The organism is Caballeronia sp. LZ043, assembly GCF_031451075.1.
GTDB lineage: Bacteria > Pseudomonadota > Gammaproteobacteria > Burkholderiales > Burkholderiaceae > Caballeronia.
On sequence record NZ_JARUXT010000001.1, the window covers coordinates 408,166 to 453,543 of the forward strand.

A 45,378-nucleotide genomic window follows, 5' to 3' on the forward strand; every position below is an offset into this window, starting at 1 on the left:
TACGCGAGCGGCGCGATCTCGATCATCTGGCGCTCGAACATCTTCGCGGTCTTGTCGAAGCCGAGCAGGTCGTAGAGCGCGTCATACAGCGGGCGCAGATACGGATCCACCTTTTGCGCGAGATCGCCCGGCAGGAAGCCGAGCCGCTCGCCCGCCTCGACCGCCGGCCGCGTCAGCACGATGCGCTTGACCTGATCGCGTTCGAGCGCGTCGACCGCGCAGGCCACCGCGAGATAGGTTTTGCCGGTGCCCGCCGGACCGATGCCGAAGGTCACGTCGTGCGACAGGATCTGCTTCAGATAGTCGCGCTGCGCGGGCGTGCGGCCGCGCAGGTCGGCGCGGCGCGTGTAGAGCTTCGGGCCGTGGTCTTCGTCGTCGCCGAGATCGAGCGTCGCGCTGGGTTCGTCGAACGGATGATCCAGGTCGCCGCGAAAACGCGGATCCGCTTCGCCTTCCTCGCCGCCGGCCGTGCGCGCGTCCTTCGCGCGCCGCGTGGCGTGACGCGCCTCGACCAGCGCGAGCTGGATGTCATCGACGGAAATCGGATCGCGCGCGCGGTTGTAGAAATTTTCGAGCGCCGCGAGCGCGACCTTGGCGCCGCGTCCGCGAATCGAAATCTTGTGGCCGCGGCGGGACAGCGTGACGTCGAGCGCCTGCTCGATCTGCCGCAGGTTCTCGTCGAGCGGGCCGCAGAGGTTGGCGAGCCGCGCGTTGTCCTCGCGCGGGGCAGTGAATTCCAGATGCTGCGTGGGAGCGTTCTTCAAAGTGAACCAGGTGTCCTTTATTAAGCCATCCCGTGAGCCAGCGCGGGCGCGTCCGCCACCATCACCAGTTCGCCGCGCAACGAGTGCGGGTACGCGTGCACGATCTTCACGTCGATCATCTGGCCGATCAGCCGTGCATGCGTCTCCATCGGCGCCGGGAAGTTGACGACGCGATTGTTCTCGGTGCGGCCCGCGAGTTCGTTCGGATCCTTGCGCGCCGGGCGTTCGACGAGAATCCGCTCGATCTTGCCGATCATCGACGCGCTGATGCGCTGCACGTTTTCCTCGATGGTCGCCTGCAGATGTTGCAGGCGTTTGAGCTTGACCTCGCGCGGCGTGTCGTCGTGCAGGTTCGCGGCGGGCGTGCCGGGACGCGGGCTATAGATGAACGAGAAGCTCGTGTCGTAGCGCATCTCGTCGACGAGCGCCATCATCCTGTCGAAGTCGTCCTCGGTCTCGCCGGGGAAGCCGACGATGAAGTCGGTGGACAGCGACAGGTCCGGACGGATCGCGCGCAGCTTGCGGATGACCGACTTGTATTCGAGCACGGTGTAGCCGCGTTTCATCGCCATCAGGATGCGGTCCGAGCCGTGCTGCACGGGCAGATGCAGGTGCGAGACGAGCTTCGGCACCTTCGCGTAGGTGTCGATGAGGCGCTGCGTGAATTCCTTCGGATGCGACGTGGTGTAGCGAATGCGTTCGATGCCGGGCACGTCGGCCACGTACTCGATCAGCGTCGCGAAGTCGGCGATCTCCTCCGAGCCGAGCGTCAGCGCGCCGCGGTAGGCGTTCACGTTCTGGCCGAGCAGCGTGACTTCACGCACGCCCTGGTCGGCCAGGCCGGCGACTTCGGTGAGGACGTCGTCGAGCGGGCGGGAGACTTCCTCGCCGCGCGTGTACGGCACGACGCAGTAGCTGCAGTATTTCGAGCAGCCTTCCATGATCGACACGAACGCGCTCGGTCCGTCGACGCGCGCGGGCGGCAGATGGTCGAACTTCTCGATTTCCGGGAACGTGATGTCGACCTGGGCGCGGCCGGTGGCGCGGCGCTGGTCGATCATGGCGGGCAGGCGGTGCAGCGTCTGCGGGCCGAACACGAGATCGACGTACGGTGCGCGCGCGACGATCGACGCGCCTTCCTGGCTCGCGACACAGCCGCCGACGCCGATCAGCAGGTTGGGATTGGCTTCCTTAAGCTCGCGGACGCGGCCGAGATCGGAGAAGACTTTCTCCTGGGCCTTTTCGCGCACCGAGCAGGTGTTGAACAGAATGACGTCCGCATCTTCGGGCGTGTCCGTCTTGACGAGTCCTTCCGCTGCGCCGAGCACGTCGACCATCTTGTCGGAGTCGTACTCGTTCATCTGGCAGCCAAAGGTCTTTACATAAACTTTCTTGGTCATGAATCGTCGCCGGTCACAGTGGTTGATCTGGGGGCGCTGGTTAGGAGTTGAAAGGGGACTTCGCGGATGGTGTTTGTTCGCGTGGCTTTTCTGTTCCGATCTGCCCGCTTTTTACCGCATTTGAGGGCGATATTATAGCGCCGCGGGCCCATCCCGGCCTTCCACGGGCCGACGTGGCGGAAAGGCGAGATCGCCGAGCAGCGCGGCGGTGGTTTCGTCGAAGCGCGCCACCAGAAAATCCAGCACCGCCCGCACGCGCGGCGCCATGTAGCGGTTCGCGTGAAACAGCGCGTGCACCGGCGCCTCGTGCGTGCACCAGTCGGGCAGCACCATGCGCAGCCGGCCGGCGCGGACGTCGGCGGCGATATCCCAGATAGACTTGTGCGCGATGCCATGTCCCGTCAGCGCCCAAGCGTGGACCAGTGCGCCGTCGTTGGCTTCCCAGGAATCGGCGACCGGCATTGAGAACGTGTAGCGTTCCTCGCCGCGCGTGAACTCGAGTTCGCTGAGCGGCCCGTTCGACGTGACGACCACCACGAACTCGTGACCGACCAGTCCGGCCGGCGTGAGCGGCGTGCCGCGCCGCGCCAGATACTCCGGCGCGGCGCACAGCACGCGGCGGTTCGGCGCCAGCACGCGGGCCGCAAGACCGCTGTCGGGCGGGGCGCCGAAGCGGATCGCGAGGTCGATGTCCTCGTGCAGCAGGTTCGACACCGAATCCGACAGCGTCAACGCGAAGCTGACCTCGGGGTGCAGCGCGCGGAATGCGTCGAGCCAGCCGCGCAGCATGTTGCGCCCGAAATCCGATGTCGCCGAGATGCGCACCTTGCCGCGCACGACGTTCTGACCGGCCTGCAAGGCGGCTTCGCCGTCGTCGATAGCCTGCAACGCGATCCGGCAATGTTGCAGATAGACGCGCCCTTCGTCGGTGAGGCGCAGCTGGCGCGTGGTGCGCTCGAACAGCCGCGCCTGCAAGGCCTTCTCCAGCTTGATCAACCGCGCGCTCGCCGCCGCCGGCGAAAGCCCGAGCTTGCGACCTGCCGCGGACAGGCTTCCGGCCATCGCCGTTTCCATGAACAGGCGCATGTCGCCCAGCCGATCCATCGCCATTTTCAAATTCCGTTTGAGAATGATTCAAAGACTAGCCCAATTCTCAAACGCATGCGCGAACCGGAGAATGCGCCTTTCGGTGGTCACGGAGGTTCGGATCATGCAACTGGATCACGTCACGATCGTCGCGCCGCATTGCGACGCGTTGATGCGCTTCTTTGTCGATATCGCCGGAATGGAGGTCGGAGCGCGGCCGCCGTTCGGCGTCGGCGGTTACTGGCTGTATCTCGGCGGGCGGCCGGTGGTGCATCTGGTCGCGGCGGGCATCGATGCGCCGGCGCAGCGGCCGGGCACGGCGCGCATCGACCACGTTGCTTTGCGGATCGATGACGCCGACGAGTGGCGCTCGCTTCTCCAGCGCCTGGACTGTCACGGCTATGCCTATCAGCTTGCCGACGTTCCGCTGTCCGGCGAGCGCCAGCTGTTTGTGCAACTTGCGCCGGCCGTCGTCGTGGAATTCGTGACCACCCAATCCTGAACCGGAGCCATCATGCCCCTGCCTCTTCTTGCGCTGGCCATCAGCGCTTTCGCCATCGGCACGACGGAATTCGTCATCATGGGCCTGCTGCCCAACGTCGCGCACGATCTCTCTGTATCGATTCCATCGGCCGGCCTGCTCGTCACCGGCTACGCGCTGGGCGTCGCGGTCGGTGCGCCGCTGCTGGCCGTGCTGACGGCGCGCATGCCGCGCAAGCTCGCCTTGCAATTGCTGATGGCCGTGTTCATCGTCGGCAACGTGTTGTGCGCGGTCGCGCCAGGTTACGGCCTGCTGATGGTCGCGCGCGTCGTCACCTCGTTCGCGCACGGCTCGTTCTTCGGAATCGGAGCGGTGGTGGCGGCATCGCTGGTGCCGGCCGAGAAGCGCGCGAGCGCGATTGCGCTGATGTTCACCGGCCTCACGCTCGCCAACGTGCTGGGCGTGCCGTTCGGCACCTTCGTCGGCCAGGAACTGGGCTGGCGCGCGACGTTCTGGATTGTCGCGGGGCTGGGCGTGCTGGCCGCGCTGGGCGTGACGCTGCTGGTGCCGAACCGTCACGACGCCGCGCCGAGCGGCCTGGGCCGTGAAGTGCGCGTGCTGCGCGACCCGCAAGTGTGGCTCGCGCTGACGATGACGGTGCTCGGCTTCGGCGGCGTGTTCATCGTGTTCACCTATATCGCGCCGATTCTCGAACAGGTGGGCGGCTTCTCGCCGCGCGCGGTCACGCTGATCCTGGTGCTGTTCGGCGTGGGTTTGACGATCGGCAATACGATCGGCGGCCGGCTTGCCGACCGCGCGCTGATGCGCTCGCTGATGGGCATTCTGTTCGCGCTGGCCATCGTGATGGCGGTGTTCGCGAAGACGAGTCATAGCCAGGCGGGCGCGATCCTGACGATCTTCGTGTGGGGCATCGCGGCGTTCGCGACGGTGCCGCCATTGCAGACGCGCGTCGTGGAGAAGGCGAAGGACGCACCGAACCTGGCCTCGACGCTGAACATCGGCGCGTTCAATGTGGGCAATGCCGGCGGCGCGTGGCTGGGCGGCGCGGTGCTGACGCATGGCCACGGTCTCGATGCGCTGCCGTGGGCCGCCGCCGTGGTCGCGCTCGCCGCGCTCGGGGTCACGTGGTTCGCGGCGCGTCTGGATGCGCCGCGGCGTGCTGCCGAACGTTCCGATCGTTCTGACATAAACGCTGCCGACGCCTGCTGAACGCTTATCATGTTGGCTCAACGTAATTCGAGCCAACATGATCGATCATCTCATCTGCGATTGCGACGGCGTGCTCGTCGACAGCGAAATCATCGCGGATCGCGTGATGCTGGACGTGCTCACCGAGACGTTTCCCGGCATCGACTTCAAACCGGTCGTCAAGACGGCCTTCGGCCAGCAGACTTCCCGATTCCTGGCGCAGCTCGAAAGTCGGTTCGGCATCCTGATGCCGGCCGGTTTCGTCGATACGATCGAGGCGCGCGTGGCCGTGGAACTCGCACGATCGGTCGGTCCTATCGCCGGCGTGCGCGCGGCGCTCGAAGGCTGCGGGCTGCCGGTCGCGGTGGTGTCGAACAGCCGTCTTGAGCGCGTGCGCGCTTCCGTGCGGCGCGCGGGGCTGGAGGAGATCGTCGGGGCTCGGGTGTTCAGCGCCCAGCAGGTCGAGCGGCCGAAGCCCTATCCGGATGTCTATCTGCTGGCGGCACGGACGCTCGATGTCGATTCGGCGCGCTGTCTCGTCGTGGAGGACAGCGTGGCCGGTCTGACGGCGGCACGCGCGGCGGGCATGAAGACCATTGCGTTCGTGGGCGCGAGTCATATTCCTTCCGGGTATGCGCAAGTGCTGCGCGAGACAGGCATCACGCGGATCATGGAGCATATGGACGAATTGCCCGCGCTGGTTGCCGCCGGGGTGCGTGGGGATTTTGGGGACGTGCTTTCGTAATTGGTTAGTTTTCGCGTTGGCCGGGCGGGGCGGCGCGGCGGCGAGCGCGGTGCCGCTAGCGGCACCACAAGCCATCGCACGTCGCGACGCTTCACCACGCATGGCGCGTGAAACTCCAGCATCTCCTCCGCGGGTTGAACTCACCCGTCCGCCCAGGCCTTGGCCGCCCCGACCGCCCGTTGCCAGCCCGCGAGACGCGAGGTGACTTCCTCCGCCGGCATGGAGGGCGTGAAGCGCCGTTCGAGCTGCCATTGCGCCTTGAGTTCGTTGACATCCTTCCAGTACCCGACAGCCAGTCCAGCGAGATACCCCGCGCCAAGGGCCGTGGTTTCGACGATGCGCGGCCGCGCGACCTCCACGCCGAGCAGATCAGCCTGGAACTGCATCAGCAGATCATTGGCGCACGCGCCGCCATCGACACGCAGCTCCGCGATGCGCAGGCCCGAGTCCGCTTCCATGGCTTTCAGAACGTCGACGGATTGATAGGCGATGGAGTCGAGCGCCGCGCGTGCAACGTGGCTCGCGGACGTGCCTCGCGTCACGCCGAAGAGCGTGCCGCGTGCGCGCGGGGTCCAGTGCGGCGCACCGAGCCCGGCGAACGCCGGCACGAGATACACGCCGTCGCTGTGCGGCACCTGACGGGCGAGCGGCTCGATCTCGCGTGCATGCCGGATCAGGCCCAGGCCGTCGCGCAGCCATTGCACGACCGCGCCGGCAATGAAGATGCTGCCTTCGAGCGCGTAGTTGACCTGGTCGCCGATCTGCCATGCAATGGTGGTGACGAGGTTGTTGCGCGATTCGATTGGCTGTTCGCCGGTGTTCATGACGAGAAAGCAGCCTGTGCCGTAAGTGTTCTTGACCATGCCCGACTCTGTACACATCTGGCCGAACAGTGCGGCATGCTGGTCGCCGGCCATCGACGCAAGTGGCAGATCCTGCGCGAACACGGTGCCGCGCGTGGTGCCGTACACCTCCGATGAACCGCGAACCTCGGGCAACATGCTGCGCGGGATCTCGAGCACGTCGAGCAGTTCGTCGTCCCAGCGCCGTTCGTGAATGTTGAAGAGCATCGTGCGCGAGGCATTCGTGATGTCGGTGACATGCAAGCCGCCGCGCGTGAAGTTCCACATCAGCCAGCTGTCCACGGTGCCGAAGGCGAGGCGCCCCTGGCGCGCCTTGTCTTGCGCGCCCTCTACGTTGTCCAGGATCCAGCGGATCTTGGTGGCCGAGAAGTACGAATCGATGGGCAGGCCGGTCTTGGCGCGCACCATGGCCTCGAGACCACGGCTCTTGAGTTCGTCGCAGAACGCCGCCGTGCGCCGGTCCTGCCAGACGATTGCGTTATAAAGCGGCGTACCGGTCTCGCGATCCCAGACGATGGTGGTCTCGCGCTGGTTCGTGATGCCCACGGCGGCAATCGATGACGCGCTCACTCCCGCGCGCGTGACGGCTTCAGCGGCCACGCCGGCCTGCGTGGACCAGATTTCGCGCGGGTCATGCTCCACCCAGCCCGACTGCGGATAAATCTGCTGAAATTCCTTCTGCGCGACCGCGACGATGTTGCCGCGGCGGTCGAACAGCATGGCGCGCGAACTGGTGGTCCCCTGGTCGAGCGCGAGAATGGTCTGATCCTGCATGGTGATCTCCGGGTTCGGGCGTACATCGTGCCTTGAATGTCGTCCGGGCCAATCTAACGGAGCCGGCCCGCGCGGACAACTCGGCCGAACGGCATAGGACGCGCGGACATTGCGGAGAGAAAGTCGGAAACGGCGCGATGCCTAGGCCATTTGGCCGAGTGGCGCGCCGGTGCGCTTGGACCGATACTGGCGTCACTCAATCGGAAAGGGGTGAGGGCAATGCGAGTGCGGTTTGCTTCAGGTGTGCTGGGTGTGGTGCTGCTGGCGGGGTGCGTGAGCACGCCCAGTCTCGACGGATCGCTGGGTGCGCCGTCCTTCAGCGCGCTGCAGGACATGTGCGGCGCTGCGCCGGGTGACTATGGCGCGGACGCTCCTTCAGTGTATTCGGCGTTCTTCGACGCCTATGTGGCCGAGCGTCGTGGCGGGCTGTCCAGAGAGCGCTTCTGCGCGTTCCAGGCGGAGATTGGAGAACGGTATCGCGCGTGGAAGGCCGATCCCGGGCCGGAATCGCAAAGTGCGTGGGCAACGTTCTTCCTGGATCAGCGCGCTCGCGCCTTGAGCTGGCGCGCCGCGGTCGATCCAACCTTGCGCGCCGGATGACGCGCCGGAGGTATCGGAGATTCCTTAAAGGGAAACTTGTAACGGACGCGGCTGAAGGCCACGTCCGGAGTCCTGCCGCGCGTGCTACGCGTCCTACGAATAGCGCTTGAATGCCTTGACGGTGGAGTCGCCGGTTGCCGTAAGACGCCATTGTTGACGTCCTGAGGCGAGGCTTTCGAGTTGAACGAGTTGGCGTTCAAGCAGGGCGTCGAGTTCCTGACGCTCCATGTCCACCTGATTGGGTGCTTCCTGAACCAGTAGCAGCGTGGCAAATTCGTGCGGACTCAGCATTGTGTTCTCCATGACGACCGAACGGCATAAGCAGCCGGCCTTGTAAGCCGGATCTTTTTGCTTCGAAACGTTGTACGGGGAAACTGAACAAGCGCCGGGACGCGCTGTGGTTGTGCCGCGGGCTCCGGGAATTGGGATTGTAGGCAAGTGTCAGACGAGTGCCAAACTCACAGTGAAAAATTTTGGCTTTGACTTTTCTTCTCGTCGGAAGCGGTCCTTTGCCGAAGGGAATTTGAAGAATCTACTTGAAGTGCTTGTCGCACTGCACCATTGGGTAAGGGTAGAGGCTAATCTGAACAGGCAATAAAGCTTCGTTTGTTTCATGAATCGAAATCATGAATCAAAACGGCAAACGAATTTGCTAGGGATTAAGTGCGCAATGCAAACTTCCCCCATATGACTCTCCACGCGTCTTTCGGTCATCACCATAAGCGCAAGTATTTCGGACTCGACTCAATGACTCGCTTCAACTGGCAAAACCCTTATCCCACACCGCGTCTGCCGGTGTTCGCCCGCAATATCGTGTCCACCTCGCATCCGCTTGCCGCGCAGGCCGGCCTGCGCATGTTGTGGAAGGGCGGTAACGCAGTCGATGCCGCCATCGCTGCGGCGGCGGCCATCACGGTGGTGGAGCCCGTGTCGTGCGGCCTAGGCGGAGACGCGTTCGCACTGGTCTGGGACGGCGGAAAGCTGCACGGCCTCAATGCGTCGGGCGTTTCACCGGCGGCCTGGAATCTCGACTATTTCCGCCGCAAGTACGGCGAGGACAATGGCCTGGCGCGGCAACCGAAGCGCGGCTGGGACGCGGTCACGGTGCCGGGCGTCATCGCCGGATGGGAGGCGCTGCATGCGAAGTTCGGCACGTTGCCGTTTGCAGACTTGATGGAGCCTGCCATCGAGATCGCTGAACGCGGCCACGCCGTGGCGAGCGTCGTGGCCTACAAGTGGGCGGCGGCCGTGCCTGAACTCAGGAATCAACCCGGCTTCGCGGATGTCTTCATGCCACATGGCCGCGCCCCGGAAGTGAGCGAACTCGTGCGCTTCCCCGGTCACGCGAAGACGCTGCGCATGCTTGCCGAACAAGGCCCGCGTGCGTACTACGAAGGCGAGATCGCCGAGCGCATCGCCGCGTTCGCCCGCGAAGGTGAAGCGGCGCTGACCATGGAGGATCTCCGCAACTATCGGGCGGACTGGGTCGAGCCGATCAGCAAGGACTATCGCGGCTACACGGTCCACGAGATCCCGCCGAACGGACAGGGGATCGCGGCGCTGATTGCACTCGGGATCCTCGACAAGTTCGATGTCGGCGCATTGGGCGTCGACGGCATCGAGTCGCAGCACTTGCAGATCGAGGCGATGAAGCTGGCGTTCGCGGACGTCTATCGCTACGTCGCGGACCCGCGGGCGATGGAAGTGACGCCGGAACAGATGCTCGACGACGCCTATCTCACCGAGCGCGCCAAACTCATCGATCCGTCACGCGCAACGCATTTCGACGCCGGCATGCCCAAGTCAGGCGGGACCATCTACATGTCCGTGGCCGATGAACGCGGCATGATGGTCAGCTTCATACAGTCCAATTACATGGGCTTCGGGTCGGGCGTCGTGGTGCCCGGCATGGGCATCTCGCTGCAGAACCGTGGCTGCGGTTTCTCGATGGACCCGAAGTCGGCGAATGTCGTCGCCGGCGGCAAGCGCCCGTTCCATACGATCATCCCTGCGTTCCTCACGCAGCAGGTCGAAGGCCGGCAGGAAGCCGTCATGAGCTTCGGCGTCATGGGCGGCGACATGCAGCCGCAAGGGCATCTGCAATCCGTCGTACGCATGCTCGACTACGGCCAGCAGCCGCAGGCCGCGTGCGATGCGCCGCGCTGGAAGGTCAATCACGACTTCACGATCGACATCGAGTCCACGCTGGACGTCGGCACGGCGCGCGCCCTCGAAGGGCTTGGGCACCGCATCAAGTCGGTGGACGATCCGTACATGGATTTCGGTTCTGGGCAATACATCTGGAAGCTCGATCGGAATGATCCGGAACGCGGTTATGTTGCGGCTAGCGACAGCCGTCGTGACGGGCTCGCCGCCGGTTTCTGAGCAGTAAGGAAGCCGCGTCGTTGCGGTTTCCGTATATGGCGGAACGCCGCTTTCCTGCGGCGACGGTCCTGCGCGCCAAGCTCCGCATGGCTGTGCGCGGGCTCACGGCCGCCAACCTCCAGACACGCGCCCTTCAGCGACATTTCCATCACCCGTCCCGGCACGTTTCATGCTGCATAGCAGCGACGCGCGTCGGCATTTGAGTCGTGGAAATTCTGCACATATGGAACCGATGCCGCCACGCGCGAGTCTGTCCCCCATGCCTGCAAACTCGCGGCAGGGCGGCTAAGATGCAAAAACAAGCTGCTAACACATGAAGTTGAAGATGCCATGACGAATCCGGTCATGGTGTCGCCTGAAAACCTCGGCCGTCTCTTGTTGGCCGAAGGCGCGTTCAGTCCAGCCAGGAGCGCGATACATGCACACTGAAACGAGCCACGTCATGCCGTGGCGCATCGAAGACATCGATCTGTCCCGGATCGACCTTCAAAAGGCGCAATCCAACGAGCATCTTCTCTTGCTGCTGTGCGCCTGCTCGTTTATCGAGAGCGGCACGGATCTCTACACGAGCAACCTCAGCAAGTACTTTCACGACGATCCTGAAATTTCCGCCTGGCTCAACACCGAATGGGAGCCCGAGGAGATGCAGCATGGCAGGGCGCTCAGGACCTACATCAATTACGTCTGGCCGGAATTCGACTGGGACACGGCGTTCAAGAGCTTCTTCGATGAATATTCGCTGACCTGCTCTTACGAAGCTTTCGAGAAGAAGCGCGCGCTGGAAATGGTGGCGCGCTGTGTCGTCGAAACCGGCACGGCCACGCTTTATCGTGCCATCAACGATTGCTCGGACGAACCGGTGCTGAAGGAAATCACCGACAACATCCGCACTGACGAAGTCCGCCACTACAAGCACTTTTTCCGCTTCTTCAAGAAGTGGAACAAGATCGAGGGTAATGGCCGTATCGCGGTGCTCGGTGCGTTGATCCGGCGCGTCGCCGAACTGAAAAGCGAGGATTCCGAAATCGCGCTGCGACACGTCTTCGCCGTCCGCTATCCGGAGCACGCACAGGATTCGAACTACAACCGGGAACTCTCCGCGCGCGTGAATGCGCTGGTGAGGCGCAACCTGTCGGCGGATCAGGCCATCAAGATGCTGCTCAAGCCATTGGACTTGCCCGCGCGCATCCAGCCCGGCGTTCACTATCCGCTTTCCAAGATGACGCAGTTATTCTTCCGCTAGATCGCAACGCAACCCATGATGCCGGCTCCAAGCCGGCATTTTCTTATGTCATCCACCTCATCGAAACCCGCCCTGTCGGCGCATGCCGTGTTCGACGCCTGGTCGCCGACTCTGCGCGCGTGCTTCGACGGCACGCATGTCACGGCGGCCGACCGTCTCACGGCGTCGTTGTGCGTCGCGGATGCCGATGCCCGCTGCGTGCGGACCGCGCTCCTCAGCACCGGCGAACTGTTCGCCCCCGACGAGCGCACGCTTGCCTTCGCGCTATGGCCGTCGTCGCGCACGGCGCGGGCCATCGCCGGCGGCGGACGCGCGACGCTTACCTTCGTGTTCGACGAAGCGTTCCATCAGGTTCATCTGGAAGTGCGGCACGTGCCGCTCGACGACGTGCCGCTCGCGTGCTTCGTCGGGACGATCGAGAGCGGCGAAACGCAGCGCGTACCCTATGCGCGACTCACGCATGGCATTGCATTCGAACTCGAGGAAGAGGCAACGGTGCTCGCGCGCTGGCGCGAGCAGATCGAGTGGCTGAAGCGGGCGGCGAGCGCCGCCGCGTGAAGAAGGGCTGACCCGGGAGCCCGGGCCAGCAGAAGCCTTAGCGGCTGCGATCGCCCGAACGCTGCGGATCGCGGCGGCCGCCGAGCAACGCGCCCGGATTGCCGCCGGGCTTGCGCCGGTTGTCGGCGTGGCCGGCTGCTGCCGTTGCCGATTCGGCACGACGCGGCGCCGAACCATTGCCCGTGTTCGGCTTGGAAGCGGGCTTGCCGTTGCCGTGACTGCGTCCGTCGCGCGCGGGTTGGCCGCCGTTGGCGCCATTGGCCGGCCGCGCCGCACGCGGCGCTTCACCGCTTGGGCGGCCGCCGTCGCGACGAGGCTGCTCGGCCGGACTGCGCCGTGCTTCGCTCTTTGGACGAGCGTCACCACGCGGCGCCTGCCCCTGCCGGCCCTGACCCTGACCTTGTCCCTGACCGCGCCCGCCGCCCTGGCTGCGACGCTGGATCGGCTCGGGTTTCGCATTCGGATCCGGCTCGAAGCCGGGGATCACTTCCTGCGGAATAGGCCGCTTGATGAGGCGTTCGATATCGCGCAGGAGCTGATGCTCGTCGACACACACCAGCGACACCGCCTCGCCATCCGCGCCCGCGCGTCCGGTGCGGCCGATGCGGTGCACATAGTCTTCCGGCACGTTCGGCAGATCGAAATTGACGACGTGCGGCAGTTGATCGATATCGATGCCGCGCGCCGCGATATCGGTCGCGACCAGCACCTGCAGCGTCTGGTCCTTGAATTCCGCGAGCGCGCGCGTGCGGGCCGACTGGCTCTTGTTGCCGTGAATGGCGAGCGCGCTGATGCCGTCCTTGCCGAGTTGCTCGGCAAGCCGGTTGGCGCCGTGCTTCGTGCGCGTGAACACCAGCACCTGGAACCAGTTGTGCGTGCGGATGAGGTGCGTGAGCATCTCGCGCTTGCGATCGCGATCGACCGGATGGATCTTCTGCTCGACCGTTTCAGCCGTCGTATTGCGGCGCGCTACTTCGATGAGCGCGGGCGACGCGAGCAGACTGTCGGCGAGGGCCTTGATCTCGTCGGAGAAGGTGGCCGAGAACAGCAGGTTCTGCCGCTTCGCCGGCAGACGCGCCAGCACGCGCTTGATGTCGTGGATGAAACCCATGTCGAGCATGCGATCGGCTTCGTCGAGCACGAGGATCTCGAGCTGCGACACGTCGATCGTCTTCTGCTGCATGTGATCGAGCAGCCGTCCCGGCGTCGCGACGACGATGTCCACGCCGCGGCGCAGCGCGTCGATCTGCGGATTGATGCCGACGCCGCCGAACATCACGGTCGAGCGCAGTTTCAGATATTTGCCGTAGGCACGCACGCTTTCTTCGACCTGCGCCGCGAGTTCGCGCGTCGGCGTGAGAATCAGTGCGCGCACCGGGCGCTTGGCGCCGCCCGCGGCCGGCGCGAGCTGGGACAGACGTTGCAGGATCGGCAGCGTGAAGCCGGCGGTCTTGCCCGTGCCGGTCTGGGCGCCCGCGAGCAGGTCGCCGCCCTTCAGGACGGCGGGAATCGCCTGGAGCTGAATGGGGGTGGGGATGGAGTAGCCGAGTTCGTTGACGGCGCGAAGCAGGGGTTCGGACAGGCCGAGTGAATCAAAAGACATAGATGGACATTCACTTCGTTATGTCGAACGGCGCGCATGCGAATCGGGGCTGCGGCGAACCGGAGTCCGGCCAGCAGAGCGCATGCGTGACGCTCGGAGAAATCGGGCGGCGGGCCGATTGGCGGTCAATGACCGCCCGGCAATACCGCAAGGGTCGACGTGCTATCAAGACACGTCATCTGGCGCTAAGTTGCATCGACGATAGTGCGATGCCGCGGCATCCGTCCCGCCGGAGCTCACGCGACATAGCGCGCGACGCTCACGAACTGGCACAGGCTGCCTGCCAGCACGAACAGATGCCAGATGCCATGTCCGTGCCGGATGCGCTCGTCGTTGATGAAAAACCAGATGCCGGCGGTGTAGACCAGACCGCCCGCCACCAGCCACGCGAGTCCCGCGGGCGGCAGCGCCGTCACGAGCGGATGAACGGCTACGAGCGCGAGCCAGCCCATCAGCACATAGAGCACCATCGAGACACTGCGGGTTCGGCGCCCGAGCGTCAGTTCCTGCGTGATGCCGAACACCGCGAGGCCCCAGCTCACGCCAAACAGCGACCAGCCCCACGGCCCACGCAAGGTGACCAGCGTATAGGGCGTATAGCTGCCGGCGATCAGCAGGTAGATCGCCGAGTGATCGCACTTCTGGAGTATGGCCTTGACGCGCGGTGTGCGCGCCCAGTGATACAGCGTGGAGATCACGTACAGCGCGCAGAGCATCGCACCGTATATCGCAAAGCTCACGACCTTGTAGGCATCGCCTTCGAGCGCGCCGAGCGTGACGAGCGTCGCCAGGCCCGCCACCGACAGCAAGGCGCCTATCAGATGACTGATGCTGTTGAAACGCTCACCGACATGCATAGGAAATCCACGCGACAGGGCCGCACACGCGGCAATCACAAAACGGCCCAGCCAAAAGACAAGGGGCGCGGCCCCAACTAACGAAGGCTGCGCCCCATGGCGTATTGTACGCTGTCTAGGCGGATGACCGCCGGACATGTCAGTCGAACATCAGTCCAGCGGCGCCGAACGCAGGTTGCTGACCTGTTGCGGCGACACCGGCGTACCGTGGTTGCCCCAGGACATACGGATGTACGTCACGACCGAAGCCACTTCCGTATCCGACAGCGCCTGTGCGAACGGCGGCATGCCGTGCGGCATCGGGTTGCCTTCCGTACTCGGCGGATAACCGCCGTTGAGCGTCATGCGGATCGGGTTGACGGCCGACGGCATCTGGATGGACTGGTTGTTGGCGAGCGGCGGGTAAGCCGGCGGCTTGCCGAGACCGTTCTCCGCGTGGCACTTCGCGCAGTTCTCGGTGTACACCTTCTTGCCCAGCGTCAGCAGTTCGCCGCCGAACTTCTCAGAGGTTTCGAGCTGCATGACTTCCGGCGCTTCCTTCTTCTGCGGGATCGACTTGAGATACGTCGAGATCGCGTTGATGTCCGCGTCGGTCATGTACTGCAGGCTGTTGTGGACCACTTCGGCCATCGGACCGAACACCGCGCCGCGCTGCGACACGCCGGTCTTCAGCAGGTCGTTGATGTCCTTCAGGTCCCAGTCGCCGAGGCCGGCTTCCTTGTTCGACGTCAGCGACGGCGCATACCAGTTCTGCAGCGGGATCAGGCCGCCGGCAAAGGCCGCCGAGCTGACCGGGCCGCCCATCGCGTTGATCGACGTATGGCACATGCCGCAATGGCCGAGGCCTTCGACCAGGTACGCGCCGCGGTTCCATTCGACCGACTTGGTGGGATCCGGCTTGTACTCGCCTTCCGAGAAGAACAGCGTGCGCCAGCCGATCAGCAGGTTGCGGTTGTTGAACGGGAAGCGCAGTTCGTGCGGACGGCTCGGCTCATTGACCGGCGCGACCGAGCGCAGGTACGCGTAGATTGCATCCGAATCGGCGCGCGTGACCTTCGTGTAGCTCGTGAACGGGAAGCCCGGGTAAAGCAGGCTGCCGTCCTTCGATCGGCCCGTGTGCATCGCGCGGTAGAAGTCGTCCGACGTCCACTTGCCGATGCCGTATTGATCGTCCGGCGTGATGTTCGGCGTGAACATGGTGCCGAACGGCGTGGCCATCGGCAGGCCGCCGCCGAACTGCTTGCCGCCGCGCACCGTATGGCACGCGATACAGTCGCCGGCGCGGGCCAGATACTCGCCTTGCTTGATGAGGGCGGCCTTGTCGGCCGGCGTCGCCGCGACGGCGCCGCCCGAATGCAGGTTGTCGCCGCCCGACCAGAGGACGGCGCCGGCTGCGACGGCTGCCACCACGACAGCCGAGGAAAGTGCGAACAGGGACTTGCGTTTCATTGTGTTGTCGCTCCAGACGCCTTATTGCGGTTCGCTGCCGCAGGTGAGCGGCATCTTCAACGAGCCAGCGGGCGCGGGCACCGGGTTGGCGGGTGCTTGTTGCGTGGAGAGCCAGGCGGCGACGGCAGTGACGTCGTCGTCCGTCAGGCGCGAGGCGATCTGCTGCATGCAGTCAGGAGCCTTCGCGTGACGCGTGCCCGACTTCCATGCGCCGACCTGCGCGCTGATGTAGTCCGAATGCAGGCCGACGAGCCCCGGAATGGCCGGCTGCATGCCGGTGAGACCCTTGCCGTGGCAGGCCGCGCAAGCGGGAATGTTCTTCGAGGGATCGCCGTTCAGCACGATCTGCTGGCCGCGCGCGAGCGTGCTGCTCGACACGTTCGACTTGGCAGGCGGCGGATACGGGGGACGCTGGTTCGAGAAGTACGTGGCGATCTGATGAAGGTAGTCGTCCGAGAGGTACGTGACGAGGTAGTTCATCGGCGGATACTTGCGCCGGCCTTCGCGGAAATTCTGGAGCTGGTTGTACAGATAGTCGGCAGGCTTGCCGGCCAGACGCGGGAAGTAGTCGTTGTCCGTGCCTTCGCCGTGAACGCCGTGGCACGCGGTGCAGCCTTGCACGCGCGCGGCCATGCTGTCGGTCGCCGGCTGATTGGCCGTCTGGGCTTGCGCTTGTGCGCCGAAAACGCCGGCGCTGCTGATCAGAGCCAAGGCAAGCAGCGGACGGAAGATGCGTCTTGAAAACACGCGACACTCCATGAAATTCGGGGACCTGCCGAGCTTCGTGCGGCTCGGTGCGAAGGTGGCGAACCACGGCCACGCAGGGGACTGACAGTGGCGACAGGTGGCGGACCACGGCCACAGCGGCTCGACGAGCCTCTGATGCGACGCGGCATTCTATCATCGATGCATGATGATGACTATTTGACACAATCGCGCCGTGAGTCCGGTTGCAGCGCATTCGCGACAATTTGCCGCGCAGCAGCGAACGGTTCAAAAGCCAGGCCTTGTCATTCGACAAAGACTCGACTCGGAAGCACGCTTCAGCTCTTACGATCCATGCAGTTTCGGAAGTGCATGGGCAAATTGCAAGGCGTTTTGCAGGCAATCGATGCTGTGCCGCACCGTGACCTGTCCGATCGACTTCTCCGGCCTGGTTTAGACTCGCTCCGGTTTCTCTCCAGGATCATCCTCCTGGCCATGCGCCTTCCCTTTGCTCTTGCCGTACACCTTGCACGATGAGTGACGATTTTCTCTGGTTCGCGCAGACCGCTTTCGCGGCGGCCGCGGATATCGCTTTCGCCTGCGCGCTTGGCGCCTTGATGTTCAGAGTGTGGCTGTCCCGGGAACAGGCCTTTGCGCCGCTTTCGCCAGCGCTGGCCGGCTGGCGACGGGCCGCGCGCATCGGGGCCGGCGCCGCGAGCGTGCTCGTGCTGTGCAGCTTTGCGTCGCTCTGGCTGGAAGCAGCGGCGATGAGCGGCGCGCCCGTCATCAAGGCCGGCGCCTCGCTGTGGCTCGTGGCCACGGGCACGCATGCGGGTATCGGCGGATCGGTCAGTCTGGCGGGCAGCGTGCTGTTGTGGCTTGCCGCCGTGTCGGACCGGCCGGCATCGGCAGCGCGGACGGGACTGGCTGCGTGCGCGGTGCTGATCGTGGCAGCGGGCAAGTCGGCGGTCGGACATGCGGCCGACGCCGGAGCGTTCTCCGCGGCCGAAGCCGTGCAGGCGTTGCATCTGCTTGCAACGGCTGGATGGGGCGGCGTGGTCATCGCGGGCGCGTGGGTGTTGCCGGCGCTGGATACATCGACGGCGCGCGCAACGCTGATCCGCCTGACGGCGCGCATGTCGCGCGCGGCGATGGTCGCGGTGGCGCTGGTCATCGCGACGGGCGCGTTCAACGCGTGGCGCGGCACCGGCGGCTCGCCGGGCGTGCTCATGTCGAGCGCATGGGGTCATGCACTGCTCGTCAAGCTTGGCTTGATCGCGGCGGCGCTGCTGCTCGGCGCGCTGAACCGCTGGTCGGGATTGCCGCGTTTGCAACGCAGCGCGGCGACAGCGGATGCGCACACGGTCATCAACGTTCTGCGCCTCGAAGCATTGCTGATGGCCGGCGTGTTCGTCGCCGCGGCCGTGTTGTCTCGCAGCGTGCCGGGCGCGTCGCTCGCGGGTTGAGCGGCTGGCTGCGCCTGTTCGACTCTCCGCCTATTCGTACCCGAGCCGGTGACTGACGATCGGCGCACAGAACAGTGCCACCGCGCAGCCAATGACCTTCCCCTGCAATTCGACGAAGGCCAGGTGCGAGTCGCTATAAAAGATGACTTCGAGCAGTTGCGGCAGGCAGAACACCGCCGCCGCGCCGATGAAACAGCGCGTCACCCGCGTGATGCGCCATCCGCGCTGGGCGCCCATGCCCGCCGCCACCACGCGCGCCACCCCGAGCGCGACGAGTGAACCGACTGCCAGCTGGGCCCGAACGTACTCGTCGGGAAGAACTTGCCACATGATCGTTCTCGCTGTTTTTTAGTGACTGTTGTCGAGCATAGCCGCAAGAAGCTCGCCAGTATGTACGAGAAAACGCAATTCGTGGGCAGGATATGCAGGGCCGGAGCGTGCGGCCCGCAGCGCGTCAGAAGGTGTGTTCCGGACCGGGGAAGCTGCCGTCCTTGACCGCGCGGACATAGGCCTCGACGCCGGCGAAGATGTTCGGCTGACCCTGCATGAAATCCTTCACGAAGCGCGGACGCTTGCCATGAAAGATGCCGAGCATGTCGTGCAGCACGAGCACCTGTCCGGAACAGTCGATACCCGCGCCGATGCCGATCGTCGGAATGGCGAGGCCCTGCGTCACGTCACGGGCGAGCAGAGTGGGCACGGCTTCGATCACGAGCAGTTGCGCGCCCGCTTCCTGGAGCGCGAGGGCGTCGCGCTTCATGCGTTCGGCCGCGGCGTCCGATTTGCCCTGCACCTTGAAGCCGCCGAACGCATGCACCGATTGCGGCGTCAGGCCGACATGCCCGCACACCGGAATCGACCGTTCGACGAGAAAGCGCACCGTTTCCGCTAGCCACTCGCCGCCTTCGATCTTCACCATCTGCGCGCCCGCGCGCATCAGCTTGACGGCGTGACCGTAGGCTTCTTCCTTCGAGCCGAGCGTGCCGAACGGCATGTCGGCGACGATCAGCGCGCTCTTGTTGCCGCGCGTCACCGAGGCCGTGTGATAGGCGATGTCGTCCACCGTCACCGGCAGCGTCGTGCCGTGACCTTGCAGCACGTTGCCGAGCGAGTCGCCGATCAGCAGCACATCGACGCCCGCGCGGTCGAGCAGCGCGGCGAAGCTCGCGTCGTAGCAGGTCAGCATCGCGATGCGTTCGCCTGCCTCGCGCATGGCCTGGAGCTTGGGGACGGTGATCGTCGAGCGATTCGTTTCCTGCAGGTACGTCATGATGGTTTCACTGGAGAGGAGAAAGGGCGCCGTTGCATCACTACGCCGTCATGCGCTCACGCCGACACGCCCTTGACAAAGAATTCCTTGCGCCCGCGCATGCTGTCGATGCGCTCCAGAAGCAAGGCGAGATCTTCATCCGACGCGAGCGGATTCAGATGTTCCGCGTTCACGGTGAGCAGCGGCGTCGCGTCGTAGTGATAGAAGAACTCGTTGTAGGCGTCGCACAGCGCGCGCAGATAGGCGTCGGAGATCTGCAGTTCCATCGGCAGCGCGCGCTTTTGAATGCGCGAGAACAGCACTTCGGGACTGGCCTGCAAATAGATGACGAGATCGGGCGCGGGACCGCTGGCGTGCAGACGGCCCGCGATGTCCTTGTACAACTGGAACTCATCGTCGCTCAGCGTGAGGCGCGCGAACAGTTCGCTCTTCTGCGTGACGAAGTCGGCCATCAGCGGCGTGCCGCTCGCGACGATGCCGGCGGCCTCCGCTGCCTGCGCCGTGCGCTGCAACGCAAAGCTCAGTTGCGTGGCGAGCGCGTGACGCGTCGTGTCGCGATAGAAGCGTTCGAGAAACGGGTTGTCCTGCGGACGCTCGAACAGCGTGCGCATCGACCAGCGTTCGGCGAGCAGCGTGGCGAGCGTGGTCTTGCCGACGCCGATCGGCCCTTCGATCGCAATGTAGCGATGCGGCGGCTTGAGTTGCGGCGCGGTGACGGTCAGAGGCGGGACGCTCATCGGCAATCGGTCTTGTTGGAGGCGGCGGGATTCGCGCCGCGTGCGGGTGAGCCGGCCATGCACTGGCAGGCGGCGACTTTCTCGATGCGCTGCTCGACGACGGCCGCCATGAAGGCATCCGCGCGGCCGCGCTGGGGCAGGATGAGATCGGGTTCGAGTTCGATGAGCGGCACCAGCACGAAAGCGCGCTCGGTCATGCGCGGATGCGGCACGACGAGATCCGGTTCGTCGATGCTCGATGCGCCGTACAGCAGGATGTCGAGATCGAGCGTGCGCGGCGCGTTGCGATACGGCCGCTCGCGTCCGAACTGCTCTTCGATGCCGTGGCACAGACGCAGCAGCGCGCGGGCGGGCAGGCTGGTCTCTAGCTTGACGACGCAGTTGAAGTAGTCGTCGCCGGTGGCGTCGATGGGCGCAGTCCGGTAGAGGCTCGACTTCGCGAGCACGGTGATCGTGTGCTGCTGGGCGAGACACACGACGGCGTCTTTCAGGGTCTGGCGCGCATCGCCGAGATTCGCTCCCAGGCCCAGATAAGCAATCGTCATGGCAGAAGTCCTACGCGTGGGTCTCAGCAAAAGCGGAAGCGGACAAGCGACACACTCAGGCGATGTCGCTCTGCGCTACTTTAACCAAAACCTGCGTCATGCGTTGTCCGCGTCTTCGCGCCTGCTTGCGTTGTCCGGTGCGGGGCCGTCAACACTGCCTGAATTCATTTCGGTTTGCGGACCGGCTGCGGCGGCATCGCCCGAACGGCGCTTGGCATTGCTGCGGCGGCGCCGCTTCTTCGGGCCGCTGCTTTCCTTGCCGCCTTGCGTGAGCAGGCCTTCACGTGCGACGTGATCGCTCTCGATGAAGTCGCTCCACCATTGACCGATCTCCGCATCGAGTTCGCCCGATTCGCAACGCAGCAGCAGGAAATCATACCCCGCCCGGAAGCGCGGGTGTTCGAGCAGCTTCAGCGCACTGCGGCCGCGTTTTTCCAGCCGGTGCTGAAGACCCCAGATCTCGCGCATGTCGGACGAGAAGCGCTTGTGGATCGCGAGCTTCTCGGTCTGCATGTCGAGCACGTCGTCCATCGCGCGATGCAGCGCCGGCACCGGATACTCGCCGTTCGCCGTGTATTGCTGCCAGCGGGTCTGCACGTCGTGCCACAACAGCGTGGCGAACAGGAAGCCCGGCGACACCGGCTTGCCCGCGCGCACGCGTTCGTCGGTGCTGGTGAGCGCGAGCGTGACGAACTTCTCGCCGTGCGGCTGTTCGAGCACTACGTCGAGCAAGGGCAGCACGCCATGATGCAGACCTTCCTGACGCAGCCGCGTGAGACACGCGAGCGCGTGGCCGGACAGCAGCAGCTTGAGCATTTCATCGAACAGACGCGCGGCCGGCACGTTGTTCATCAGGTCGGCGAGTTCCTTGATCGGCGCGCGCGTGGCTTCGTCGATCTCGAAACCGAGTTTCGCCGCGAAGCGCACCACGCGCAGCATGCGCACCGGGTCCTCGCGATAACGCGTGGCCGGGTCGCCGATCATGCGCAGCAGGCGCGCGCGGATGTCGGCCATGCCGTCGTGATAGTCCAGCACGGTCTGCGTGGCCGGATCGTAGTACATCGCGTTGATGGTGAAGTCGCGGCGCGTGGCGTCCTCGTGCTGCTCGCCCCAGACGTTGTCGCGCAGCACGCGGCCGCTCGCATCCACGGCGTGGGTGCGGCTGTCGAGTTCACCGCGCTTCAGCCGGCGCGGCGGCTCGGCGGCGGGTTCCGGCGGCGCGTCCATCAGCGCGCGGAAGGTCGAGGTCTCGATGATGTCCTGTCCGAACTGCACGTGCACGATCTGAAAGCGCCGGCCGATGATGCGCGCGCGGCGGAACAGCTTCTGCACCTGGTCGGGGGTCGCGTCGGTGGCGACGTCGAAGTCCTTGGGCGCGACGCCGAGCAACAGGTCGCGCACCGCGCCGCCGACGATGAACGCGCGATGCCCCGCATGCTGCAGGCCGTCGGTGACGCGCACGGCGTTCTTCGAGATCAGCGACGGATCGATGCCGTGGATCTCCGACGACAGGATGACCGGCACGCTCGGGTCGCGCCGGGGCGGCGCGGCGGCTTTCTTGCGCGGGCTTCTGCTGGCGGGGCGGGCAGGGCGGGCGTCGGGCGAAGCTGTCGGCGTGTCGTTGGGCGCGGTCCCGATGGATTCGGCGCTTTCTTGCCCGAACAGCTTGCGGATGAGTTTTTTAATCACGTGTGTCGAAGAGATTCAGAATGCGCCAGCCTCGGGCTTGCGCATGCGCGCGCAGGGTGTCGTCGGGATTGGTGGCGACGGGGTCGGTGACGCGCTCGAGGAGCGGGATGTCGTTATGCGAGTCGCTGTAGAAGAAGCTGTGCTTGAAGTCGTCGAGCGTCTTGCCGAGCGTGGCGAGCCACTGCTCCACGCGCACGATCTTGCCCTCGCGATAGCTCGGCGTGCCGGTCGGCTTGCCGGTGAGCGCGCCGTGCGGATGATCGTCGACGGTTTCGACTTCGCAGGCGATCAGCGTTTCGATGCCGAAGGCCTCGGCGATCGGCGCGGTGATGAACGCGTTGGTCGCGGTGACGAGACAGCAGAGGTCGCCGTTGTCCTGATGCTCGCGCACCAGCGTGACGGCGGACGGCACGATGCGCGGGTTGATCACTTCCTGCATGAACTGCGCGTGCCAGTCGGTGAGCTGCGCGCGCGAATATTTCGCGAGCGGCGCGAGCATGGCATGCAGATAGGCGTTGATGTCGAGCACGCCCGCCTTGTAGTCGGCGTAGAAGGCATCGTTCTGGCGCGCGAAGGAATCCGCGTCGACGATGCCCAGCTTCACCATGAAGCGGCCCCATTCGTGGTCGCTGTCGGTGGGGATGAGCGTGTGGTCGAGATCAAAGAGGGCGAGGTTCATGGGTGCGCATTTTACTTGAAGCGGGTCGGATCGTTGTCCGGGGCGGCGGGCGGCGCATCCGGACCGGACGGCTCGCCGGGCAGGTCGGCCGGCGCGCCGCGTCCGCCCTGTTGCAGCATGGCGCGCAGCAGCGGGCGCGTCACCGCGCGTTTCTGTTCGAGCGAGAAGCGGTCGAGTTCGTCGAGCAGCGCCATCAGGCTCGGCATGTCGCGGCGAAAATGCGTGAGCAGGTAGCCCGGCACGTCGTCCGCCAGCACGATGCCGCGCTCGCGCGCCGCGTGCTTCAGCACGGCGGCCTTGGCGTCGTCGGAGAGCGGCTGGAGATGGAACACGAGACCCCAGCCGAGCCGCGTGCGCAGGTCTTCGCGCACCGTGAGCGCGAGCGGCGCGTCGTTGCCGGTTGCGACCAGCGCGCTCAGCGGATGCGCGCGCACTTCATTGAACAGGTTGAAGAGGGCGATCTGCTGGGCGGGTGAAAGGACATCGCAATCGTCGACGGCATAGAGCGTCACGCGCGGATCGAAGTTGAACGCGTTGAGGGCGCTTTGCGGGCTCATATAGCGCGCGTGGCCGCTGGCTTCGTGGATCAGCGCCTGCAGCAGGTGACTGCGGCCGCTGCCCGGCTCGCCCCAGATATAGAACGTGCGGTCGGCGACCGGCCCGGCCGCGAGCGCGCCTTCGAGGTCGCGCAGCCGCGAAATCAGTTCGTGATTGCCGGTGGCGAAGAAGTTGGCGAAGGTGGCGGGCGGCGGCGTGCCGAGATCGAGCGTCAGTTGGCGTTGCACGGGAATCGGAGTCGTCGGGCCTGGGGTCGGGCAGGTTTCGAAACGTGCGGCCAGGCCGCGCGGGTGCGCGACGCGGGCAGGCGGCGCGGATGAGCGACGCGGTGGTGCAGGATAACCGCCGCCGGCCGTGCGCGCGCCGTAACGGGCGCGACGCGCGGCCGCGCCGGAGTCCGGGGCGCCGTTGCCGCAGCGATGCTCGCGCGTGGCAACAGCGTGAGAATCGGTCGGCGGGTCATCATCGGGTAAAATCGCATTTTACCGACCTTCTCGCACCTCCCCCATGAATCAGCCGAAATCCACCCCGGAAACCCAAGGTTTGTCTTACCGCGACGCGGGCGTGGACATCGACGCCGGCGACGCGCTCGTCGATCGCATCAAGCCCTTTGCCAAGAAGACGTTGCGTGATGGCGTGCTGGGCGGCATCGGCGGATTCGGCGCGCTGTTCGAGGTGCCGAAGAAGTACAAGGAGCCGGTGCTCGTGTCGGGCACGGACGGCGTCGGCACCAAGCTGCGTCTCGCGTTCACGCTGAACCGCCACGACACCGTGGGCCAGGATCTCGTCGCGATGAGCGTCAACGACATCCTCGTGCAGGGCGCCGAGCCGTTGTTCTTCCTCGATTACTTCGCCTGCGGCAAGCTGGACGTGGACACGGCAGCGGACGTCGTGAAGGGCATCGCGCGGGGTTGCGAACTGGCGGGCTGCGCGCTGATCGGTGGCGAGACGGCGGAAATGCCAGGCATGTATCCCGACGGCGAATACGACCTCGCGGGTTTCGCGGTGGGCGCGGTGGAGAAGAGCAAGATCATCGACGGCAGCACGATCAAGCCGGGCGACGTGGTTCTGGGGCTGGCGTCGAGCGGCATCCATTCGAACGGCTATTCGCTGGTGCGCAAGATCATCGAGCGCGCGAATCCGGACCTGAACGCCGACTTCGACGGCCGCACGCTCGCCGACGCGCTGATGGCGCCCACGCGCATCTACGTGAAGCCGCTGTTGCAGGCGATGCAGAGCATCACGGTGAAGGGCATGGCGCACATCACCGGCGGCGGGCTGGTGGAGAACATTCCGCGCGTGCTGCGCGACGGGCTGACGGCGGAACTGGATCACCGCGCCTGGCCGTTGCCGCCGCTGTTCGCGTGGCTGCAGAAGCATGGCGGCGTCGCGGATGCGGAGATGCATCGGGTGTTCAACTGCGGTATCGGCATGGCGGTGATCGTCGCGGCGGAAGATGCGGAAGCGGCCATCGGTCTGTTGTCGGGCGCGGGCGAGCAGGTCTGGAAGATCGGCGTCGTGCGCGAAAGTCAGGCGGGCGAGGCGCAGACGGTGGTGGTTTGAGGCTGGTGGGCTGATCAGTCTGAATGAGAGAAACCCTCGCGCTTTGCGAGGGTTTTTTGTTTGTGCGTTGCCGTTTCAGATACCTCGCACTATTCGAGCGGCTGAGCCAAGCGGCGCTCCAGATCGGGCAAGGCTGTCTGTACCGTTTCCCAGACGATGTCCAGGTTAGTGTCGAAGTACCCATGGGTCATGCGGTTCCGCATACCGCGCAGCTTCTTCCACGGAACCGCGGCATTGGCCTGCGCGAACGCCGGGAATTCTGTTTCGATCTGAACCGCCGCCTCTCCGATCACGATGAGATTCAAAATGACGGCTTGCTGGATCATGCGCGTTTCCATGAACTCGGCCTTGTCGATGCGCGCGATGTACTCGCGCGCCGTTCGAGAGACGCAATTGCCGCTGTTTCGCGTTCATAAAGACAGCGCCTCGTCGAGCACGTCGCGGCGGAATTTCGGCGGCAAGTCCAGGGGCGTCACAACGTCTATCGACACGCCGAGCAAGTCCTCCAGCTCAACCTGAATGGCGCCGAGATCAAGCAATGTGGCGCCTGGCAGCGCATCGACGAGAAGGTCGAGATCGCTTTCGTCGCTGTCGTCGCCGTGCAGTACCGAGCCGAATACGCGAGCATTGGCGGCGTGATTCGTCGTGACGATGCGCAGAATGTCCTGTCGATGTGCGCGCGGCGCCTCAAGACCAAGTCAAGCGGATCAGAGTGCCGCCGCCCGCTCCAGCGCCTCCATCGCCCTTTCCGGCGCATCCGCCGCGCAACAATCCACCACGGCCCGCTCCGGCATCCCGCGCAGCCAGGTCAACTGCCGCTTGCACAATTGACGCGTCGCGAACACGCCCTTGTCGCGCATCTCGTCGTAGGGCGTCGCGCCATTGAGGTATTCCCACGCCTGCCGATACCCGACGCAGCGCATCGACGGCATCGACAGATCGAGATCGCCGCGCGCGCGCAGGCGCTTCACTTCGTCGATGAAACCGTGCGCCAGCATCGCATCGAAGCGCGCCTCGATGCGCGCGTGCAGCACCGCCCGGTCCGACGGCTCCAGCGCCACCGGCACGAAGCGCCAGCGCATGTCCCGCTCGACGACGCGCGGCGCGGCGAACAGCGCGGACATCGGCTGGCCGGTCAGCATGTGAATTTCGAGCGCGCGCTGGATGCGCTGTGAATCGTTCGGCGCGAGCCGTGCTGCCGTGTCCGGATCGAGCGCCGCGAGACGTGCGTGCAGCGCAGGCCAGCCGTCGCGTTCGGCGTCGGCATCGAGGGCGGCGCGCACCGCGGGATCGGCGCCCGGCAGATCGTTGAGGCCCTGCGTCAGCGCCTTGAAGTAGAGCATCGTGCCGCCGACCAGCAACGGCAGCCGGCCGCGCGCGACGATTTCCTCGACCAGCCGCAGCGTATCGGCGCGAAACTGCGCGGCGGAGTAGGACTCGGCCGGATCGATGATGTCGATCAGATGATGCGGCGCCGCCACGCGCTCTTCGACGCTCGGCTTCGCCGTACCGACATCCATCTCGCGATACACCAGCGCCGAATCCACACTGATGATCTCGACCGGATGCCGCGCCGCGAACGCGAGCGCGGCGGCAGTCTTGCCGGACGCCGTCGGTCCGAGCAGACAGGCTACGGGCAGGGCGGCAGCGCTCATTGTCCGCGCATGAAGAGGCGGTCGAGATCCGCAAGCGTCAGCTGGAACCAGGTCGGCCGCCCGTGATTGCACTGATCCGCGCGCTCTGTCGCTTCCATCTGGCGCAGCAGCGCGTTCATTTCGTCGAGCGTCAGGCGGCGGTTCGCCCGCACCGCGTTGTGGCACGCGAGCGTGCCGAGCAGTTCGTGCTGGCGTTCGGTCAGCACGCGCGAGCCGCCGTAGGCATGCAGGTCGGCGAGCACGGCGTGCGCGAGCGCCTGCAGATCGGCGTCCTTCAGCAACGCGGGCACGGCGCGGATCGCGATGGAAGTCGGCGAGAGCACCGCAAGATCGAAGCCGAGCGCATCGAGCGTCTCTTTCTCTTCCTCGACGATGCCGATTTCCACCGGTTCCGCCGTCATCGACACCGGAATCAGCAGCGGCTGCACCGCGACGGTGTGATCGGCGAGGGCATGCTTGAACTGTTCGTAGAGAATGCGTTCGTGGGCCGCGTGCATGTCGACGAGGACAAGCCCGCGCGCGTTCTGCGCCAGCACATAGATGCCATGGATCTGCCCGACCGCGAAGCCGAGCGGCTGGTCGTCGGCCTGCGTGGAAGCGGCGGGTCCGTAGGCAGGCGTAGCGCTGTCGCTGGCCCATACGGGCGCTTGCGCGGAGGTCGGGTAGGGCGTGTCACGGTTCTCCGGCGGCGTCGTTGCGCTCGAGGTGCCCGCGTCCTTGCGCCCGAACAGCGCGTCGTACAGCGCCAGCGGCTGCGCGACCGGCAGCGCGCCCTGCGTCATGCGCGACTGGCGCAGCCAGTTCGTGCCGTTCTCGCTCGTGCTCCCCGTACCCCGCGTGGCGAGCGGATCGTTGCCTGCGAACGGCTTCGCGCTGAACGACGCCGGACCGGTTGTCTGCAATTGCGCCGCGTGTCCGCCCGAAGTCGTTTCCGGCGATGCGCCCGCGTGCCGTGCCAGCGCCCGCTGCACGGCATGGAACACGTACTGGTGAATCGAGCGTGAATCGCGGAAGCGCACCTCGATCTTCGAGGGATGCACGTTCACATCGACGGATTCGGGCGGCAGATCCAGAAACAGCACGTAGGCGGGGTAACGATTGCCGTGCAGCACGTCTTCGTAGGCGGCGCGCACCGCGTGGGTCAGCAGCTTGTCGCGCACGAAGCGGCCGTTGACGAAGAAGTATTGCTGGTCGGCGCGGCCGCGGCTGGCGGTGGGCAGGCCCGCGCAGCCGTAGACGGCGAGCGGCCCGGCGCGTTCGTCGAGCGGCAGGTGCGCGGTTTCGAAGACCTCGCCCAGGATCTTCGCGACGCGCGTTTGCGGATCGGTGGCGTTCCAGTGTTCGACGGCACGGCCGTTGTGCATCACCGAGATCGCCACGTCCGGGCGCGCCAGCGCCGTGCGGCGTATCACGTCCAGGCAATGGCCCAGTTCGGTCTGTTCGCTTTTCAGAAACTTGCGGCGCGCAGGCGTGTTGAAATACAGCTCGCGCACTTCCATGGTCGTGCCGGTCGTGCCCGCCGCGGGCGACAGCACGCCGGTCTGGGCATCGATGCGGGTGGCGTGCGGGCAGGCGTCGGTGCGGCTCGTGATGAACAACTCGGCCACCGAGGCAATCGACGCAATCGCTTCGCCGCGAAACCCGAGCGTGGCAACCGCTTCGAGGTCGGCAAGCGAGCGGATCTTGCTGGTCGCATGGCGCAGCAGCGCGAGCGGCAGTTCGCCGGGTGGCATGCCGCAGCCGTCATCGGCGACGACGATGCGCTTGACGCCGCCTTCGTCGAGCGTGATGCGCAGCGTCCGGGCGCCGGCATCGAGGGCATTTTCGAGCAGTTCCTTGACCACCGACGCCGGCCGTTCCACCACTTCGCCCGCGGCGATCTGGCTGATGAGCTGGTCGGGCAGCGGCGCGATGCCGCGCGAACGGCGCGGGGCATCCGCGGTCAAAGCGGCGGCGGAGGGTTCGTTGAGGTCGGCCATGGCGAAATTATAGCGATTCGCCCGTAGCCGCTCCGACGTCGGCCGTTTCGCCCAGACGCCTGAACGCGTGCCCCACTGCGTGCTTTTTAACTGACGCGACGCGGCACTTCGGTATCATGGCGCGACTCCCTTTTCCGACCCCCGGATGCGCCGCTCGCCGCGGCCACTGGACTTCTTTCGAGGAACGCTTTTGGACACGCTGCTGCAATTCCTGGGACTCATCCTGCACATCGACAAGTCGCTGGGGGTCTTCATCCAGAGCTACGGCGCCTGGGTCTACGCGGTGTTGTTCCTGATCGTATTCTGCGAGACCGGGCTTGTTGTGTTCCCGTTCCTGCCGGGCGATTCGCTGCTGTTCATCGGCGGCGCGTTCGCCGCGTCCCACGAGATGAATCTGCTGGCGCTGATCGCGCTGCTGCTGATCGCCGCCGTCACCGGCAACACGCTGAACTACTGGATCGGCCGCGCCATCGGGCCGAAGGTCTTCGACACCAACATCCCCGTGCTCGAACGCTTCCTCGACCGCGCCGCGCTGCAGAAGACGCACAACTTCTACGAGCGTCATGGCGGCAAGACCATCGTCATTGCGCGTTTCGTGCCGGTGGTCCGGACGTTTGCGCCGTTCGTCGCGGGCGTGTCCGGCATGAGCCACGCGCGCTTCCAGTTGTTCAACGTGCTGGGCGCGCTGTTCTGGGTGCTGCTGCTCGTACTGCTCGGCTACTTCTTCGGCAACATTCCGTTCATCAAGCAGTATCTGAATGTGATCGTGCTGGTGGGGATCGGCGCGGCGATCGTGCCGGTATTGCTCGGCGCATTGTGGAAAATGAGCCGGCGGCGCAACTCCAAGGCCTGAGGGCCCGGCACGCGCTCACGGAGCCGGACGATGCGTGTCGTTTGGCGCATTTGAACGAATTCGCTCCGCCAATGTTCTATGCTGGCGAAGTTTGTGCTGTTCCAGCAATCGGGATCCGCGCGGCGCAGGTGGCATGAGCGGCGCGCGGCAGGCAGCCGCGTGCCGACGCGGTCGCAAGTCAGAAAAGTTCAAGACTAAAAGCATGAGAAAGCAGGTGGTGATGCACATGGAAGCGTTCGGAATGCAGGCGGCGCGGGGATCGAACACGCATCGTTCGATCATGAGAACGCTGCTTGCAGCGGGGATGGCGGCCGGTCTGGCCGCGTGTTCGTCGACGCCGCGCACGCCGGCGCCGATCGTCGAAAGTTCGGTGAGCAGTGCGCCGCCGGTCGTGCAGAGCCCGTCTGCGGGCGTGACGACCGCGCCAGCCGTGCCGCTCGCGGCGCCTGTCGTTGCGCCGCTTGCGCCGACAGCGCCGGTCGAAGCGGGCTTCTATCGGGTCAAGCCGGGCGACACGCTCTATGGCATCTCGCGCACTTTCAAGCAGCAACCCGCCGATCTGATCACGTGGAACCATCTGCCCGAGAGCAAGCAGGTCAACATCGGACAGGTGTTGCGGGTCATGCCGCCGGGCTCGACAGGCGTTGCTTCGGCAACTGCGTCTTCATCGACGGTGAAGTCGGCGCAGCCGCCGCTCCTGTCGACGCCCGACAAGTCAGCGGCCGCGAAGCCTGCCCAGTCCCCTGCCCCGGCCACTGAACATGCGAGCACCAGCAGCGCCCCCGTAGGCAAGGGCACTTTCGCGTGGCCTGCGCACGGTGACGTCGTCCGCAAGTTCGGGGCGAGCGGCAACAAGGGTATCGACATCGAAGGCAAGGTCGGCCAGCCGGTCAAGGCCGCGGCGGCCGGCAAGGTCGTGTATGCGGGCAGCGGCTTGCGCTCGTATGGCAGCATGATCATCGTCAAGCACGGCAGCGACTATCTCACCGCCTACGCCTACAACGAAAAGCTGCTCGTGAAGGAAGGCGATACCGTCAAGCAGGGCGCGACCATCGCCGACATGGGTACCGGCCCGAGCGGCACGCCGGCGCTGCACTTCGAAGTGAGAAAGGCGGGCGCCGCCATCGATCCGATGCCGCTGCTGGGCTCGGCCGGCGGCTGATTCCGCGCGTGGACACGCGGGCGAGGGGAGCGGAGATGAGAAAGATCGTGTGCAGCGTGTTGGTCGCGGTATCGGCTGCGGTGCTGCTGTCGGGCTGCGATCAGCAATCTGGCGAGGATGCAGTGAACAAGCTCAAGGCGTTCTTCAATGCGGTGAAGCCGGACACGCTGCTGCTCAAGAACCTGCAGCCGGGCGTCACGACCGAGGCGCAGATCCGCGACCAGATGGGCGAGCCCGAGACCGAGCGGAATTTCACCGACGGCAGCAAGCGCCTCGAATATCCGCGCGGTCCCGCCGGCACGAATACCTATATGGTCGACCTCGATGCCAACGGCCGCTTCGTGTCCGTCACTCAGGTCCTGACGGCCGCGAACTTCGCGAAGGTTCGTCCCGGCATGACCATGGACGAAGCCCGCAGGCTGCTGGGCAAGCCGACGACCATCGCCGAATATCCGCTCAAGAAGGAGCGCGTGTGGAGCTGGCACTGGCTGGAGGACGGCGTGAACCAGGACGCGATGTTCAATGCGCACTTCGGTCCGGACGGCACGGTGGTGACGACCTCGCGCTCCGAGTCGATCCGCGGCGGTCAGCACTGACCGCTGCCTTGCATCCCATGGCACGCCTGGACAAGCGCAACGCGTATCGTCAGCCGATGGCGGCAGCGGCGCGTTATCGGGAACGCGCGGCGAGTGGAGCGAACCCGGATGCCTCCGTGCTGTGGACGTGTACGTGCGGACATGCGTGGGATGCATCGCCCGAATCGGCGCAGAACGTGCGGTGCATGAACTGCGCATTGCAGCGTCGCGATGCGGCCACGCGGCGCCTGCGCGACATGGCGCAGGCACGCGGCGGCGTGCTGCTTTCACCGTGCTATGTCGACGACGCCACGCCGCTTCAATGGCAGTGCGCGTTCGGTCATGTCTGGAGCGCCCGGGCGGAGCTTGCGCCGCGTGTCTGGTGCACGGAATGCGCGCGGCGGGTGTTTTCGCGGTATCGCTGAATTTGTTTGGTTGTTCAGCGTTGACTTCAGCGTGACAGCAAAAGAAAAAGCCGGCGTGAGCCGGCTTTTGAACATCGTGTTGTCGGAGCGTCGGCTTGTTTGCCTGCGACTCACAGGGCCGTTGTCAAAAGCATGCGCGTGTTGTGTTGTGATCCGGCTTGTGCGCTTTGCTTCCATCAACGAACCGTTCGAGTGCCGCCCATCCTGTTTCTCGGTCTCTCAGCGCGCCGTACTGCTTCCCCCCGTGCGCTAAGGACAAGTATCGTGAGCGTTCATTCGTCTGACTGTTCGGTCGCAAACATTTGTTCCGGTTGCTGCATGTTTTCCGGGAAAGTACGGATGTCATGTGTTGCGAACACGCCACCGTTCTTTTTCCATCACGCAGGTTGAGCGCGCTTGAGGCCCGAGCGCATGCTCGCGGCGAGCAGCGATTGCGTGACCATCCGGGCTTCCGCCTGCGCGATATGCTCGAGCGTCGCTTCCTCCAGTTGCTGACCGAAGAGCGCGAGCGCCGTGCAGAGTTGAGCGTGGGCGTCGGCATCGAGGATCCACGCGCCTTCGGCTGAGTGATGCGTATCGAGTGCGACGAGCGCTTCGTGTGCGACCGTGATGGCGTCGGCGCAATCGGCTGCGTGGCCCAGCTGACACAGTTCCTCGGCAACCAGAAGGTGACGGCACAGCGTCATGAAGAGCGTCTGCGAGCCGTGGCCGCGATCGAATGCATCGAGTGCGGCGTAACACTGCAACAGCATGCCGTCGATCATCGGCTCGCGCGCCGCGCGGCTGTACGTCAGCGAGCGGAGCAACGGCGACATGGCCGGACGGCCGGATTTCATGCTGGTCGATTTCTTCTTCACAGAAGCACTCCCGATAGAGTTTCTCGCGTAGGCCGGCGCGTTGCGCGACGCCGGGACGCGGGTTGCGCGGATGCATTCGACATGAATGCATCTTCGCACCGGAAAATTAGGCTTGTCTTAAGCGTTGAGTCTTTTGTTTCAGGCGGGCGTCAAGGTCTCGCCCGACACGCGCACCTTCTGGCCGACGGCCACGCCCGGCGCGGCGTCGTAGTTGAAGCTGCGCACATTGCCGTCGTTCATGCGGACCTGCACCTGATAGGTGGTCGTCTTGTGAACGACGTGCTCGATCTGGTTGCCCGCGAGGCCTCCGCCGATCGCGCCGAGAATCGTCGCCGCCGTGCGGCCGCGGCCATTGCCGATCTGCGTGCCCGCGAGGCCGCCGACCACCGCGCCGCCGATCGCGCCGATGCCCGTCGACGGCTGCGCGGTCTGCACGGCGTTGACGGCGGTCACCTGGCCGGCGTAGGGATCGTAGGCGGGGACGGGATTCTGTGCAGGCTGGACGGTCTCGCGAACCGGCTCGACGGCGCGCGCGGGATTCACGTGATGTCCGCGTACTGCGCGCGGCAGGGGGGTGTTCTTCTGGCTTGCTGGCTGCGACGGTGCGGTTCCCGCAACTTGCGCATCGACGAGCGGTGAGGCCGTGACGGTGGTCGCGGTCGCTTTCGACGACGGCAGCAGCCCGGTCATCGCCGCGATGCCGGTGCCGCACGCAAGGATCACCGACACGGCCGCAGCCGCGACCAGCGGATGAATGCGCGACGCTTTCGTCGGGACGTCGGACTGGATCTGGGGAAGGGCGTTCATGGCGGTGACTCCGGTTGTCGGCATGCGAAGCGCGGGTGCCTGTCTGCCATAAACGCGATGCCGCGCGCGCGGTGGACGCACGAGGTGTGACATTTGTAAGCAAACGTCGTGGGACCTTTGCGAGCCCGTCATTCGTTGGCTCGTATCAGCGTGCGAGAATCGAGCGCGGCATTGATGTCCGCCAATTGGAACGACTGACACCGAGCTTCAAAACATGTCAAGGCACGAAGAAGACGAGTTTGAGATTGTCGAGAACCCTGATTACGTCCGGGTCATGCCGGAGTACACGTCGAACGGCATATGGCATTCGATGGCATGCACATGGATCCGGAAGAACTTCCGGTGTCAGATGATCTGAAGGCGCGGCTTGAGCAGTGGGCTGACTGGTACAACATCAACGATGATTTCAATCCGCCGGAGGAGCGTCGGAACCGGTTGGACTGGACCAAATTCAGTGCGGAGGGAGTCGCGATTGCGCGCGCTATCAAGCAGGCGCTGCCCGCTTGGACCGTGGTCTGGTGGGATGAGAAAATTCTTAGCGAGCTTGTGAACTTGGGCGAGACGCCGCAGCGCAGTCTCTATGCATTTGAAGTGACGTCGGACGGCACGCTTGAACCTCTGGAGAACGAGCCGAACAGATAGCGCGGGCACCGGCTTGGGTGGTTCAGGACGTGTTATCGGGAAGGGTAGCGGTGCCGTGTAGCAATCTGTCTTCGGGAATTGCCGGCACCTGAGACGGACGCCACAACGCGCCCTACCAGAGGATCTCCGCAGCCGGAACGCAAAAAAGCCGCTGTTCCTTTCGGAACAGCGGCTTTTTCTTGAAGCTGGTGGCGAATCAGGGATTCGCGACGTTCGCTGTCAGAACCCTGTTCCGCCTTGCTTTGCGGCTGCTACACGATGTTAGGATAGCAGGTCGGGGTAACAGTTCAAGAGCGAGGTTTCAACAGCAGTTACGTCAGCAAGTGCCTTCTGCGGGAACAGACTGTCGTTTCAACGCCTTCCAGTAACGAGTGAATCGGCCTTTTCCTTTTGGGTTTGCGCGGAACGGCGCGGCGAGATTCGCGAGATTTGAAGCCGGTAAAGGTCTTTCGTTTCGTTTCGCTTCCGTGCCGAGGCACCCCAAGCCATCCGTCTTGCCAAGGTGCCTGGGGAAAGTAGCATCCCGACTGGGACGATGCCTCTCCGCGGTTGACGTGCAGGCGCGTTATTTTTTCATTGCCGCTCCAACAGCGTTCAAATGCTCTTCGTAACGATTGAATGAATCATCCTGGCGCAGGTGGGAATAGTTCTCAAGGACGGTTCTGAGCTTGTCGTGCAGCAACTCCGCCGCGGTAAGGTAGTCGCCGGGGTGCTTGCGCAGCCAATCCGTTGCGACGAGATGCCGAATAGCATGGGGCGCGAAGCCTGGCGTTTCGGGGATGAGCTTACGGGTGCGACGTGCCACTTGCTTGTTCAGGTTTTGCCACTTCTTCCCAGTCTTTCCCGGGAATACCCAAGCGCCACTCGGATTGCTCTTCAGAAGCCGCGGGCGGTGCTCGCAAAGATATTCCTCGATACGATGATTCATCGAGCGTGGGAGTGGCGCGTCGTAGTCGGTCTGTGCGGCGTGCCGGTCATTCTTAAAATCTCGAGCACCAAATCGCAAGCGCCACTGCCCGTCTTCCCTTTGATAGAGTGAGCCGGTACCGTTTTCGCGCCAAGTCATGAGCATGCAGTTGCGCGCTCTCAATGGATTAGCCAACAGTACGGATAGCAGTAATGCATCGCGTTTGTACACACTTTCTTGGATGCTTGCCGGCGCGGCTTGTGCAGCCAACTCGTCAAGAGCCTCGACAGCACGAAACAACGGCGCGAGCGGTTCGGACAGATTGAGTAATCCTTGAATCGGTTCGTAAGGCTTACGAGATTGTTCTTTGGCGTCGCGTGCCCATCGCCTGTAGAGCTGATAGGCTTCGGAACAAGCGTCAGCCCACGAACGCCTAGCGTAGTGTGCCGGAACTCGGGACGCGAATGACGGCTGCTGCACTAGGTAACCGGTTTTGGCATTCGTCAAACTTGCCCCCAATGCGCAAAAGCCCGCGTGACCGGCATGGACCGTTCCATCAGAACGGTCGCTCATGAATTCGAGGTAGCCCTCAATTGCAGACGGCACGGCGAGCCATGCAAGCGATTGGGCCGCGTCTGCGGGCACGCCAAACCCGCCGCATTCTATAGGAAGCGTTAGGAAGCCGATGAAGCTGCGCAGACGGTTCAAGGCGATATCGGCAGTGGGGCAGCCCCTGTTTGCCCGACGCGCATGTGGCGAAAGGTTGCGCCCAATCTTGTCGAACGGCAGCACCCGCCACGAACCCTCGTCGGACCGCTCAAGCTGCGGACTTTTCGATGTCTTGTAGTCGAAGAAGTCAAACCACTCTCGGAGAAACTCCTCCGACATGTCAGCGTATGACAAGCGATATTTTTTCTTTGTGTTCAGGCGGTGGCGTTCGCGAAAGGGAATTGATTGGTGGGACGACTGCGCGTTGGGACTGGTTTTCGGTGGAATTAGGGCCAGTAGTGCATCTCGTTCCAGCCCCAACTCGACCTCTATTCTGTGAACAGACGCAAATGTCCGTCTATCAGGGTAGCCGCCCTTGAGCCAGCGTTGGATGGCGGACGTCGAAGCACCAGCGCGCCTGGCGAGTGTTTTTGCCGCCAAGCCTGTCGATGCGATTGTGTGTCGAAGCAGTTTGTGAAACGGACTTTGATTTTCGACCGTAGGTGAGCCCACTGGCATACGGACGGATGGGCTTCGCAATGAGCAAACGACGCTGTGCCAAGCGCGAAGATGGCTGCGTCGGTCGCTTTTCGTTCGCGCCTTGACATCTAGGGAGTCAAGGTATGACTGCAACCCTTCGTCGAATCCGGTGAGAAATTCGCGTCCGACGTTTGCGTCTTCGGTCTTTCCTGAAAAAGCCAAATACGAGTGCAGCGTCGATAAGTGGTTACGAAGAATCTGCGTTGCGGTTGAGACGGCTACTTCTGCAGGCGTGACGAGGTCACGTTTTCTTGCGGCGATTACTTCATTGTAGGTTATGGACATCGAGGAGTCTTCAAGGGCACCGACGAGCCGCCAAGATTGAGATGGGCCTTCGTTATGGCAAAGACGCAGACGATAACGAAGATATTCCAAGTGCTTGATTTCACGTGAACTAGCCATAGGACCTCCAGACATTTGCCCCCCAGGCAGATGCCCAGCCGTCCGTTACGTCTTTGGCGGGACCGATGATGCGTGGTTGATGGTTTGCTATATAGAGATGCCGCTTAAATGCGCTTGCGCGAAGCGCTGCAAAGCAATAGTCCGGAGCCGTCATGTAGCGACTTACCTATCAGGGGCGTGGTTTGCGAACAGCTAGGGCGGTGGTTGGAGGATGCGGAACAGGCTGCCGCGACGTCGAACCGTGCGGAGGTAATGCGGATTTGGTTCGCAAAATGCGGGACAACTGCCGTTATGACCTTGGCGTGTCCTGCGCGGAGCAGAAACAAACGAAGCTCGTGACGTCAACTTCGACGCACAAGTCCGCGCTTCTCCCAGCGTATAGCGAGGCGATTGTTACTACGTTTTAGATGGAAGCCGCTGCACAGCCGTTTCAACGAATGAGGCGGGTCCGTCGAGTGAGCTAATTCGTGAGATTCGTTGGATGGCTCAGTAGCTTCGATGCCCAGGGATAGCGTTGCGGAATAGAGTGCTGCAAAGCGAACGGATATTCCTAAAGCGGGGGGAAATCATCGACTGAAAATATGCCGGTCTAGTACAACACCACCCTCGGGTACTACCATCGCGGTCCACGTTGTCATAACGGATGATGGTTCGTCCGCATTCGGAGGCGGGTGACCGCTGACTGCCGCCTACGTTTTAGAAGTTGTGTCAACAGCCTTCTTTCTCCGGCCGGTCTTGATTGGCGTCGGTTCTTCCGTCGGTTCTGTCAGCAGAAGTGACTCTTCAACGCCGAGCGCCTTCGCAAGGGACACTAGGTTGTCCAAGGTCACGTTAGCCAGGCCTCGCTCAATGAGACCCACCTGATTCCGGTGCATGCCCGCCTTCGCGGCGAGGGCTTCTTGCGACATGCCCACCTTGCCGCGCAACAATTTTAGATTGGTCGCAAGTCGAAGGCGTGCAGCCGTTTGCTCGGGTGTCGTGATTTCATCCATCGACAGGAGCATTCACTATCGGCAGCGATGAATCTACCCTATTTAAATTTCCACTTTATAAAGTGGAACACTATACAGTTCATGATTATCGTTTTAGACTGTCGCGTATCCCCTGAGCCGTTCGCTGGTCAACGCTGGCGGCCTCCAATGACCAACCGTTGTCGGCGGGCGGCTTGGAATGTTGCGTGGCTTCCTACCGTCAGAAGTCTGGGATGAAGATGGTCAGCCGGACTGCACTTTTCCGGGGCTGCGCAGGTCACTGGACATTGGCTGCCACACGAACTTTGAATTCCAGCCGCGAATGGTCAATCAGCTTAAAGATGTATAGGAGCAGTAGCAATGGCAGTCTATGTAGTCGACCACGCTGAGTTTCGAGAACGCGAGGACTTGGTCATCGGCGTGTATTCCGGCCAGTTCGGCTACAACATGAGTTGCTTCCAAGAACTGCTCGGTCCTTGCATTCACCATGGCGGTTCGCGCGACATATGGGCCGACGCGTACCACGCATTGCAGCGCTACGAAAGCGCCGAGTTGATTGGTGGTGTGGACGCCGATGCGCCGCTCACGCCATCGCCAACGCCAGCGTCCTCAAAACGGAAGCGTGATATGCATGTCACCTGTTTCGTCGAGAGGGCGTGCGACCGAGTGCAGGACGCGGCCGGGCGCTTCACGGTCGCTGTTGATGCGAAAGGGCGCATTAGCGGCGAAGCGGTGGCGACGAATCAGCGAACCTTGCGCGTTGCTGGCGTGCGTGTTGACCCTTCTCAATCGATAAGCGAAGTTTGTCTTGCTGTATTGATGCACCTATCCAGCATCCAACACCACGCTGTCGTCGACGACTTGATGACACGTATGCGACGAAGGAATACGCAATGACTTTGAAGCTCACCTGTGGTCGTCTCGTTGTATGAACTCGTGTAGCGTGACCAGGATGAACACCGGTCGGTTGAAGAGCGCGGCGATTGAAGCGTTCGCCATCTAGCGACGCGACGACGTGAAACTGGAGACACGTGTAATGCGGTCAGTCGCGCGTCGCCGCGGTGTGGTGGTTCTGCGCTCAGAGCTGAACGCGCTCGGTAGTCGCTCGCAACTCACGCGCGTACTCGCAAATCTCGTGCGTCGCGGTGTGTTGGTGCGGGTCAGCCTTGGCGTGTACACGAAGACCAAGGTCAATCGCTTCACTGCGAAGCGCACGCCGGCCGCTTCGTTTGAGACGGTTGCGGCCGAGACTCTTCGGAAGCTCGGGATTGCAGTAACGCATGGAAGTCTCGCAGCCGAATACAACGCAGGGCTGAGCACTCAGATTCCTATGCTTCCGATTGTGAATACGGGGAAACGTCGTATCAGCCGGCGGATACAGGTTGGAAGCAAGAGGTTGCTCTATGAGCGAGATGCAAGGAAGCCAACGGCGCAGTTGACACGGACGACAGGCGTGACCGAGGACTGAGGATGGCGAAGAGTGCGGGCGGAGGCGCAGATTCGGTTGAAATACATACTGCGGTCGCAGTCTATCTCGGAGACGGTAGTGGTCCGAGCTTCGACGTGGTCTGCGATGGGTTGTGTACCCAACAATCAGGGTCAATCTGGCTCCGTGCTCGGGATGCACTTTCGCATCCGTCGCCGCGCGGCCCCTACTCTGTTGCAAATCGCTTCTTCATTGTGGTCAACGAAGTTGCTGGAGACGGAAGTGCCAGTGTTAGCGTATTAACGAAGCGCATCATTGACGTGTCGTGTGAGCATCAGCTCCTTAGCGCGTTAATACGGGCGCCCCACGCCACCAACTCGCCAGTACGCGTTTCCTTCAAGATAGGTGATGATGTTGTAACGCTGTCGCGTAGCGTCCTTTCCCGATTGCTAGCGGAAGACTAGACCGAATGAAGTTTGAGCCTGTATAGCGGCCGACAGGCACCCGCTTTCAGTTCTGCGCACCGACAATATTTTCATGAGCTGCAACTATGTCGACGTCATTCTTTCCGCAAATCAAGGAGCTTCTCTTCCAGCGTGGCATCTCAATGGAAGCCTTCAGCCACCTCGCGGGCATGACGCTGCCCGAACTGACTGAGCTGCTGGCAGATGAGCATGATGTCAGCGGTGCAACGCTAGACAGAATCGCTACCAGGTTGCGCGCTGAGTGGGTGCTTCTGCCGAGCGAGCATTCAACGGCAGTGCGGCGGTTCTTGGAAGCGAACGGACTCGAGCCAGACTACGCAGCACCGAGCGCAGCGGAGCTCTACCTGAGAACATTGTCGAAGTCGAGTAGTTCTGGCGACGATGAATGAGATAGAGCGCTCGAATTCGAAGCTATGGACGAACAGGATATGGTGAGAGTCGACGCGTTGCTTTCCGAGAAGGTCCTTCGCAAACAATTGGGTGTGAGCAAAACGAAGCTGGCGGTGATGGTGGCTGATGGTCGCATCTTTGCCGTCGACGTGGACGGGGTGAAACTCTTCCCAGCGATTCTCGGCAGTTCCGGTTTGCGCCTTGACCGACTCTGGAAAATCTCAAGGATTATCGCGCCGGCTTCGCCCGCAATGCGGCTGGACTTCTTGACGCAGCCATGCGCTGCGCTTGCGGACCGGATTCCTCTGGACATGCTGGATGACGACCGGGACTACAAACAACTTCGGGCTTTTGCAGAGGCATGGGCTGCAGGTTTCTCTCGTACGTCGGTCGTCGTGTGGGACGCTAACGCAGTTGAGAACCTATCAAGTGCGAAGCCAATCTATACCTGCGTAGCGGCAATCGACCCACGCCGCCCCATGTGGCGGCGTGCGCTGAATGCAATTCGCTTACCCGGCTATACGCAACCTGTCGATGCTCCCCTGGCGCCGCGGGAAGTAGTCATAGTTGTCGAGCGCGCGATGGCTGGCCAAGGTGGAACTGTGCCTGAGGCGGGATTTGTATGTCACGTGCAAGGGCAATTTCTCAGGATGACGGTGTACGCCAGCAATGGCGCTGACAGCGCTCACGAGATGAAGTTGACGACGAAGCAGCCGACTGTAGTCGATGTCGCCGACGCGCTGTTCACGCTGATTGCGAAGGTGAATCGTAAAGCAAACTTGGCGACTGGCGAGGTGCCTACGAAGAAGTGACCAGTGGCTGGACTGAAATAGACCTCTCTGGCGAGAGGGCAGAAAGGCTGAGGAGGCTTACCTCGTCTGAGCTGAGAGAAAAAACTCTATAACGGGGTGAAAGACAACATGACCACGAACAACTCTGAGCTAGCGGTGTTCGCACATATCGACGGCCAATGGGAGAGTTGCGGTCAACTCATTCTAAGAGAAGAGCGCGATGAACTCTGCACCTCACTGTTCGAATTCAACGAATCTTATAGCAGCGGCGAACGTTCCATATCGCTTGACCCTCTCGACCTCTTCATCTCAGGCCCGCCTTACACGCCGAATACGTTGTTGGCACCGAAAAACGGATTGCCGTACTTCGGCGCTTTACGCGATGCAACACCGGACTCGTGGGGACGGCGCGTAATTGAAGCCAAGCTTGACGCACCGCTAAACGGTCTTCGAGAGTCGCAGTACATGCTGCATGCGAGCAGCGACCGTGTGGGGATGATTGATGTCCGACGAACTTTTGATGACCCACCGTTAGAGCAACGTGACGATTCGTCGAATCTGGAGAATCTCGCTCAGTCTGCAGGACTCATAGAGCAAGGGTCGCCCATCGCCGACAAACAGCGGGACATCTTTGCACAGGGCGTCGGTCTGGGCGGTGCGCGACCCAAAGTGTCTATTCGCGACGAAGAAGGAGTCCTCTGGCTCGCGAAATTCTCAAGTCTGGGAGACCGGTTCGCAATACCCGCTGTTGAATGCGCAACTCTGCGGATGGCAGCGAAAGCAGGTCTCCGAGTGCCTGACGTTACTACTGTGCGTGTAGGCGAGCGCGACGTTATGCTTATCCGACGATTTGACCGATTTTGGAAAATTCCGGGAACCGCGGGACTCGATGAAGTCGAGCGGATGTCGAGCTTTCCAGGCGCAGACCTGGTAGAGCACCGGACACCGTTTATCAGCGCGCTCACGCTCATCGGATGCGATGAGTCTGAATCTCGAAACGTGAAGTATTCCGACTTGGCGGCGATGATGCTTCTCTACTGCCATCCCGACATCGTCCGAAGCGACATGCGTGAGTTGTACCGGAGGATGGTTTTCAACGTATTCACAACGTGTGATGACGACCATCTCCGCAATCACGGCTTCACGTGGGACGAAATGATTTGTGGGTGGCGGCTGAGTCCGCTATACGACGTTGTCCCGCGACCCAGCGTCTCCAGTGAGCGATATCTTCATTTAGGTGTGGGTGCGCAAGGTCGTCTCGCGACGATAGATAATGCGCTAACTGAACATTTCGCGTTTGGCCTGTCCGAGCAAGACGCTGCAGAAGCGATTTTGGAGGTCTGGGGTGTCGTACAGGATTGGCGGCGCCACTATGACGCATCGGGTGTTGACGGAAAGGACATCCAGACAATCGCACCAGCATTTCGCAGCATCGACGACGTAGCGAGCGAAGACGTGCGGCGCGCCTTGCTGAAGACCTAGAGCCGCCAAGTCTATGACAAAGGTCAGCGACGAATGAGCGAGTACATAGAAGTATTGGCTGACGCTTTGGATTGAGGCGCCGAGCGTCGGGTTCGCTAAGCGGGGCAGTGCCGTGGGGACGATGCAGTGACTAATTGCGCGAACGGGCGACCAACGGCGGCATAGGCGCGCCTTTTTCGTCGTTCTCGACGCCCGGCATCTTTGCAGCCTAGAACATCGATTCTTTCGCTGCCCTTCCGCGCGGGTTGAGTGGACAACCCGCGAAATCTGGCGAAGTCGGTGACGGTGGCGTGAGCGGCAAGCGTTGCTCCAATCTTTTTGTTCGCCGACAATAAAAGCGTTCCTGATGCCAGTCCAGGAGCGTTCCTAGCAGGGGGTCAAAAAGCCGCCAACGCTTGCCAGCAAAGGCAGGAACGCTTCTCCATATTAGCCGTATTTTTCCGAATCCGGAGGGGTCTCGACCCCTCCCTGCGGTCAAGTTTTTTGTCGTTTTGTCGTCAGGAACGCTTCGGGGGGAAGCGGTTTCACGCCGTTCTCATTTCTCGGTCCGCGCAGCGCCACTCGGCTGCTGCCTCCTCCGGATAGTCTCCCGGCCACTCCGCTGCGAGCATTTGCACGGTGTGCGCCGCCTCCCGGACGGCCTCTTCTTCCTCGATTCCCGCAGCCATTGCCCTCATTGAGCTGGAAACAGCCTGCGCACAATCAAGGCGGTCGAGCGCCCTCCGCAGTCGCTCACGCATCGCATCCCGCAGGTTCAACTCCCGAGCGACGACCTCCACATCAATAACGATGTCGGCCAGCAACTCCGCCAACAGCTCCGCGATTTCTGCGCGCAAGCGGTCATTGCAGCCAACCAGCCGAGCTGCGTCCGAGTTTTTCGTGCGAGATTCCATCGGACGTGTAGCGCAGTCGTTTAATGCGCTGCCCTCGAGGCTCGGTACTATGCTCACCTGGGCGCCGCGGATAGACCGGACCTATGCTGGCGTGAGACCAGCTATGTAAAATGGATGCAAAAATCAAGCAAAGACGGGAGCGAAGATGCGCGCGCTCTAAGTTGAACACCTGCTTCACAATACGAACTGACGGGCGGTCGGGCAGACCGTCTCCTGAACCGGTACGTTCTCGTTTTCAACTTCACGCCCATCTATGGTCGCAAAAACTCTTCCAACCAAACTTTACAAGTACCGCGCATTCAACACGACAACCCTGCGCATGTTCAGTCAAGCGGAGGTTTTCTTTGCGAAGCCCGCCACCTTTAACGACCCGTTTGACTGCAACCCTGAAGTGCACGTCGATGTGGAGTGGCGCGAAGTGGAGCGTCTGTGGAAAACTGTGATGTTGCGGAGCATGGCTCGCGACCGCGCAGCACAAGCTCTGCAGTCGTACCGATACAATTCGACGGAAAATGGCGGGACGCATGACGACGACGAAGATGGAACCGCGACCTATCTCAACTATTTGGTTCGGGACATCAACGCATACCTGAAAGAGCGATTCAACGACTTTGGTGTTCTATCCTTGGCGTCGAACTGGGACAATCCGCTCATGTGGAGTCATTACGCCGATGAGCATCGGGGAATCTGTATTGAATATGAGACCGATGACCACCGCTGCAAAGACCTCAGGCCGGTCAATTATCGTTCCAGCCGTTTCATCCACATCAGCGACTTGCACCAGTGGCTGTTGAAACGCTCGGCAGCGGCTGAGCGCAAAATTTTCGAGCAGTACTTCTTCGCGAAGGCGCCTCAATGGCGCTATGAACGGGAGTGGCGCGCTGTGTCGCAAAAGAGTGGTGTCGACGACCGGCCGTTCCGACTCCGTGCCGTTCATTTTGGGCTGCGATGCGATGTAGCTATCGTTACGACAATTGCCAAGCTCTTTGAGGACTACAAAGACGAGCCGAAGTTTTACAGCGTGATGGCTCGTGCAGATGGATTTAAGCTCCGTCGTGTCGAACTGGATGGATGGGAAATCGGTGCTTTTGGCGTTCGCGATTCCTCGCACTTCGCTGCTGACGAGTGGGATTTCGACCCTCTGACGGCGAGTGGACAGATTTCTGGGCGCAAGCTAGGTTAGTGGGGCTGTGATTCTCAACTGCCTCAAGAATTTGCCTTACTGGCCGTTACCGCAGTCGGGCAATTAACTTGAGAGCAAGATGGCGTCCCGGCCGGATAACCCACCGTCCCGGCCGGATAACCCACCGCCCCGGTCGGATAGTCCTCCGGCCACCCTTTTGCCAGAATCCCACCGCCTCCCGTATCCGCAACTCTGCGTCCACCGCGTCGGTATTTGTCGCTGAGTCGTCTGTCCCCGTTGATTCCGAGACGCTTTGCACGCAGGCCATCGTGCCGAGTTCCCGTCGCAGGCGTTCGCGCATCGCTTCTCGCAGGCCAAGCTCTCGCGAGACGAGCTCGACGTCGTTCGCGGCGTCTGCTAACAAAAGGTCTAGTAGGTGCCACTGGCGTAGCGCCGGGCCGAGTCGGGCGGGTGCCCGGCGCTATCATTGACAGGTAGCGAGGTCATCCGCCGTGTAAGGGAGTGCTCTATACGGCTGAACAATGGATGGAGGGCGGCTATCAGCTTTTGCGCGGCTCGCGCCCGCTTGTTGGCACGCCATCAGGTGACCAGTAATCCTCGGTCTGGCCGGAAAGGAAGACCTTTGTTGCGGCCCGCTGTTTCGACTCGTATTCGAGCACTTCGGACTTTGTAAGCATGCCAGCATTCGCGCCGACTTCCCCTCGCCAATGAGCTCCCCGACATGAGCGCGGGAAACGAACAGCATTCCAGCGTCTCCTTCAACCGTGACAGGATTCCCGGTTCCCAGACATACTTTTCGCCTCCATCCCACCAACCCGAGCCTGCGCTTTGACAGTCTAGCTCGGTTGTTTGGCGGCAGTTGGCGGCGTAGCTGACGCGATACGGCTCTTCCTCCGACTCAAGTGTCCCGGGTGCTAGTGAGCACTCACGTTGCTGGGCATCCAGCGGGCAGCCGCGCGTAAGCGTCAATCTGAGGCCGTCTTGACGATCAGAACTTGACCTCTGAGAGCCGCTGATTCGTTAGCACGAGATCGAAGGCGGCGGGATCGAAGCTG

44 protein-coding genes and 1 pseudogene (1 of these 45 only partly in view) are annotated in these 45,378 nt (G+C 63.1%); 20 read left to right on the forward strand and 25 right to left on the reverse strand.

Annotated features, from left to right (window positions below):
- The 3 genes from QCE64_RS01930 to QCE64_RS01940 all read right to left on the reverse strand — a co-directional run.
- Positions 1-764, reverse strand: partial view of a PhoH family protein gene (locus QCE64_RS01930; protein ID WP_309807284.1) — the 5' portion only. It extends 352 nt beyond the left edge of the window; the window shows 764 of its 1,116 coding nt (coding positions 1-764); it begins with the start codon at positions 762-764; its stop codon lies off the left edge, out of view.
- 20 nt (positions 765-784) lie between these two features.
- Positions 785-2,164, reverse strand: coding sequence for a tRNA (N6-isopentenyl adenosine(37)-C2)-methylthiotransferase MiaB (gene miaB, locus QCE64_RS01935; protein WP_310002511.1), 1,380 nt, complete (start codon positions 2,162-2,164; stop codon positions 785-787).
- A gap of 132 nt (positions 2,165-2,296) precedes the next feature.
- Positions 2,297-3,268 (reverse strand): LysR family transcriptional regulator, encoded by a 972-nt coding sequence (locus QCE64_RS01940; protein WP_309931522.1) that lies wholly within the window; start codon positions 3,266-3,268, stop codon positions 2,297-2,299.
- 106 nt (positions 3,269-3,374) lie between these two features.
- Between QCE64_RS01940 and QCE64_RS01945 the strand changes: the two genes are divergently transcribed.
- Genes QCE64_RS01945 through QCE64_RS01955 form a run of 3 tightly spaced genes read left to right on the forward strand, consistent with a single transcriptional unit; the run spans position 3,375 to position 5,685 of the window.
- Positions 3,375-3,752, forward strand: coding sequence for a VOC family protein (locus QCE64_RS01945; RefSeq protein WP_309913876.1), 378 nt, complete (start codon positions 3,375-3,377; stop codon positions 3,750-3,752).
- A gap of 12 nt (positions 3,753-3,764) precedes the next feature.
- Positions 3,765-4,961, forward strand: a complete 1,197-nt coding sequence (locus QCE64_RS01950; RefSeq protein WP_309913879.1) for an MFS transporter — start codon at positions 3,765-3,767, stop codon at positions 4,959-4,961.
- 37 nt (positions 4,962-4,998) lie between these two features.
- Positions 4,999-5,685: an HAD family hydrolase gene (locus QCE64_RS01955; RefSeq protein ID WP_310002512.1), complete on the forward strand. Its 687-nt coding sequence runs from the start codon at positions 4,999-5,001 to the stop codon at positions 5,683-5,685.
- A 140-nt stretch (positions 5,686-5,825) separates the two neighbouring features.
- Here QCE64_RS01955 and glpK read toward each other — a convergent pair whose 3' ends face one another.
- Complete coding sequence (gene glpK / locus QCE64_RS01960) at positions 5,826-7,322, reverse strand: glycerol kinase GlpK (RefSeq protein WP_310002513.1); 1,497 nt, start codon at positions 7,320-7,322, stop codon at positions 5,826-5,828.
- A gap of 219 nt (positions 7,323-7,541) precedes the next feature.
- On the opposite strand from glpK, the gene QCE64_RS01965 reads away from it, so the two are divergent.
- A complete protein-coding gene (locus QCE64_RS01965; protein ID WP_309913888.1) occupies positions 7,542-7,922 on the forward strand; it encodes a hypothetical protein in 381 nt (126 codons plus the stop codon).
- A gap of 93 nt (positions 7,923-8,015) precedes the next feature.
- Here QCE64_RS01965 and QCE64_RS01970 read toward each other — a convergent pair whose 3' ends face one another.
- A complete protein-coding gene (locus tag QCE64_RS01970; RefSeq protein WP_309807295.1) occupies positions 8,016-8,213 on the reverse strand; it encodes a hypothetical protein in 198 nt (65 codons plus the stop codon).
- Between the two features lie 456 nt (positions 8,214-8,669).
- On the opposite strand from QCE64_RS01970, the gene QCE64_RS01975 reads away from it, so the two are divergent.
- From QCE64_RS01975 to QCE64_RS01985, 3 genes are all read left to right on the forward strand, one after another.
- Complete coding sequence (locus QCE64_RS01975) at positions 8,670-10,307, forward strand: gamma-glutamyltransferase family protein (protein WP_309913891.1); 1,638 nt, start codon at positions 8,670-8,672, stop codon at positions 10,305-10,307.
- A 418-nt stretch (positions 10,308-10,725) separates the two neighbouring features.
- Entirely contained in the window at positions 10,726-11,550 is an 825-nt protein-coding gene (locus tag QCE64_RS01980) for a ferritin-like domain-containing protein (protein ID WP_309913895.1), read from the forward strand.
- Between the two features lie 45 nt (positions 11,551-11,595).
- The gene (locus QCE64_RS01985) at positions 11,596-12,108 is read left to right on the forward strand and encodes a hypothetical protein (protein WP_310002514.1); all 513 of its coding nucleotides are present in this window, start codon (positions 11,596-11,598) and stop codon (positions 12,106-12,108) included.
- A 37-nt stretch (positions 12,109-12,145) separates the two neighbouring features.
- Here QCE64_RS01985 and QCE64_RS01990 read toward each other — a convergent pair whose 3' ends face one another.
- The 4 genes from QCE64_RS01990 to QCE64_RS02005 form a co-directional block, all read right to left on the reverse strand.
- A complete protein-coding gene (locus QCE64_RS01990; RefSeq protein ID WP_309913901.1) occupies positions 12,146-13,711 on the reverse strand; it encodes a DEAD/DEAH box helicase in 1,566 nt (521 codons plus the stop codon).
- Between the two features lie 236 nt (positions 13,712-13,947).
- The gene (locus QCE64_RS01995) at positions 13,948-14,568 is read right to left on the reverse strand and encodes a hemolysin III family protein (protein WP_309807302.1); all 621 of its coding nucleotides are present in this window, start codon (positions 14,566-14,568) and stop codon (positions 13,948-13,950) included.
- 150 nt (positions 14,569-14,718) lie between these two features.
- Entirely contained in the window at positions 14,719-16,017 is a 1,299-nt protein-coding gene (locus tag QCE64_RS02000) for a cytochrome c (protein ID WP_309913903.1), read from the reverse strand.
- 21 nt (positions 16,018-16,038) lie between these two features.
- Positions 16,039-16,776, reverse strand: coding sequence for a c-type cytochrome (locus QCE64_RS02005; protein WP_309807306.1), 738 nt, complete (start codon positions 16,774-16,776; stop codon positions 16,039-16,041).
- A gap of 479 nt (positions 16,777-17,255) precedes the next feature.
- Between QCE64_RS02005 and QCE64_RS02010 the strand changes: the two genes are divergently transcribed.
- Positions 17,256-18,188 (forward strand): CopD family protein, encoded by a 933-nt coding sequence (locus QCE64_RS02010; protein ID WP_310002515.1) that lies wholly within the window; start codon positions 17,256-17,258, stop codon positions 18,186-18,188.
- A 30-nt stretch (positions 18,189-18,218) separates the two neighbouring features.
- Here QCE64_RS02010 and QCE64_RS02015 read toward each other — a convergent pair whose 3' ends face one another.
- The 7 genes from QCE64_RS02015 to hda form a co-directional block, all read right to left on the reverse strand.
- Positions 18,219-18,518, reverse strand: a complete 300-nt coding sequence (locus QCE64_RS02015) for a hypothetical protein (protein WP_310002516.1) — start codon at positions 18,516-18,518, stop codon at positions 18,219-18,221.
- A gap of 124 nt (positions 18,519-18,642) precedes the next feature.
- A complete protein-coding gene (gene panB / locus QCE64_RS02020) occupies positions 18,643-19,458 on the reverse strand; it encodes a 3-methyl-2-oxobutanoate hydroxymethyltransferase (RefSeq protein ID WP_309929209.1) in 816 nt (271 codons plus the stop codon).
- Between the two features lie 56 nt (positions 19,459-19,514).
- Entirely contained in the window at positions 19,515-20,195 is a 681-nt protein-coding gene (locus QCE64_RS02025) for a deoxynucleoside kinase (RefSeq protein WP_310002518.1), read from the reverse strand.
- Positions 20,192-20,740 carry a 2-amino-4-hydroxy-6-hydroxymethyldihydropteridine diphosphokinase gene (folK, locus tag QCE64_RS02030; RefSeq protein ID WP_309807312.1) on the reverse strand — a complete coding sequence of 183 codons (549 nt, stop codon included), beginning with the start codon at positions 20,738-20,740 and terminating at the stop codon, positions 20,192-20,194. Before folK ends, QCE64_RS02025 begins: the two co-directional genes overlap by 4 nt.
- A gap of 96 nt (positions 20,741-20,836) precedes the next feature.
- Positions 20,837-22,429: a polynucleotide adenylyltransferase PcnB gene (gene pcnB / locus QCE64_RS02035; RefSeq protein ID WP_309913918.1), complete on the reverse strand. Its 1,593-nt coding sequence runs from the start codon at positions 22,427-22,429 to the stop codon at positions 20,837-20,839.
- Complete coding sequence (locus QCE64_RS02040; protein WP_309807314.1) at positions 22,422-23,108, reverse strand: HAD family hydrolase; 687 nt, start codon at positions 23,106-23,108, stop codon at positions 22,422-22,424. Before QCE64_RS02040 ends, pcnB begins: the two co-directional genes overlap by 8 nt.
- Positions 23,109-23,119: 11 nt before the next feature.
- On the reverse strand, positions 23,120-23,899 hold the full coding sequence (hda, locus tag QCE64_RS02045) for a DnaA regulatory inactivator Hda (RefSeq protein ID WP_309919560.1): 780 nt from the start codon (positions 23,897-23,899) through the stop codon (positions 23,120-23,122).
- A gap of 274 nt (positions 23,900-24,173) precedes the next feature.
- On the opposite strand from hda, the gene purM reads away from it, so the two are divergent.
- Positions 24,174-25,229 (forward strand): phosphoribosylformylglycinamidine cyclo-ligase, encoded by a 1,056-nt coding sequence (gene purM, locus QCE64_RS02050; protein WP_309913924.1) that lies wholly within the window; start codon positions 24,174-24,176, stop codon positions 25,227-25,229.
- 89 nt (positions 25,230-25,318) lie between these two features.
- Here the strand turns inward: purM and QCE64_RS02055 are convergent.
- The 4 genes and pseudogenes from QCE64_RS02055 to mutL form a co-directional block, all read right to left on the reverse strand.
- A pseudogene (locus tag QCE64_RS02055) lies at positions 25,319-25,606 on the reverse strand (DUF86 domain-containing protein); the annotation flags it as partial.
- Positions 25,607-25,639: 33 nt separating this feature from the next.
- A complete protein-coding gene (locus QCE64_RS02060) occupies positions 25,640-25,891 on the reverse strand; it encodes a nucleotidyltransferase domain-containing protein (RefSeq protein WP_310004113.1) in 252 nt (83 codons plus the stop codon).
- A 45-nt stretch (positions 25,892-25,936) separates the two neighbouring features.
- Positions 25,937-26,884 carry a tRNA (adenosine(37)-N6)-dimethylallyltransferase MiaA gene (gene miaA, locus QCE64_RS02065; RefSeq protein ID WP_310002520.1) on the reverse strand — a complete coding sequence of 316 codons (948 nt, stop codon included), beginning with the start codon at positions 26,882-26,884 and terminating at the stop codon, positions 25,937-25,939.
- Positions 26,881-28,863, reverse strand: coding sequence for a DNA mismatch repair endonuclease MutL (gene mutL, locus QCE64_RS02070; protein ID WP_310002521.1), 1,983 nt, complete (start codon positions 28,861-28,863; stop codon positions 26,881-26,883). Before mutL ends, miaA begins: the two co-directional genes overlap by 4 nt.
- Positions 28,864-29,053: 190 nt before the next feature.
- Between mutL and QCE64_RS02075 the strand changes: the two genes are divergently transcribed.
- The 4 genes from QCE64_RS02075 (at position 29,054) to QCE64_RS02090 (ending at position 31,878) form a co-directional block, all read left to right on the forward strand.
- Complete coding sequence (locus tag QCE64_RS02075) at positions 29,054-29,716, forward strand: DedA family protein (protein ID WP_309913937.1); 663 nt, start codon at positions 29,054-29,056, stop codon at positions 29,714-29,716.
- A 202-nt stretch (positions 29,717-29,918) separates the two neighbouring features.
- Positions 29,919-30,878 carry a peptidoglycan DD-metalloendopeptidase family protein gene (locus QCE64_RS02080; protein ID WP_310002522.1) on the forward strand — a complete coding sequence of 320 codons (960 nt, stop codon included), beginning with the start codon at positions 29,919-29,921 and terminating at the stop codon, positions 30,876-30,878.
- 35 nt (positions 30,879-30,913) lie between these two features.
- Entirely contained in the window at positions 30,914-31,474 is a 561-nt protein-coding gene (locus tag QCE64_RS02085) for a hypothetical protein (RefSeq protein WP_309913943.1), read from the forward strand.
- 17 nt (positions 31,475-31,491) lie between these two features.
- Positions 31,492-31,878 (forward strand): hypothetical protein, encoded by a 387-nt coding sequence (locus tag QCE64_RS02090; RefSeq protein ID WP_310002524.1) that lies wholly within the window; start codon positions 31,492-31,494, stop codon positions 31,876-31,878.
- Between the two features lie 377 nt (positions 31,879-32,255).
- Here the strand turns inward: QCE64_RS02090 and QCE64_RS02095 are convergent, their stop codons facing one another.
- Together QCE64_RS02095 and QCE64_RS02100 are read right to left on the reverse strand one after the other, a co-directional pair.
- Positions 32,256-32,735, reverse strand: coding sequence for a hypothetical protein (locus QCE64_RS02095; protein WP_309913948.1), 480 nt, complete (start codon positions 32,733-32,735; stop codon positions 32,256-32,258).
- 138 nt (positions 32,736-32,873) lie between these two features.
- Positions 32,874-33,542 (reverse strand): glycine zipper 2TM domain-containing protein, encoded by a 669-nt coding sequence (locus QCE64_RS02100; RefSeq protein WP_309913951.1) that lies wholly within the window; start codon positions 33,540-33,542, stop codon positions 32,874-32,876.
- A gap of 321 nt (positions 33,543-33,863) precedes the next feature.
- Between QCE64_RS02100 and QCE64_RS02105 the strand changes: the two genes are divergently transcribed.
- Positions 33,864-34,184 carry a hypothetical protein gene (locus QCE64_RS02105; RefSeq protein WP_310002525.1) on the forward strand — a complete coding sequence of 107 codons (321 nt, stop codon included), beginning with the start codon at positions 33,864-33,866 and terminating at the stop codon, positions 34,182-34,184.
- A 565-nt stretch (positions 34,185-34,749) separates the two neighbouring features.
- Here QCE64_RS02105 and QCE64_RS02110 read toward each other — a convergent pair.
- Together QCE64_RS02110 and QCE64_RS02115 are read right to left on the reverse strand one after the other, a co-directional pair.
- Entirely contained in the window at positions 34,750-36,741 is a 1,992-nt protein-coding gene (locus QCE64_RS02110) for a hypothetical protein (protein ID WP_310002526.1), read from the reverse strand.
- A 689-nt stretch (positions 36,742-37,430) separates the two neighbouring features.
- Positions 37,431-37,733, reverse strand: coding sequence for a helix-turn-helix transcriptional regulator (locus tag QCE64_RS02115; RefSeq protein ID WP_310002527.1), 303 nt, complete (start codon positions 37,731-37,733; stop codon positions 37,431-37,433).
- A 339-nt stretch (positions 37,734-38,072) separates the two neighbouring features.
- Between QCE64_RS02115 and QCE64_RS02120 the strand changes: the two genes are divergently transcribed.
- The 5 genes from QCE64_RS02120 to QCE64_RS02140 all read left to right on the forward strand — a co-directional run bounded on the left by QCE64_RS02120 (position 38,073) and on the right by QCE64_RS02140 (position 42,286).
- Positions 38,073-38,609, forward strand: a complete 537-nt coding sequence (locus tag QCE64_RS02120) for a hypothetical protein (RefSeq protein WP_310002528.1) — start codon at positions 38,073-38,075, stop codon at positions 38,607-38,609.
- A 139-nt stretch (positions 38,610-38,748) separates the two neighbouring features.
- On the forward strand, positions 38,749-39,180 hold the full coding sequence (locus tag QCE64_RS02125; RefSeq protein ID WP_310004115.1) for a DUF6088 family protein: 432 nt from the start codon (positions 38,749-38,751) through the stop codon (positions 39,178-39,180).
- 508 nt (positions 39,181-39,688) lie between these two features.
- On the forward strand, positions 39,689-40,012 hold the full coding sequence (locus QCE64_RS02130) for a helix-turn-helix transcriptional regulator (RefSeq protein WP_310002529.1): 324 nt from the start codon (positions 39,689-39,691) through the stop codon (positions 40,010-40,012).
- Between the two features lie 24 nt (positions 40,013-40,036).
- A complete protein-coding gene (locus QCE64_RS02135; protein ID WP_310002530.1) occupies positions 40,037-40,825 on the forward strand; it encodes a hypothetical protein in 789 nt (262 codons plus the stop codon).
- A gap of 108 nt (positions 40,826-40,933) precedes the next feature.
- Positions 40,934-42,286, forward strand: coding sequence for a HipA domain-containing protein (locus QCE64_RS02140; protein ID WP_310002531.1), 1,353 nt, complete (start codon positions 40,934-40,936; stop codon positions 42,284-42,286).
- A gap of 524 nt (positions 42,287-42,810) precedes the next feature.
- Here QCE64_RS02140 and QCE64_RS02145 read toward each other — a convergent pair.
- Positions 42,811-43,122, reverse strand: coding sequence for a hypothetical protein (locus QCE64_RS02145; RefSeq protein WP_310002532.1), 312 nt, complete (start codon positions 43,120-43,122; stop codon positions 42,811-42,813).
- Positions 43,123-43,432: 310 nt separating this feature from the next.
- Between QCE64_RS02145 and QCE64_RS02150 the strand changes: the two genes are divergently transcribed.
- The gene (locus QCE64_RS02150; protein WP_310002533.1) at positions 43,433-44,362 is read left to right on the forward strand and encodes a DUF2971 domain-containing protein; all 930 of its coding nucleotides are present in this window, start codon (positions 43,433-43,435) and stop codon (positions 44,360-44,362) included.
- Positions 44,363-45,378 lie beyond the last annotated feature (1,016 nt).

Coding starts and splice junctions, on each gene's coding strand:
- QCE64_RS02115 (WP_310002527.1), bottom strand. CDS start 37,733: ATGGATGAAATCACGACACCCGAGCAAACGGCTGCACGCCTTCGACTT.
- purM (WP_309913924.1), top strand. CDS start 24,174: ATGAATCAGCCGAAATCCACCCCGGAAACCCAAGGTTTGTCTTACCGC.
- QCE64_RS02010 (WP_310002515.1), top strand. CDS start 17,256: ATGAGTGACGATTTTCTCTGGTTCGCGCAGACCGCTTTCGCGGCGGCC.
- mutL (WP_310002521.1), bottom strand. CDS start 28,863: ATGGCCGACCTCAACGAACCCTCCGCCGCCGCTTTGACCGCGGATGCC.
- QCE64_RS01940 (WP_309931522.1), bottom strand. CDS start 3,268: ATGGATCGGCTGGGCGACATGCGCCTGTTCATGGAAACGGCGATGGCC.
- QCE64_RS01985 (WP_310002514.1), top strand. CDS start 11,596: ATGTCATCCACCTCATCGAAACCCGCCCTGTCGGCGCATGCCGTGTTC.
- QCE64_RS02125 (WP_310004115.1), top strand. CDS start 38,749: ATGCGGTCAGTCGCGCGTCGCCGCGGTGTGGTGGTTCTGCGCTCAGAG.
- QCE64_RS02140 (WP_310002531.1), top strand. CDS start 40,934: ATGACCACGAACAACTCTGAGCTAGCGGTGTTCGCACATATCGACGGC.
- QCE64_RS02000 (WP_309913903.1), bottom strand. CDS start 16,017: ATGAAACGCAAGTCCCTGTTCGCACTTTCCTCGGCTGTCGTGGTGGCA.
- QCE64_RS01950 (WP_309913879.1), top strand. CDS start 3,765: ATGCCCCTGCCTCTTCTTGCGCTGGCCATCAGCGCTTTCGCCATCGGC.
- QCE64_RS02085 (WP_309913943.1), top strand. CDS start 30,914: ATGAGAAAGATCGTGTGCAGCGTGTTGGTCGCGGTATCGGCTGCGGTG.
- glpK (WP_310002513.1), bottom strand. CDS start 7,322: ATGCAGGATCAGACCATTCTCGCGCTCGACCAGGGGACCACCAGTTCG.
- QCE64_RS01955 (WP_310002512.1), top strand. CDS start 4,999: ATGATCGATCATCTCATCTGCGATTGCGACGGCGTGCTCGTCGACAGC.
- QCE64_RS02080 (WP_310002522.1), top strand. CDS start 29,919: ATGAGAAAGCAGGTGGTGATGCACATGGAAGCGTTCGGAATGCAGGCG.
- QCE64_RS01975 (WP_309913891.1), top strand. CDS start 8,670: ATGACTCGCTTCAACTGGCAAAACCCTTATCCCACACCGCGTCTGCCG.
- miaB (WP_310002511.1), bottom strand. CDS start 2,164: ATGACCAAGAAAGTTTATGTAAAGACCTTTGGCTGCCAGATGAACGAG.
- miaA (WP_310002520.1), bottom strand. CDS start 26,884: ATGAGCGCTGCCGCCCTGCCCGTAGCCTGTCTGCTCGGACCGACGGCG.
- QCE64_RS01965 (WP_309913888.1), top strand. CDS start 7,542: ATGCGAGTGCGGTTTGCTTCAGGTGTGCTGGGTGTGGTGCTGCTGGCG.
- QCE64_RS02100 (WP_309913951.1), bottom strand. CDS start 33,542: ATGAACGCCCTTCCCCAGATCCAGTCCGACGTCCCGACGAAAGCGTCG.
- QCE64_RS02110 (WP_310002526.1), bottom strand. CDS start 36,741: ATGGCTAGTTCACGTGAAATCAAGCACTTGGAATATCTTCGTTATCGT.
- QCE64_RS02150 (WP_310002533.1), top strand. CDS start 43,433: ATGGTCGCAAAAACTCTTCCAACCAAACTTTACAAGTACCGCGCATTC.
- QCE64_RS02120 (WP_310002528.1), top strand. CDS start 38,073: ATGGCAGTCTATGTAGTCGACCACGCTGAGTTTCGAGAACGCGAGGAC.
- QCE64_RS01990 (WP_309913901.1), bottom strand. CDS start 13,711: ATGTCTTTTGATTCACTCGGCCTGTCCGAACCCCTGCTTCGCGCCGTC.
- panB (WP_309929209.1), bottom strand. CDS start 19,458: ATGACGTACCTGCAGGAAACGAATCGCTCGACGATCACCGTCCCCAAG.
- QCE64_RS02015 (WP_310002516.1), bottom strand. CDS start 18,518: ATGTGGCAAGTTCTTCCCGACGAGTACGTTCGGGCCCAGCTGGCAGTC.
- folK (WP_309807312.1), bottom strand. CDS start 20,740: ATGACGATTGCTTATCTGGGCCTGGGAGCGAATCTCGGCGATGCGCGC.
- QCE64_RS02135 (WP_310002530.1), top strand. CDS start 40,037: ATGGACGAACAGGATATGGTGAGAGTCGACGCGTTGCTTTCCGAGAAG.
- QCE64_RS01995 (WP_309807302.1), bottom strand. CDS start 14,568: ATGCATGTCGGTGAGCGTTTCAACAGCATCAGTCATCTGATAGGCGCC.
- QCE64_RS02040 (WP_309807314.1), bottom strand. CDS start 23,108: ATGAACCTCGCCCTCTTTGATCTCGACCACACGCTCATCCCCACCGAC.
- QCE64_RS02025 (WP_310002518.1), bottom strand. CDS start 20,195: ATGAGCGTCCCGCCTCTGACCGTCACCGCGCCGCAACTCAAGCCGCCG.
- QCE64_RS01945 (WP_309913876.1), top strand. CDS start 3,375: ATGCAACTGGATCACGTCACGATCGTCGCGCCGCATTGCGACGCGTTG.
- QCE64_RS01980 (WP_309913895.1), top strand. CDS start 10,726: ATGCACACTGAAACGAGCCACGTCATGCCGTGGCGCATCGAAGACATC.
- QCE64_RS02005 (WP_309807306.1), bottom strand. CDS start 16,776: ATGGAGTGTCGCGTGTTTTCAAGACGCATCTTCCGTCCGCTGCTTGCC.
- QCE64_RS02090 (WP_310002524.1), top strand. CDS start 31,492: ATGGCACGCCTGGACAAGCGCAACGCGTATCGTCAGCCGATGGCGGCA.
- QCE64_RS02130 (WP_310002529.1), top strand. CDS start 39,689: ATGTCGACGTCATTCTTTCCGCAAATCAAGGAGCTTCTCTTCCAGCGT.
- QCE64_RS02105 (WP_310002525.1), top strand. CDS start 33,864: ATGGATCCGGAAGAACTTCCGGTGTCAGATGATCTGAAGGCGCGGCTT.
- QCE64_RS01970 (WP_309807295.1), bottom strand. CDS start 8,213: ATGCTGAGTCCGCACGAATTTGCCACGCTGCTACTGGTTCAGGAAGCA.